The organism is Pseudoalteromonas sp. 10-33 (genome assembly GCF_001469195.1).
Taxonomy (GTDB): Bacteria; Pseudomonadota; Gammaproteobacteria; order Enterobacterales; family Alteromonadaceae; genus Pseudoalteromonas.
On record NZ_LOFI01000028.1, the window covers coordinates 86,651 to 144,321 of the forward strand.

The following is a 57,671-nucleotide window of genomic DNA, read 5'->3' on the forward strand; positions in this document are numbered from 1 at the left end:
GCTAAGTGTAGTTTAAATTCTGCATCCATTAATGCATCAACTAACCAATACCAATTAAATGTTGATTCAACAACAAGCCCTGTTAACTTGTCTTTATAAGGGGCTAAGAAAGATAAAATGACAGACATATCATTATTTAAACGCTTGCAGCTAAGCGTTTCACCGTGTTCATTAATGATAGCAATAACACTATTATTTGAATGCAAGTCAATTCCACCATATAGTTTCATACCAAGCTCCTCGGATTCAGTTTATGTTTTGGTCAACACAACTGTATCGAAAAACTCGAGGAGCTTTCTATATGATTATCAAATCTTGACTTCAGACATCAAGTCGCAGTTAGTTAGATGCACCTTTATTTAAGCCATTATATGGACTTCCCAAATTTCTCTATAAGCGAAGCGCCTCTAACTCTCTTTGTGAATTAATAGGCTCTAAGAAAATTAGTTTTTGTATCTTTAGCTTGAGAAGTTACTGCCAGATTTGAAATACAAAAGGGATGTGAGTGAAAAGTCACTTGCTTACTATTTATGCGGTTGTTTTAGAAGGCAACTGTAGTAGAGTGTTTGTAAATCAACCTAAATAAGGAACATTCATGGAATTAGTTAAAACCACAAGCTTGCAATTTGAAGTAACAGAAACAGGGCATCAAATTATACAAGCTGAAATAAACGGGCATAAAGTAAATTTAATTTTAGATACAGCCGCGGGGGCATCTGTTTTAGATAGGGCATGTATTAAAAAGCTTGGGGTAAAAGAGGAACTAAGCGAAGAAAATGCCGCAGGGTTAGGTACAGCTGATCACGAAATGGGCTTAATAGACGTTTTGAAATTTGAACTGGCTGGGCAGTTGTATGAAAGTACGCAGTTTGTATCACTCAACCTAGACCATGTTCAGGCCGCTGGTGGCGGCAATACAATACATGGGTTATTAGGTTCTCCATTTTTTAGAAAGTACCAAGCTATAGTAGATTTTGGTACTAATACACTTACAATTAGTGAGCCATTACCTGATTGTGAGTGATTAAAGCGGCTCTCTTAAGCCGCTAGTATCCTCTAAAAGCGAAGCACCTTTAACCCTATTTGTACATTAATTTGCTTTAAACAACATCAGCTTTGCCTCTTTGCCATCGGTTAATATTGCTACATTACCTTTAGCTGTAACAAACACATCTCTTAGCCTGCCTGTTGCTTCTGGAAATACATGCGACTGGGTATATTTACCATTCACTAAATTAACACTGTAGAGCTTTTTATCGACCAGTGTAGTGATAAGTACGTGACGTTGCAGTGAAGGGAAGGCTGCATGCTTAGAGCCATAATACGCCATGCCTGATGGGGCGATTGATGGCGTCCAATCTACGCTTGGTTTAGCCATTCCGGGGTAGTCTCTAAACGGGGAAATACGTGCTTGTGAGTAATCGTCACCGTTTGTAATTACCGGCCATCCATAATTAGTCCCAGGGGTTAAATAGTTCAGTTCGTCACCGCCTGCAGGACCGTGTTCATGACTAATAATTTGCTGTGTATCGTCATCGTACACTAAACCTTGTAGGTTCCGATGGCCGAGTGAATAAATGGCATGCGCGGTAGAGTTTTCATGTTTGATAAACGGATTATCGGTTGGAATAGTACCATTTAAATTAATTCGTAGCACTTTACCTAACTGGCTGGTTATAACTTGTGCTTGCTCACGGTAGTCAAAACCGTCGCCACTTGAAAAAAGTAAAATACTATCGGGGAGAACGAGGGCGCGGCCAGAGTAATGCTGCGGCGTACCCTTATCGGTGGCGACTTTATAAATAACTTTTGGTACTGAAAAGCGTGTACCATCAAACCTAGCTTTGGCAATAACGAGCCTGTTTGCTTCAAGATTGCCTTGGGCATACGTAAATATAAGCTCCTTGGATTCAGCAAAATTAGGCGTGAGTACTATGTCGAGTAAACCACCTTGGCCTGCAACATATAACCCTTCAAGAGGTAATTTTACTTTGCTTTGTTGGTTGTTTTTAATGATCACTACATGGCCATCACGCTCGGTTACTAACCACGTGCCATTTGGTAGTTGCACCATGCTCCACGGTGAGTTTAACTGTGTAGCTAATGTTTGCGTTTTATATTGTTTTTGAGGTAATTCATTGTTTGCATTAACGTTAAACGCAAAGAGCACGCATAGTATAAAAAGTGAGATAGATTGTTTACGGTGCAAGCCTTTGCTACTGTAAGAAAAATTATTTTGTTTAAGTTGAGATAACCATGTTGTTTTTAACACGTATACTCCCTTCATTTTTAGTTGCTTGGTTACTTACGTTTACGCTTGCTAGCTTGTTTCATAGCCAATACGTTGTCAATCAATTAGTTAATGTAGGTGTAGTGGTGGGGTTTGCCGATCGTGTTAATTTAACATTCGACGATTGGTTAGGTTTACTTCCTACGTACGGCGCTATTATTGCTGTTGCACTTATTATTGCTTTTTTTGTCACCTGGTTTATTAGTAAAAAATTAAAAGCTCATTATGCCGGGCTGTTTGTTATAGCGGGTATAGCTGCTTTTGCGACCGCGCTCATTGCTATTGAATCAATTATGAATATAACCATAATTGCTGGCGCGAGAGGTTGGGGATTTTACTTACAGTTGCTTGCTGGTGCGGTTGGGGGCTATACGTTTGCACAGCTGATAAAAGTAGCTAAAAATACTAAAAAAAATTAATTGTTTTGTTAATAAGCAACAGCCGCTATTTTTAGTAAACAGCGGCTTTTAAATATGATTTTTTAGCATTTAGTTAAAAATTAAACCGATGAGTTTGTAGCTACTTAAGCCAAAAATAAGTATTAAAACATGAAGAGTAATCAGATTTATAAAAATGGAGTTTGTAAATTGCCCCATCACTGATTTTTGATTCACCAACCACACTAAGTAAATAGTAATAACAGGCAGTAATAAACCGTTAGCTGCTTGCGCGAATATTATAACCGCGACAGGGTCTAGCCCAAGCGATGCTACGCCTGCGCCAAACAATAAAATAATAATCCCCACGCTTTTAAAGCGAGTACTGGCCATGTTGTTTGACCAACCTAACATACCACATACCGCATAAGCGCCAGCAAGGGGCGCTGTAATAGCGCTTGTTAACCCTGCTGCAAACAACCCTATAGCAAAAAAGTAATGGGCAGCATCACCTAACAGGGGCTCTAGTTGTACAGCCATGTTTGCTGCGCTGATTTGCCCTGCCTCTGTGCCATAAAAGGCGACCGATGCGGTAGACAAAATAGCTAATGTGATCACACCGCCTAAGGTAATTGATAATCCGGTATCAACATTGGTTTGCTTTATGACTTTTTGTAAATCGCTTTTACTATCGTGCTTGGCTGCTAAAACGCCAGAGTGTAAAAATAAGTTATAAGGTACTATGGTGGTGCCAACGAGTGCTAGTACCGTTGTTATTGAACCTTCGGGCAAGCTAGGCATAAAGCCTGACAATATATCAGCCAGTGATGGTGAAGCCATGATCAATGTAGAAATAAACACCAAGCTCATTAAAATCACTAATACTATAAGTGCGTTTTCTATTACTTTGTGTTTGCCGCTGTAAAGTAATACTGCACTAAAAAAAGCGATTAGCGGGGTCCATATTTGCGGGTTAACGTTTGGAAATATACCTACTAACCCCATACTCGCGCCGCTTAAATTGCCCGCTTCGTATGCTGCACTGCCAACTCCAATAGCGCTGATAACCAAAAATATAGCTAACAATTTAAATAACGGTGTTTGAATATTACCTCTCAGTGCCTGCGCTAAGTCTTGCCCTGTGGCAACACCCAGTCGTGCAGCCATAGATTGCAGTAATATAGTGGCAATAACTGAAAATAGTAATGTCCATATAAGGGCAAAACCAAAATTGGCGCCTGCCACACTGGCAGTGGTGATTGTGCCTGGCCCAATAAAGGCTGCAGTGACGAGTAATCCTGGGCCTAATCGCATAATTTACCTTAATCGTGGTTTGTGTATTTTATTCAATGTTGCACCTGATGCCACAGCCTACCTTAAAATATTTTTTAATCTTAAAAGTAGAATTTTATATTTATTTAAGCCGAACTCTGGTTAAGAGATTTATTATTCAAAGTTCAGGTTATTTAGTAGCAATGCAGATTAAACAACAACTGTAAGTTAAGAATGAAGCGTAGGATACCAATACATATATAAATTTAAAGAGGTTAACACATGCTTGAACATATATTGAGCTCGTGGATATGTAAAAGTTAGGTCTCCCTAGTGCACGTCGTGTTAAGTCATTAACGCCCTAATAGCCTCAAGGCCTTTTTTGAGCGTAGCTTCATCGGTAGCGTAATTAATACGCACACACTGATGTTTGTGCTCCCAGCTATCTTCAATACCTATAAAAAAGTTGTGGCCAGGAATTATATACACATCTTGTTTTTTTAGTTTTTGGTAAAGCTGTTCGCTGGTTATTTTTGACTCTTTAAACCATAGCCAGATAAAAAATGCGCCTTCTACCTTATGTAAATAAACCGGCAGGTCTGCAAATATTTTATCAAATAGGTTAATAGCTACCTGTGCTTTATTTTTATAAAAAGGCAAAATACTATTTTTACACAGGGGGAGTAATTCATCGTTGTTAATTAAGCGAGTTATTAAGCTTGGGCCAAAACTATTTGGTGCCAAAACCATGGCACCATTAACTCGGCCAATCGCTTTTATAACTGTGTTATTGGCAACTACAATACCGGTGCGAAGGCCCGGCAAGCCCAGTTTTGAAAGCGACATACATAATATAATGTTTGAGTTCCACGTTAGGTTTGCATCGGTGTAAATACAACCTGGGAATGGGTCGCCATAGGCGTTATCAATAATGAGTGGGATATTGTATTGCTCTGCAAGCAAATTAAGCTGATTAACTTCTTCGTCGGTAATTACATTACCTGTTGGGTTGGTAGGGCGAGATACACACAGTGCACTTATACTGCTGTCGGCGGTAAGTACTTTTTCAACCGCCTTAAAGTCAATTAGGTATTTAAATTGTTTAGAACCGTTGTCGGTATTTATGATTTCTATGTCGGGTTTAATAGCCACAAACATGTCGTTGGTTAAACCTTGGTCGGCATAGCCTACGTATTCTGGGGCAAGTGGAAACAGTATGCGCTTGGTACTGCCATCGTTCATTTTGCCCGCTAACATATTAAACAGAACAAAAAAGTTTGCTTGGCTACCATTCCCCAATGCTATATTTTGTTCAGTTACTCCCCATGCAAATTCTCTATTGAGTTGATTTGCAAGGGCTGTTCTAAATTCATCGTTACCCGTTGGACCATCGTAAAGGCCCATTATTTGCGTTATTTTATTATTTTTTACTAGGCAATTTAACTCGTTTATAAACACGGTGTTTACGTGTGGTACTGAAGCGGGGTTACCCCCACCTAGCATAACAATATCAGGATTATTACTGCTTTTGGCTTTACCTAAATCTTCCATAAGCTGTGTGATGCCATTGGGTTGAGTAAATTTACGACCAAAGTGTGAATAGTTCATAAAACCTAATACAGTTAATAAATTAGGCTGTGAGTATAACGTAAAAAAACGAAGTAAATTTATAGATGAGAATAATTCACGCCTTAGAAATACAGCCTTGCTGCGTTATAATAAATGCATTACTACATGTAGGTGTTTAGCTATCAAAAACCCAAATGAAAAAACCAACAACGTTGTTAATTTGCCCACAGAGCCCGTAATTAATAACTCCGAGCTGAAAATAGCCACCTTTAATTTATTTAATTACCTTGAGCCACCTAACGCCTATTATGAATTTGAACGCATATACACCGCTGAGCAATGGGTAAGAAAACAACGATGGATAACTGAATACATAAAGGAGCAGCAGCCCGATGTAATTGGTTTTCAGGAAATATTTAGCATTGAGTCGCTTAAAGAGTTAATGCTAAACCAAGGTTATGAGCACTTTGCTGTAGTTGATAAACCCCATGTTATAGATGATTTTATTTTTAAGCACCCAGTCGTCGGCATCGCCTCTAAATACCCGATTGTTGATGTTATAGCTGTAGAGCATGATAAAGAACTTGCATGCTCACTTGGTTTAACAGAGGCATTTTTATTTAGCCGAAAGGTACTAAGAGCCACAATTACTTTACCGCATTTAGGGAACACTGATTGTTATGTTGTGCACTTTAAATCGAAGCGAGGCTTGATTGAGACTGATGAACACACTAAAGCACTTACGCCCGAGCAAAACATTATCGAAATATTAAAAGCGAATGTAGCGGGCGGGTGGGGCTCTACTATACAGCGCGGCAGCGAAGCGACTTTACTTATGGTGCAAATGATAACCCGACGAGAAGCCACTCAATACCCCATGGTATTAATGGGGGATTTTAACAATGACCTAGCAGATGGTGTGCTTAGCCATTTACTGACAAATACACTCAGGTTTGCTCCCGCACTGGATGCAAAAGCATACCTTGCTAAATATTGTTTGTATGATTCGTGGGCATTATTTGAAAAATTAGCTATTACGGAAGATGATGCTGAACTAGCTCATACCAGTAGTGATAGTAACATTAACAAACTAGCGCCTTTAACGCGTAAGCCAACGCATTACTTTGGCACAAGCAGCTCAGTGCTCGATTATATTTTGCTGTCGTGCGAGTTTGATTCAAGTTACGACGATAGTTTTTTTGAGGTCAGCGAGCATACTACCTACGATAGGCATTTAATTAACCCAGAATACGAGCGAGATGACCTAACAACCGATCATGGTGTTGTGTGTATTACTTTAAGCCTAAGAACTTAAAAAGCGGTTGTAAAAAGGCACATAGTAATATGTATTTATTACAAAAGTGATTTTTAATTAATTACAAGATGCTGAATAAATTGAATTTATATTTGGTATTTATTTTGCAAAAGTAATGTAGCTTTAATTACTTAGTTTTAATAATAAAGGATTTAACAATGACGGAAGTTTCTTTATCTGCTTATTTAGGGTTTTATTTTTACTTAATTATGCTGGTGGTGCAGTGGGGAGTAGCAACATTTAGTAAAGCTAAAGAACCGGGTGCAGTACCGGGTAAAATTAGCGACGATTTATCGCACGATAGCTTTATTTTTAGAGCGCACCGTACGTTTCAAAATACATTAGAAAACAGCGCGTTATTTATTGGTACAGTGTTATTTGCATTTGTAATTAACTACCAAAGTGCTGCTTTTGCCCTATGTGTATGGGTGTATGTTGTTGCTCGTATAGTTCATATGGTGCTTTATTACGTTATAGCAACAGAAAAAAACCCAAGCCCACGTACTTATTTCTTTTTAATCAGTTTTATTGCCAACATTGTCATGTTGGTATTAATAGGTTTACGGTTAATTGCTTAATAAGTAAACCACGACGTTATAGCTAAAGTGCTATAACGTCGTGTTATATTTACAGCTACTCCACCCCAATAAACCCGCCGGTTTGATGTGCCCAAAGGCCTGCATATATTCCACCTTGAGCAATCAGTTCATCGTGCGAGCCTTGCTCAACTACGCCACCATTATCTAACACTATGAGTCTATCCATTTGAGCAATGGTAGACAGCCTGTGCGCAATAGCAATTACCGTTTTGCCTGTCATTAAATCATCGAGACTTGCTTGAATAGCGGCTTCAACTTCTGAATCAAGCGCACTGGTTGCCTCGTCTAAAATAAGAATAGGGGCATTTTTAAGTAACACGCGTGCAATGGCAATACGTTGGCGTTGACCACCCGATAGCGTGACACCACGTTCGCCAACCTGTGCATCAAACCCTTTATTACCTTTTGAGTCTTCTAAATCGCTAATAAAATCGAGCGCTTTAGCTTGCTTTGCTGCGTTTAACATTTCGGCTTCGGTGGCATCTGGGCGGCCGTATAAAATATTGTCTTTTACTGAGCGGTGCAGTAGTGAGGTGTCTTGGGTTACCATAGCAATGTAACGACGAAGGCTTTCTTGGCTTACGTCAGTAATATTTTGCCCATCAATTTTTATGCATCCAGAGTCGGTATCGTAAAAGCGGAGTAGTAGATTAACAAGCGTTGATTTACCCGCGCCAGAACGTCCAACTAACCCTATTTTTTCACCGGGTTTTATGTTGAGATTTAACCCATTCATTACCGGTCCGCGGTGGGTTTCGTTAGCGGCTTTCCCATAATTAAAGTGGATATTTTGAAACTCAATACTGCCTTGTGTTACTTCAAGGGTGTTTGCATTAGGTTTATCGTCTACTTTTATAGGGTTTGATAGCGTTTTCATCCCATCGGTGGCGGTACCAATGTTTTCAAATAGACTACTTATTTCCCACATGATCCACTGCGCCATGCCATTTAATCTAAGCGATAAACTCACTGCTACGGCTATGGCGCCAGGGCTAATTGCACTTAATGACCATAAATAAAGTGATAATGCGGCAACACTAAACACCAATAAGTAGTTTAGCGTATTAATTGCAAAGTTAAGGCTGGTTACTAAGCGCATTTGTTTGTACACGGGTTGTAAAAATACATCCATGCTTTGTTTAGCATATTGCTCTTCGCGTTGGGTGTACGAAAATAGTTTAATAGTTGAAATGTTTGTATAGCTATCAACAATACGGCCCGTCATTTCTGAGCGGGCGTCGGCTTGTGAACTGGCTATTTTTTTAAGTTTAGGAACAAAGTAAACCTGTATTGAAGCATACAACGCAAGCCATACAAGCAATGGGATCATTAAGCGCCAGTCAGCTTCAGCCACTAAAAACACCATTGCGCCAAAGTAAACCACTATGTACATAAGTACATCAAGCAACTTCATTACCGCTTCGCGAACAGCTAAAGACGTTTGCATGACTTTGGTGGCTATTCGTCCAGCAAATTCATTCTGGTAAAAACTCACACTTTGGCGAAGTAAATATCGATGCGCCGACCAACGAATTGACATAGGGTAATTGCCCAGTAAGGCCTGATGCAAGATGGCTGCATGAAAAAATACCACTATGGGCAAAACGACTAACAGCATAATAGCCATTTTGATAAGTTCAGACTTTTGTTCTACAAACAGGGTTTGAGGTGTATGCGTACTTAGCCAATCAACTAATTGGCCCATATAACTAAATAACGAAACTTCTAAAATAGCCAAGAGCGCCGCACTCATCGACATAAGTACTAACGACAGTTCCATGCCTTTGGTGTAATGGCGGCAAAACGCAAATAAAGTAGAAGGCGGCTGAGTCGGTTGTTCCTCAGGAAATGCGTTGGTCATTCTTTCAAATAATCGATACATTTTAAAAACTTAAATAGCAAATAATATGGGGTATCATACCATTTAAGTATTTTTAAATGCAGTTTTGTGTTCACTAACATGAGCTTTAGTTGAGAGATTCTATATCTAAAATTCAGGTTAGTTATTACTTATACAGGCTTTTTACCTAAAAGGGTTCGAAAGGTTTATGCCTCGGCTCATATATAAGTCATCGTATTTTAACCCACCGTTACCGTAAGGTTTTTTAGCCGGTCCGGTGTTTGCGTTTGCCAAAAAGTAAATAAGCGGTTGTTCGCGTTTCATTCTAAATTTTGCATTTTTATATACCAGTGTTTGAGTTGTAAACTCACCCCCTTGAACATACACATTGTATTGTTGGCCTTGCATTTTTGTAGGCGCGTTATTAACTACATACCAAATACTGTACCACTGATTTGTATTGAGTGGCTGTGCTGATTGAGCGGCTTTGTAGTTTTGTATATTGCTGTAGCCATTGTCTGTTTTAACCATTAACGTACCGTTGTTTTTAAACCCATTCGACTCGGCTTTATCTGTTACACGCAACGTGGGTTCAAACGCGTTGTAACCCTGCTTTTTTATTTCATTTGGTCGCAGATTACTTAATCCAAAAGCATGGTTATTAGGAAATGTTTCTACATTTATGCGTGTAAAAAACGTGTAAGTTTCACCAACTTCTACTACTTTTGGCAGTTTGGTAAAGCTGAGTGCTTTTCGATTACCAATAATGCCTTCGGCGGCTGGTTTTTTTAATAAGTAATAATTTGAGGATTCAGCCTCTCGTGAAATTTTTGTCACTTGTGGGTTGGCTATGTATGGATTGGTTTGATTGTCTGTATCAGCTTTTTGCCATGTTAGCGTTTGCGTTTCAAAATTATCGATTAACAGCCATTGATTTGTGGAAGGGTGTTGGTGATTTTGGCTGCATGCTACTAACGAGGTTAATCCCATTAGTAGAAGAACGTTTTTATAGCGCATTGTTTGCTCTTTATTTAATTGGTATTGACAGCATGAACAGAAGTAAATTTATATTGGTAATAAGATTTAGTTGAACAAGTTTATTTTATCATTACCGAATTTCAGCTTGTTTATAACCAATGTAAGGCATGTTGTAAACAAAATGATATAAGATCTGACGTTGCGCGCAGTAAATTACTGAAACTTATTCATATTAAATAACTTTATAGTTAACATGCGTATGTATTTATTTTTAAGAAATTAATAAGGAAATATTATGTATTCAGGCGCTTGTTTGTGTGGAAAAGTAAATGTAGAAATTACAGGCAATATTACCAGTATTATTCACTGCCACTGCTCTTTGTGCAGAAAAAACAGTGGGACGGCATTTGCTACAAATGGTTTTGTAAATGCAGATGAGTTTTTAATTACTCAAGGGCACGATTCATTAAGTGGTTATTCGTTTAAACCTGGTAGAACACGGTATTTTTGCACCTGCTGCGGTTCGCCTATTTATAGCGCAAACACCAGTGATATTAGCCGTATTCGTATTCGGTTAGGTTTACTGGATACAGATATTACAGAAAAACCGTTATCTCATAATTATGTCACTTCAAAAGCGAATTGGGAGCAGTTAGAAACCAGTTTGCCTTGTTATGAAAAGCATGAGCCTGGTCGCTAATTAGTGCGATTCAATGTGATAAATATGGTTAATATCTTTATATAAATTGGGTGCAATGTGCTTAAAAACTGCAGAATTTTGAATTTCGTCAACGCTAATGTGTTTTAACGAACTGGGGCTTAAAACAATAACTATATTTTTATACTCATTAAATTCAATAAGCGCGATTGCTTTAAAGTACTTTCTTAACATGGCCAGTAACAGGTGTAACTCTTGAGCTGTTTTAGGGTTTATGTTGAGTGTTATTTGACTATTTGAATGACAACAGCGCGTCATATTGTGCCAAAAAAGAGCATTATTTAAAAAGGGCTGGTGATGCTCTCCACTGAATATGTCGATGGTGATCACATCGTATTTAATTTCACATTGCTGAATAAATTGCTCAGCTGATTGTAAAAATACAGAGTGTGTTTTTGGCAATTTAAAATGTGTATGTGCAATTTCAACCACATCAGGGTTAATTTCAACTGTGTTAAAGGTGTGCAGAGTATTTAAAAATTTTGTTTTATTGAATAGATAATAGATAACTCGCTCTACGCCCGCGGTTCCCAGTCCTAAATTTAGCATTTTGAGATTGGTTACTGACTTTAATAAAAAAAGTAGCATGCTTTGATTAACAGGTACTAAGACGCGCTCTGGACTACTTTGGCTCATTACGCCCTGAATAACAGCATCTTGTTCACGTTTTTCGTCAAGTGTTAACCAACGGTATTGCGAGTTTTCATAAACATAGATTGGGCCTAGCGCCGTTTGCTTAAACTGCACAAGGTTACATTTTAGCGTTTCATTTTTTAACTGACGCATACTCTTACTATTTTAAATGATGACTAAATTGGAATTCTGATTAAGTGATTTACTAACTTATCAAATCATGATGATAATTAAATTTTCCAAGCCTAGGACTTTTAATAAAAACAAGGCGAATTTACGGGCAATAGTTGCTCGAAATTGATTTATTATCCAGCGTCTACGTTTATTAGTTTGGCACGAAAATAAAAAGTTTACTTAAGTTATTTGATTTTGAGTTTATTGATTTGCTTAACCGTGTAGTATTTTGGTTTAAATGAAATCATTTAATACATTCAAGGAAAGAAAAATGGGATTAATTTTAGGCCCTGTATTGGTAGTTTGGCTCGCTATTTTTATTTATTCAACTCGACTTGGTTATTTGCTTATTCACAAAAATATGGCTTTAGAAGTCACGGTCATTACTTTTACAGTGGCTTTAGTTGGTGCTATTGCCTTTGTATTTTATGGTTACAGACAATTTATAAATGAAACGTCATTATGGGCATTTGAGATACCTAGTTACTTTGTTTTCAACAAATTTGCAATATTCAGTGTTGTTTTGGCTTTATGTATAAAATTTTTTATTACTAGCTCACAAAATAACGTAGGGCTGGCCTGTGTTGTTTTTGTAATTTTGTTTGTGTTTTCAGCTTCGGTATTATTAAGTGTGGGTTTGCATGACCGTTTTATAAGTTATAACAATATCCAACTTACTCATTAATTTAGGATAGAAGATGAGATCGTTTATTTGCGCTGTACATTTTGTGTGTGCTCAGTGGCTGAAAAAAGTGGATCCAAAAAATACGCATACCGGTTACAAAGCGAGTGTGCTCATCGGTATGGTCTTATCTGTTTATATAGGGATATTTGCTCTTATTTTTTGTTTTGACTATGCAAAAATACTGACAAATTCATTAAGACATAATTTAATAGTATCTAGTGCACTTTATTTAGCGCTTATTACAGGGGGGATGAATTTAGTAATTGGTAACGCCTCTGATTATAAAATCAGAGTTCGCAAAAGGGTGAACAAAAAAGTTATTAAACATTATACGTTAGGGCTAAAGCTGTGGATATTTGGTTTGATCCCTTACTTTATAATCATGGCAACTATTTTTATATTGAACTCGAATTAGAACGCTTCTTTACTGCGCTTTAGCGTACTTATTTTCGTATTTACCTCAAATCAATTGCGATATACAAATACATAGGTAATTGTGAACCAATAACAATAAGGAGCGACATATATGCTTAAACCATCAATAAAATTATTAAAGGTAAGCGCGCTTGCGCTTGCTTGCTCTGTATCGAGCGGGGCTAGTGCGGCTGAGGTGCAATACAAAGACCAACAGAAATTACATGATATTGCCGCAAACGTATCAGCTGAGCGAATTGGTAGTGATATTCAAACGCTGGTGGACTTTGGTACACGTCATACACTTTCAGAAACTAAATCTGACACGCGAGGTATTGGCGCCGCACGACGTTGGATTAAAGCCGAGTTTGAAAAAATATCAGCGCAATGTGGTGGTTGCCTAGAAATTATAGAGGTATCGGACACTATATCTGGTGAAAAACGTATCCCTAACCCAGTTGAGGTAGTCAATATTGTTGCTATTCAACGAGGAAGCACTGAGCCAAATCGTATGGTGATGATGTCGGGTGATATAGATTCTCGTGTCAGTGATGTCATGGACTTTACTAGTGACTCACCAGGGGCAAATGATAATGCATCTGGGGTCGCTGGAGTTATTGAAGCAGCTCGGGTATTAAGTAAATATAAATTTAATGGCTCTGTAGTTTACGCCGCGTTATCGGGAGAAGAGCAGGGGTTATTTGGTGGTAAAATTTTAACAGCGTACGCTCAAAAGAATAACTGGCAAGTACATGGTGTTTTAAATAATGACATGATAGGCAATATTACGGGCATAAACGGTGTGACTGATAATACGACTGCACGTATTTTTTCAGAAGGTACACGTGTTGTTGAAACAAAAGCGCAAGCTCGTACTCGTCGGTTTACAGGTGGTGAGGTTGATTCTGCGAGTAGAAATCTAGCGCGTTATATTGATACCGTTGCTGATAGATATATACCCAACCTAGACACAATGCTTGTTTACAGATTAGACAGGTTTGCACGAGGCGGACACCATAGACCATTTAATGATGCCGGGTTTGCAGCGGTGCGTATAATGGAAACCAATGAGCATTATGATCGCCAACACCAAGACTTACGCACAGAAAATGGCATCACATATGGAGATACAATTGACGGTGTTGATTTTGATTATGCAGCAAAATTAACATCACTTAACGCAGTGACTATGGCATCTATGGCATGGGCTCCAGCCCCTCCAAAAGACGTTAAAATTACAGGCGCGGTTAAGGCCAGTACTTCCTTTTCGTGGCAAAAAAGTAACGATGACACAATTGTCGGTTACAAAATATACTGGCGTTACACCAGCGAGTCGCAATGGCAGTTTAGTAAATACGTTGGTAATGTTTCTGATTTCACACTTGAAAACGTTGTAATAGATAATTACTACTTTGGCGTATCATCAGTTAGTAACGATGGTTTTGAGTCGCCAGTTGTGTTTCCGGGGGATGTTGGTTCGTTTGACCATAATATAAAATAGCAATTTGTATAAAAACAAAGCAGTCAGAGTTTTTAAAGTGCAAGCAGCCTGTTTTATGCTTGCACCTTATTTACTAAGACCTTACAGTGTTTAAAAAGAAGTAATAAGGTCATTACAATGGAACAACAACAAAAACAATTAACACCTGAAGAGCAAGCTTTAGCCGAACAACAACGTGTAGCATGGCAACGTGGATGTTTTCAAACAGCACAAAAATATTTAGCAGAAAAAGGGATTATGCCTAAGTCGGTAGTTGAGCAAGACAGCCGTTTTTTAGCGCCTATTTGCGCTATGTGGAAATTTAAAGCGCAAAATGGAAAAACCTATTGGGTTGTTACAGGCCAATTACCAACAGATCATGCTGAAGTGGGGGCGGCGTCAGACGCACGTGATGCTATGCGTTATTTTTCGCTGCAATGGCAGTTAAAAGCAGACCAGATAATGAGTACGGGCGCACGTGATAAAACACAGGCAGATTTTGCTAACTTATTAGTGAAAAGAGCGCATGGTCTATACGAGTTATACGATAACGATAAGCTTTGGGCTCACGAACCAAAATAATCAAAAAAGGGTAATTGATTGTCGATTACCCTTACAATTTAATTAATGAACTAACGTAAAAGGTGTTGTATCTGCACACCTAACTGGGCATTTAAGCCTTTGCCTTGGTATACCCGCTTCCATAAAAACGTTGCCTTGCTTTATAAATCCATTACGTATAAAACGTTCAACTTCGTGTAATACACAATTAACGCTAATAGACTCAATGCCTTGCTCTGTAGCCAAATCAAAAATGTAATTGAGTAATGAGCAATATACCTTTCGGTTTCTGTGATCAGGCAGTACAGCTAAGCGTCCAATTAATCCATCATTACACAGACGGGCTGTTGCGACGGGACAAAAGCTGTCGTCTGTAACAAGTACATGCAGAGCTAATTTATCGTGGTTATCAAATTCAACGCGTTTAGGTATGTGCAGCTCATAAACAAAAACGCGCTCCCTTATTTGTTGTAACTGATCTTTTTGTCGATCCCATTCAACTTTAGTTACTCGATAACCCACAATGGCCTCCTACTTGTTACTCTTGGTTTGTGTTAAACCAAATACCTTCATTAACAAGTGTAGTAAACATTTGAACAAAAACTAGGCTGTTTTTTGTTTTAACTAATTCGTCAGTATTAAACTCAGTCTCGTCGGTCAGTAATTTTACTGTTTCTAAGTCTTCGAGAGGAAGTGTAAAATTTTCACCATTCACACTGACAAGAAGTTCATTATCACACAGCTGATAAATTGCACGTGTGCCACCTACACGTTCAAAAATAGTTTCTGGCTCTGCTAATTCATTTAATATTTGCTCTTGGGTAAAAGCAGGCTCTACTGGTGCTAAGTCCATTTCATGCTTTGGTTGGCTTAAGGTTTTGCCAAGCCACTGCTTAAATAAATCGTCATTTTCTAGCATTGACGCCATAAGGTGTTTAACTTTTTCTACTTCAGCGTTGTTAAGTTCACCTTTAGAGGCTCTGCTTACTAAATTATGATCGGTGTAGCGCGTTTGACCACTTTCAGTATCAATAATATGATCGGCAAAGCTTGAAAGTAAATCTTGCTGATTTGGGGCTCTAAATCCAACAGAGTAATTAAGTGCATTTTCAACTGCGTAGCCTTCATGCGGGCAGCCTGGCGGGATATACAAAATATCACCGGGCTCTAAAATACAGTCTATGACTGCTTCAAAGGCTTCAACTTGTAATAGTTTTTTATTTTGAGCAAATTGCTTAAGCGTTGGGTCGGGTAGGCCTACTCGCCAATGACGTTTTCCTGCACCTTGAATAATGAAAACATCGTATTGATCTAAATGCGGGCCAACACCTCCATTAGGGGTAGAAAAGCTGATCATTAAATCATCAATGCGCCAGTTAGGAATAAATCTAAAGGGCTCTAGCAGCAAAGCTGCCTCTGGGTGCCAGTGGTCGACTGCTTGTACTAATAACGTTGAATTTTGCTCTGTAAGGACTTCAAAGTCCTCGAAAGGTCCTTGATGAGTTTGCCAATCGTTGTTGTGATTAGTAACAATGCGCGACTCAATAGCGTCTTCCATGGCTAAGCCAGCAAGTTCGTTTGCATCAAGTGGATCTTCAAAGTGACTAAACCCTTGTTTGATCAAAAGCGGCTTTTTTTGCCAAAAATGGGTTAAAAATTCTTGTTCAGATAAATCGTTTATTTTTAATTGATACATGCGTTTGCCTGTTAGAAATTGCTTTGTTTTTTATACAAAAAAAGCGAAAGGATAAACCTTTCGCTTTTTAATAGTCGCGTTTAATTATTAAACTAAATCGTCAATAAATTCAACCGCGCGGCCAATGTAATTAGCCGGTGTTAGTTTTTTCATTTCTACTTTGGCATCTTCTGGCAGGTCTAAGCCATCGATGAAGTCAGCCATTATTTCTTGATTTACACGTTTACCACGGGTTAAATCTTTAAGTTTTTCGTATGGCTTTTCAATACCGTATTTGCGCATAACAGTTTGAATAGGCTCAGCAAGTAATTCCCAGTTTTGATCTAGCTCTTCAAGTAAACGTGGTTCGTTAACTTCAAGCTTGCTAACACCTTTAAGGGTTGATTGATATGCAATAAGCGCATAACCCATACCCACACCAAGGTTACGTAACACAGTTGAATCTGTAAGGTCACGCTGCCAGCGAGAAACCGGCAGTTTTTGTGCAAGGTGTGCAAAAATAGCATTTGCTAAACCCAAGTTACCTTCTGAGTTTTCAAAATCAATAGGGTTAACTTTATGCGGCATAGTTGATGAGCCAATTTCGCCTGCAATTGTTTTTTGCTTAAAGTGGTTAAGGGCAATGTAACCCCAAACGTCACGATCAAAATCAAGCAAAATAGTATTAAAACGTGCAATTGCATCAAATAATTCTGCAATGTAATCATGCGGTTCAATTTGTGTAGTAAATGGGTTTAATGTTAAACCTAAGCTTGATACAAACTTATCTGCATGTGTATGCCAGTCGTAATCTGGGTATGCACTTAGGTGAGCATTGTAGTTACCTACAGCACCATTTACTTTACCTAGCATTTCAACTTGCGCAATTTGGTCGCGTTGACGCTTTAAACGCATGTATACGTTTGCAAACTCTTTACCCATAGTTGATGGTGTAGCAGGTTGTCCGTGCGTACGAGTCATCATTGGCACTGATTTATACTCAATCGCTTTTTCTTTAATGGCGTTAAGTAATTGGTCACAATATGGTAGCAATACGTTGTCACGGGCTTCAGTTAACATTAAACCATGTGATAGGTTATTAATGTCTTCAGAGGTACATGCAAAGTGAATAAATTCGTTGATAGCATGAAGCTCTGCGTTATCAGCCACTTTTTCTTTTAGAAGGTATTCAACGGCTTTAACGTCGTGGTTCGTTGTACGTTCAATGTCTTTAACGCGCTGCGCGTCGGCTTCACTGAAGTTATCAACAATAGCGTTTAAAAGTGCATTTGCTTGTTCGCTAAATGCAGGTACTTCTTTAATGTCGCTTGCTGCAGCTAGCGCTTGCAACCAACGCACTTCAACAATTACGCGGTATTTAATTAAGCCAAATTCGCTGAAAATACTGCGTAGTTCAGTGGTTTTGCTGCCGTAGCGACCATCAACTGGCGAGATAGCCGTTAACGCTGAAAGCTCCATAATAACTCCTAAATATTTGTTTGAACGATAATTAAATTTTTGCTTTAGCAATGGCGATTATTTTTCTTTTTGCAAAGAAAAAGTGACGGCGTTTACCGCCCATTTGTCGCCACAATACTGCACTTCTGATCCCGGCAAGTAGTAATGCGCGGATTTTATTTTGAGTGAGTTGCTGTTTTAATAACTCGGGTTTACCATAAACCTGTATTCGGTGCCCAAGGGGGCTTAGCACCGACGAGTATATATCTGCCAAACCGGCAACAACGGTGTCATCGGTTATGGCAAAATGGTCTAAACGACGATGAATATCATCAATACGTTTACCTAATTCGTTTAAGCTTTTGTCGTTTGCGCTAAGTGCTCGCTCAAGCTGCATTAAGCCACCAACATATTTTACAATCTCAACATCTTTCTGAGCGCCCGCAGAGAGCTGTTCCATCAAGGTTTTGTAGCCATCTCGTAAATTATGAGTGCCTTGGTATACATCTTCTGGTGATGCTGGTGATGTTTGAACAATACTAGAAAGCAGTATGTCTAAATCGTGCTCATTATTACTGCCATATTGCGCGATTTTTTGTACTTGTTTAGCGGCTTGGCACATAGCGGCAAGCGCCATAACTTGGTGTTCATTCATTACTTGATCACCGAGTCAATAATACCGCCGCCTAAGCAAACTTCTTGCGCATAAAATACCGCAGACTGACCTGGTGTAACCGCTTTTTGAGGTTCATCAAATAACACACGGGCCATACCGTCATCCCCAACAAGCAAAGTACAGTTTATATCTTCTTGGCGGTAACGTGTTTTAACGGTGCAACGTGTCGTTCCTTTTGGACCTGTACGGTCTACCCAGTGGAGTTGGTTAGCATTTAAACCATTACTATATAGGCGAGGGTGGTCTTTACCCTGACCCACAATAAGTACGTTACGCTCAACATCTTTGTCTACAACGTACCAAGGCTCGCCAGAACCTTCTTTCATACCACCAATTAGCAAGCCCTTTCGTTGGCCAAGTGTATGGTACATTAAGCCTTCGTGCTCGCCCACGTTATTACCTTCTGTGTCTTCAATAACACCTGGCTGGGCAGGTAAAAACTTTTGTAAAAAGTCTTTAAACTTACGTTCACCAATAAAGCAAATACCAGTACTGTCTTTTTTGTCATGTGTGATTAAATCTTGCTCTTCAGCTATACGACGAACTTCTGGTTTGGCTATATCACCAACAGGGAATAGCGTTTGAGCAATGTGTTCATGGCTTAAGGTGTATAAAAAGTAGCTTTGATCTTTGTTGTTATCTAAACCACGGCACATTACATATTTGTCGTCCCGAAGCTCACGGCGTACATAATGGCCTGTCGCAATAAAGTCGGCTCCGAGTGCTTGTGCAGCAAATTCTAGAAAGGCTTTAAATTTGATTTCCTTGTTACACATAATATCGGGGTTAGGTGTGCGGCCTGCTTTATATTCTTCTAAAAAGTATTCAAATACGTTATCCCAATATTCAGCTGCAAAGTTAACAGTATGAAGTTCTATCCCTAACTTGTCACATACAGCTTGCGCATCTTTTAAGTCTTCTGCAGCGGCACAGTACTCGTCATTGTCGTCTTCTTCCCAGTTCTTCATAAACAGGCCTTCTACTTGATAGCCCTGTTGTTGTAACAAATATGCAGATACAGAAGAATCAACACCGCCGGACATACCAACGATGACTTTAATGTGACTATTTTCGCTCATGAATAATTTCGCTTATACAGATTACTGTTAACTTGGAAAGGTGGCGATTATAGCATGTATTTTGTTTCTGCTTAAAGAGACTAACAAGGCAAACCTAACAATTAGTGGGTATTTTATTAATATAATAAATAGCTAAGTTACCTAAGGCGCTAACACAATATTGTTTTGAGCAAATTTGATTCCAATTCAATGGTTAAAAAAAATAAAACATGAGTCTCTTATTAGAAATTTAATAATAAGTTCTTTTAAAGTGATTAGAGTATAGATACACTCATTAGTAATAAAGTTTGATGGGTTAGCCCATTTAACAAGCTGTAAAATATAATCAATGGAATGAGTATATGAATCACGCATACAAAATTAATAAAATTAGATCGTTCGTAGAACAAAACAAACATCAAGTAAATCTCATTTCTAATAAGCTTTTAATCATAAATTTGTTAGACTTAAAAAAGTCAGCTTTTCACCTTTTTTATGAATTAATACAACTTAAACACGCCCAATCCCATCATCAAATTAGTGATTTGTTTAATTTAATTAAGCACACTACAGAAGTGAATAGTCTGGAAATGCAGCTTTTGGATAAATTAGAACATTGGTGGCTAGAATGGGATTTTGCTATACAAATGCACGAACAATTAAGTGCTGAAAGCAAAGAAATGCCGATGAGCTTTTTATCCCGCAGTACCTTAAACCCAATGCGAAAGCATGAGATAAGTCATTATGCTAAGTTATTTTCAGTCCTCCCTATGCCGGTGTGTAATGTGTGTAGTAAAACTGGCGATATCCTCAGGGTAAACCAACGGTTTGTAGATGTGTTTGGTTATACTGTTGAGGATGTGCCTAACCTTCATGCATGGTGGAAAAAGGCCTACCCAGATCCTCAATATAGGTTACAAGCTCAAAATCTATGGTCTGAAGCTTTGAAAAAAGCGAAGAGTAATAATGACGATATACCAGCCAATAACTACACTGTTGCACGAAGTGATGGCACACAAGTGGTTATGGAGGTGTCGGGGATAAATATTGGCGAAGAATTTTTAGCCGTATTTAAAGATGCAACCGAACGAATAGAGGCTGAGGATATTTTAAGGGATATGGCATTTTTGGATTCATTAACCAAAATTGCTAATAGGCGTCGATTTGATGAAAAACTAGCCCATGAATTTGATAAAGCCAAGGAATGCGAAGGGGCAATATCCTTAATAATTATTGATGTTGATTTTTTTAAACAGTTTAACGACCGCTACGGTCATTTAGCAGGGGACGCTTGTTTATACGAAGTGGCTCAAACTATTGCATCGACTGTAAACCGTCCTGAGGACTTTGTTGCCAGATACGGTGGTGAAGAGTTTGTTGTGTTACTTCCTGATACGGATAGGGAAGGTGCACTATTTATTGCTGAGCAAATACAGAAGGCTGTTGAAAGCTTGGCAATTGTGCATGAAGATACATACAGCGGTTTATTGTCTGTCAGTATGGGTGTTAACTCAACAGCTAATTACGAAAACGATAAAGTATGCTTTGTTAAAGGAGCCGATAGCGCACTGTATTATGCAAAAGACCAAGGCAGAAACTGTATTGCACTATACTCTCAAAGTTAAATTAATTGTTTGTTCCCTACATGGGGTAGGTAAGGGCTTAGGTAGAACGCAGAAGTTTTGCTCTTTTTTTACTTATCCGTACATGGCCGCAACTCACAAAAATAACACAGGAGCAATTAGACCCCACGTCACTATGTAAGCTCTCTATACAGAGCAAACTTTAAAACACATCATCAACATGCCTTAATTTTTTATTAGTTATAAATAGTATCTAGGCTTAATGGCGGACGCGTTATCGCGTCATCAATGCATTTTTGAACGAGCGGGCTTCGTAGTGCTAGATACTTAATCTGTTCAAGGTTGAACCAGTGAGCACTTATAATATCTTTATCAATTGGATTGAGTTGTTGGCTGGTGCCAGTCGCATCAAATAAAAAACAAAACCTTAGGTAATGAACGCCGTTATCAGCGTATAAGTTATAAATGCCTAAAAATCCTGTAGGGGTGAGTGACAAACCTGTCTCTTCATATAATTCGCGGCTTGCTGCTTGGGCTAGTGTTTCATTCTTTTCTAAATGGCCTGCTGGTTGATTGTAGCAAAGGCGGCTAGTAAATTTATCGCGCTCTTTTACTAATAGGTATTCGTTATGTTTTTTTACGATGGCGGCTACTGTTACATTTGGCTTATGCATTAACGCTACCTTTAATGATTTTATATTCACCATTATTAATGTCGTCTAAAGTGTAATTACCTATGCTGTAACGGATGAGCCTAAGAGTTGGGTGGCCAATATGTGCTGTCATTCGACGAACTTGTCTATTTTTTCCTTCATTAATGGTAATACTGAGCCATGTGGTAGGAATAGACTTTCGTTCACGAACTGGCGGGGTACGTTGCCAAATATCAGGTTCATTAATTATTTTTACATTAGCAGGCAGTGTGAGCCCGTCTTTAAGTTCAACACCTTTACATAAAGCTTGTATTGATTGTGTAGAAGGTTCGCCTTCTACTTGGACCCAGTACGTTTTATTGGTTTTTTTATTAGGTGCTGTTAATGTATTTTGTAGTTTACCGCAGTTTGTTAGCAGTAATAGTCCTTCGCTATCGCGGTCTAATCTTCCTGCAGCGTATACATCTTTAATAGGAATAAATTCAGCTAGCGTTTTTCTGTCTGCATCGTCGGTAAACTGGCAAAGTACATCGAAAGGCTTGTTAAAAAGTACAATTTTTTTGTCTTTAGCGTCTATTTGAGGTTTTATTTCTCTTTTGTTTGTAGGCTTTTTAATTGCACTTCTAGAATAGGTACGACCCGTATTGCGCTTATTTGAGGAGGCGGGTGTTTGCTTGTTACTTGATTTACTTCTCATTAAATACACCTGGCTGGTTTTGGTAATCCAGCAATTTTTGTCGCTTGTTTAGCCGGGCCCTTTGGGAACAACTTATAAAGATAAATACTATTGCCTTTATCTTCTCCGAGTGCTTTAGCCATTGCCTTTACAAGCATGCGGATGGCTGGGCTTGTGTTGTATTCAATATAAAATTCGCGGACGAAGTTAATCACCTCCCAGTGTTGTTCGCTAAGCGATATATTTTCTTGCTCTGCAATAAGGGGGGCTAGTTGCTTAGACCATTGTGTATGGTCAAGTAAGTAACCTTGCTTATCGGTTTCGATTATTTGTTCGTTAAATTCAAGCATGGATTACCAAGTAATTAATTGCGTAGAGGTTAAAGTAAGCGCTACAAACTCGTCGTAGCTAATGGGAGTGTCGTTGTGTGATAACTTAATTGCGCGAACGTGTGCGTCCTCTTCAAGTACTAAAAGAGCGTCTGAAAACTGTTTAAATTGTTTACTAGCAAAGCACGCGTCACCTAAAAGTAATACCCGGTCATCAAGACTAATTAAGTTCTCTAATTGATTAGCTGAGTAATAATTTAAAGGTTTTGAAAAAATATGTAGCGTGCTCATAAGGTCACCACATGATGTTGTTTTTTAATAAGTGTTTGTTGTTCATTAAATGTCATTGTGTGTGCGTCTATGAGTAAATCAGTTTTGCTTAAACCATAATCAAGAAGCGACTTTTCGCATACATAGATGTTCTCTACGTCATAAATTTCAAGCGTTTTTATGTTTTTAAAAAAATCTTTTATACCTATTGTAGAAGGGGTTTGATGTTTTTTTAAAGCTAAAACGGCGGGGCCGCTAAACAACCAACTGATATTTTGATCGACAGCTGCAAAAATTAGCGTCATATCGAGCGCGTCTCGCAGGTTTAGATCATCAAAGGGACTGCTTTGACTCATTACTAATACATTAATCATTTAAATTGCACCCATTTATCAGCGTCGCTTGCAAGCATTGCAAACTCCGCTAAACCTGCCACAGAAAACACGCCTGTATTTGATGTATCTAGGCCTCTTTTTTCTGCAGCGGTTACACACAGCATAAGATTAATATTTTGACTTGATAGCTGCTGCCATAATGCGCCAATTTGAAGCTCATCAGAGGCTAAGTCAAAATGTGTTGATGCATGATAAACGCCTTGCTGGTACAAAAATATTGCGTCTATGGTGTGCCCTTGAGATAAACACGCATTAGCAAACTTAATTATACGTTGGCTGGTGTCGTGATCTGATGGTGGTGTGTGTAATGAAAGAACAAATCGTGCCAAAACAATTCCAATAAAAAAGCCCCAATAAAGGGGCTATTTTAACAGAACTATTTAATTAGTCATCACTTGCGCCAAGTAGGTGCAGTAATGAAGTAAATAGATTGTACACATTCAGGTATAAAGATACTGTAGCGCGAATGTAGTTAGTTTCTCCGCCGTTAATAATGCGGCTTGTATCAAATAAAATTAAGCCAGACATAATTAATACAACAGCAGCGTTAAGCACCATAAACATTAAAGAGCTGCCGATGAATATGTTAAGAATGCTTGCAACAATAACAACAATTAGGCCAACGGTTAAAAAGCCGCCCATAAAAGAGAAGTCTTTTTTGGTGTTAAGCGCATATGCAGATAGACCAAAGAAAATAAGTGCCGTTGAACCAAGTGCTTGCATAATCAGCATTGGGCCATTAGGCATGGCAGCGTAATGGTTTAACATTGGGCCTAAACCGGCTCCCATTAAACCAGTGAAAGCAAATACCCAAAATACACCAGATGCGGTGTCAGCTTTTTTGTTTACAACAAATAGTAAACCAAACGAAACCAGTGTGAACACAATTCCCATAAAGTAAGGTAATTGTAGTGCCATTGAGATACCAGCCGTTACTGCACTGAATGCCAGTGTCATCGCTAGTAAAAAGTAGGTATTTTTAAGTACCTTGTTTGTTTCAATGGTAGACATTACCGGTTTAGCGGTATTGTACGATTGATTAAACGCCATTGTAGAGCTCCTTTAAGTGAAACGTGTGTTTCGATAATTTAACTAAAATTAGATTACCAACTCTTATATGTTTGGGCAAACCTTTGTGGATCAATAGACATTAATTTTTTAATTAAAGTTCATTTAAGCACCAAGAAGAAAGTTTTTGTTTTATCTTTGAACAAATCAATTGTTTTTTAAGCACTTAAACAATTTTTTAAAAAAAAAGCTTCACAAAGCCAACGGGTTTCCCTATTATGCAGGCCGTGCGGAGAGATGGCAGAGTGGTCGAATGCACCGGTCTTGAAAACCGGCATAGGTTTGTAGCCTATCTAGGGTTCAAATCCCTATCTCTCCACCATTTATTACAATAATTATGAGTACACTCTTACTTGTAATTTATAGCACTTTTGGAGAGATGGCAGAGTGGTCGAATGCACCGGTCTTGAAAACCGGCATAGGTTTGTAGCCTATCTAGGGTTCAAATCCCTATCTCTCCACCATTATATTAAAGCCCGCTAAACAGCGGGCTTTTTTGTTTTTTTAGATTTAACTATTAATTGAAATCAGCATTCATGTTTAATTAATTTTAAAATTAAACATGAATGCTGATGACATCAAATAATTCTTCTGTTTAACATCTGCAGAATGAATCACCTGTCTTGTTATTTAAACGCAATAACTTTACCTTTATTAAAATTACTTCCCAAGAACGATAGGTCGTTCGTCGTTTAATGTGTTTTATTTTTGAGCGTAATTTACGACCATAGTCTCTGTTTCTAACTTTGGGTTCTTGGTGCATGCTTATTAGTAAAGTATATGTGTAATTAAGGACTATTAAATGAAACACCAATTAGCAAAAAGCGTTGCGCTTTCATTACTTTCTCCTGTTATTGTGGGTAGCTTACTAGGAGTCTACTATTCGGTAACCTTACAAGGTGAATTTGTCTCAATATTTTTCTCTTTATTAATGACGGCTATTTCTAACGCACATATTGTTGGGTTAACAATGGCTGCATTTGTTGTCCCTGGCTATTTATTAATGTTTAAATATTCAAAAGTAAACTACTCAGGTGTTTTAACGCTTGGTTTAGTTGGTGGGGCTATTTTTAGTTTTCTACTGAGTGCATCTACAGGCGAAATATTTTTGATTAATAGCGTTATGTCGGCAATAGCGGCAGGGCTGTTTTTATTTGGTCTTCGTAAAACTTCAAAATCATAATCGCGTCTTTATTAACCAAGGACGCTTTTAAACTACGGAAATTCCTTTTTTTTACCTGCAAAAGGTTCCAATTTTTCACCACAAAGAGTACCTTTAGCTACTGTATGTTTAATAAGAAGTAGTTTGGTATGCAAAAGCACGATTTTTACCAGTCATTAGTTAAACAAACTGAATCGCTGATTGCCGGTGAGTCGAATGTAATTGCTAATATGGCAAATATAAGCGCGCTGTTATTTACCTCTTTAGATGATGTAAATTGGGCGGGCTTTTACTTTATTGATTCGCCGTCAGAATTAGTGCTAGGCCCATTTCAGGGTAACCCAGCATGTATCCGTATTCCAGTTGGAAAGGGTGTATGTGGAACGGCTGCAGCTACGTTGCAAACACAACTAATTGAAGATGTTCATGCCTTCGATGGGCATATTGCCTGTGATGCAGCATCGAACTCTGAGATTGTTGTACCTATCATGAAACATGGTAAAATATTTGCAGTGCTAGATATTGATAGTCCTAGTATTTCTAGATTTGACACTGATGACAAAGCGGGATTAGAAGCATTGGTTAAATGCTTTGAGGCTAGCTTGTAATGAAAGATTTGCTAAATGTTCAAGACTACCTGTTTGCTTTACAAGATGTAGGCGACTGGGAAGGCGAAGAAGAACATGTAGCGGAAACGCTCAATGATTTGATTCACATTGCTTGGGACAAACTCCCAGATGATTTAGATTGTGAATCAATCGATGAAATAATAAATGGTATTTGGGAACACCTTCGAGGTGATATGGCTGTACTTGAAGCCGATTTCGAAGAACTGGTCGACTGGGTAATACACTATGTTGATTCGTCCCTTGATGAAAAGATGTGAAAAATAGGTTCTAAAATGGAAACCACAAACAAGCTAAAAGATATTAATGAAGTATTGGAATTCTTGTACCAAGAATTTCCACAATGTTTTAAACAAAAAGACGGTATCAAACCGCTTAAAGTCGGTATTTTTAAAGATATTGCTGAGCGTATTGAAGGGTCTGAAAAAGTAAGCAAGACTCAAGTTCGTCAAGCACTAAGAAAATACACGTCTAACTGGCGTTATTTAGAAGCTGTGACAAAGTCGGAGTTTCGTATTGACCTTGATGGTAATCAAGGTGAAAAAGTTGAGCAAGAGCATATTGACCATGCTCAAAAAGCATTAGAAGAAAGTCGTGCAAAAATGGCTAAGCGCAAAAAACAACAGCGTCCACGTCAAGACTCAGATTCTAAAAACTTTAAGAAAAAACCAGCACATGCAAGTAAAGGTGCAGATAAAAACGCGTCGGCTAACAAACCAGCTAAAGCTGCACCTGCTAAACGTTCAGGTAAAATTGAACCTTTACCAGCGACAGAGGTCAAGGTTAATAACAAGGTTAAGGTTAAACTAGGCCAAGCACTTGTAAATGCAGTAATCACTGAAGTAAACAAAGACGACGTTCATGTTGAATTAGTGACTGGTATGCAAGTTAAAACCAAAGCAGACAGCTTATACACTATATAAGCTGTACATAAATTAAGGAGTTTGTATGAGTAAAAAGTTTACGCTCATTCCGGTAGTTGCAGCCCTGTTCTCAGGTTCATTATTTGCTGCTGTAGAGCCTGTCACAATTGATGATTTACCTCTACTCAAGCAAGAAAGTCAACATGGTACTGCCAGTAAACGCGTGGCAAGCTTATTTACTCGTTCACACTATATCCCGGTTCGATTTAACGATGAGCTCTCTAGTAGAGTGTATGATCGTTACATCGAATCCCTTGATTTTAATAAAAGCGTTTTTTTAGCCAGTGATATTGCATCGTTTGAGCAATATCGCGATAGCTTTGACAACGCTTTAACAACCGGCAAACTAGGCTTTACGTTTGATATATTTAATTTAAGCCTAAAGCGCCGTTTTGAGCGTTACGAATATTCACTTTCTTTACTAGAAAATGAAATGACGTTTGAGAAACCAGATGAATACTTTTTTGATCGTGAAGATGCAGCCTGGCCAACATCGCAAGCTGAGCTAGATGAAATTTGGCGTGAACGCGTTAAGTACGATGCACTACGTTTAAAAATGACAGGTAAAGATTGGGAAGGTATTAAAGAGGTTCTCACTAAGCGATACAAAAACGCAGAAAAACGTTTAGTTCAATCAAACTCAGAAGATGCCTTTCAAATTGTTTTAAATTCTTTAGCTCGCTCAATTGAGGCGCATACGTCTTACCTATCACCAAGACGTGCTGAACAATTTAAAATGGATATGGACTTAGAGCTTGAAGGGATTGGCGCAGTGCTAACTCCTGACGAAGATTACACCGTTATTCGTAGTCTTGTTCCCGGCGGTCCAGCGGATAAAACAGAACAAATTAAAGCCGATGACCGAATTATTGGTGTAGCACAAGAGGGTGAAGATTTTACTGACGTTATTGGTTGGCGTTTAGACGATGTTGTAGATTTAATTAAAGGGCCAAAGGGCACTAAAGTACGTTTACAATATTTAAAAGGGGCAGATGCTCACGGCACACCTAAAGTTGTCGAAATTACTCGTGATAAAATCCGACTTGAAGACAGAGCTGCCAAGTCAGAAGTGTTCGAAGCTAAATATTCTGATTTAACAAGCAAAATTGGGGTTATTGAAATCCCAGGTTTTTACAATAACCTATCTAAAGACGTCAAAGTTGAGTTAGCTAAATTAAAAGAGGCTAAAGTAGACGGTATTATTATCGACTTACGCCAAAATGGGGGGGGCTCTTTATATGAGGCTACTCAGCTTTCTGGTTTGTTTTTTGACCAAGGGCCTGTTGTACAAATACATACATTGAACAACAGAATTGAAGAACAAAGGGATCGTGATGGCGTTACTTATTACGACGGCCCTTTAACGGTTTTAGTTGACCGTTACAGTGCTTCTGCTTCTGAGATTTTTGCCGCTGCAATGCAAGATTATGGTCGCGCTGTTATTATTGGCGAACAAACGTTTGGTAAAGGCACTGTGCAGCAACATAAAGGTCTTGCAAGAGCATATGATCTTTACGATAACCCACTAGGTAGCGTGCAATACACCATAGCGAAGTTTTACCGTATTAATGGCGGCAGTACTCAGCACAAAGGTGTTATTCCTGATATTTCTTTTCCATCAGCGATAGACCCTGCTGAGTGGGGTGAAAGTAAACAAGATAATGCATTACCATGGGATAGCATTGTAAAAGCAAAATATAACAAGTTAGGAAACTTAACACCTGTTATTCCGTATCTTGAAAAACAACATAAAGATCGGATTAAATCTGAGCCAGAATTTGGTTACGTGTTTGACGATATTGCGTTTTACAATGAAGAAAAAGATCGTAAAACAATTCCTTTAGTTGAAGCTTCTCGCATTAAAGAAAAAGAAGAGGGCGAAGCGCGTGCATTAGTACGTACAAATGAACGCTTGAAACGATTAGGTAAAGACCCTGTTGAAAACCTAGATGATGTACCCGAAATTATTGATGAGCTTGACCCTTTCCTTGAAGAGGCAGCCTTAATAACTCAAGATTATATAAATTTTGGGCGTATAGCCAAAAAGTAAAACTGGTTTTACCACTATAAAAAAGGCGCTTATGCGCCTTTTTTGCTACCTATCACTGCCTAAATTGTTATAATCTCTAACTATTAAAAATTGAGCCAGCTTAGTAATGCTCAGTTAATACGCACTAAGTGCTAAAAATAATAATTAAACACGCTGTATGTGTGTAGGAGTCTCAACCTTGAACCCATTGGATGATAAACCAGTCAAATCCGCCTCATTCCTTGATGCATTAATTCCCATTTCAGTTTTAATTTGTTTGTTAGGGGCCGCGGTTTATTTATTTGGCGACAATTCGTCATCTGGACCAAACCAAATTGCACTTTTATTTGCAACCTTTGCAGCTGCTCTCATTGGCCTAAAAAACGGCTACACTTGGAAAAAGCTTGAGCAAGCCATGATAGAAGGTATAACGCTGTCACTTGGCGCTATACTCATTTTATTAATGGTAGGCGCATTGATAGGTACTTGGTTGTTATCTGGCACAGTACCAACGTTAATTTATTATGGTTTGCAAGTAATTAACCCTAGTTGGTTTTATGCCGCAAGTTGTTTGATTTGTGGCATTGTAGCTATGAGTATTGGTAGTTCGTGGACCACTGCAGCTACAATTGGTGTTGCTTTGTTAGGTGTTGCCACAGGCCTTGGCTTAGAGCAGACGGTTACAGCTGGTGCTGTTATATCAGGTGCGTATTTTGGTGATAAACTAAGTCCACTCTCTGAAACAACTAACCTAGCACCCGCTGTGGTTGGGTCTGACTTATTTGAACATATTCAGCATATGCTATGGACAACAGTCCCTAGCTTTGTGATTGCACTCATTATATTTATATTTATGGGCTTTAATGCAACGGCTTCTAATGAGGCCGGGCGCTTAGACGAAATTACGTTAATTTTGGAGCAAAATTTCAACATTGGTTTTGAGATGCTTATTCCTTTAATTGTACTTTTAGTGTTAGCAATTAAAAAAATGCCTGCTTTTCCTGCTATTTCTATTGGTGCTGTGGTTGGTGCTGTTTGGGCAATGTTATTTCAATCTGACCTAATTGGTTCTCAAATAGATATTTCCCAGGGCCAAGTGGTTGGGTATTTTAAATTGGTATGGACGACATTTTTTGACGGCTTTAGTATTGATACCGGTGATGACAAAATGGATTCACTACTTAGCGGTGGCGGTATGGCGGGCATGTTGACAACTACCTGGTTAATTATGACTGCGTTAATGTTTGGCGCAATTATGGAAAAAACGGGCCTGTTGGATATTTTTGTAAAAAGTATTTTAAAAATAGCGAAAAGTACCGGCTCTTTAATTGCCTCTACAATTGCAACATGTATTGGCACCAACCTTATTGCAGCTGATCAGTATATCGCTATTGTGGTTCCTGGACGTATGTTTAAAGACGAATATAAAAAGCGTGGTTTAAAGCCAGTTAATTTATCTCGCACCTTAGAGGATGGCGGTACGATTACCAGCCCGCTTATTCCTTGGAATACCTGTGGTGCTTACATGCAAAGTGTACTTTTAATAAACCCTTTCGATTACGCGCTTTATGCTTTCTTCAACTTAATTAATCCCGTTTTAGCTGTTATATATGCTTACCTTGGTATTAAAATTTTACGTATTAAGCCGAAACAATCTGCCTAAATTTAGTAGCGCCTTTATTGATAAAGGCGCTACTTTGGAGTAAATATGACTAACTCAAAGACACCTCAAGCTCAATATCTCAAAGACTATAAAGCCCCTAATTTTTTAATTGACCATACAGACCTAACTTTTGATCTTCAGCCTACAGCTACAACGGTAATAAGCGTACTTACCTTAACACGTGTTAGTGGCGGTCAATCACCTCTAATACTTGATGGCATAGATTTACGGTTAATTTCCTTATCGATAGATGCGCTTGAGCTAACAGATTACAGTGTTGTTGACGAACAGCTAGTCATTAATAACCTACCAGAGCATTGTAAATTACGTATTGTGACTGAGATATCTCCTGAGACGAATACGTCTTTAGAAGGTCTCTATCTGTCTGGTGGAGCATATTGTACACAGTGTGAGGCACAGGGATTTAGAAAGATAACATACTACATGGATCGCCCTGATGTGTTGTCGACGTTTGATGTGACTATTGTTGCAGATTTAAAGTATACGCATTTGTTGTCTAATGGTAACCAAGTTGATACCGGTAAGACATCCGACGGCCGTCATTTTTCTAAATGGCAAGACCCATTTAAAAAACCTAGCTATTTGTTTGCATTAGTTGCCGGTGATTTTGATGTATCAAAGGATACGTATACAACAAAAAGTGGTCGAAAAATTGATTTAGCTTTATTTGTAGACAAGGGTAATTTGTCTAAAACACCTCATGCGATGCAATCACTTAAAAAGTCTATGCAATGGGATGAAGAGCGTTTTAATCTAGAATATGATCTTGATATATATATGATTGTAGCCGTAGATTTTTTTAATATGGGTGCGATGGAAAATAAAGGCCTAAACATATTCAATAGTAAATGTGTTTTGGCAAATCAAGAAACAGCAACAGATAAAGATTACCATACCATTGAGTCTATAGTGGGTCATGAATACTTTCATAACTGGACTGGTAATCGTGTTACCTGCAGAGATTGGTTTCAGTTATCACTTAAAGAGGGGCTAACTGTATTCAGAGATCAAGAATTTAGTAGTGACCTAGGTTCGCGCGCGCTCAACCGCATTGATGCTGTAAAGGTTATGCGAACTCACCAGTTTAGCGAAGACGCAGGACCTATGGCGCACCCTATACGGCCTGAAAAAGTTATTGAAATGAATAACTTTTATACCGTAACAGTTTACGACAAGGGGGCTGAAGTAATAAGAATGATGCATACCTTGCTTGGTGAGGATAACTTCCAAAAAGGTATGGCCCTTTACTTTAAACGCCATGATGGCCAAGCTGTTACATGTGATGACTTTGTCAGTGCTATGAGTGACGCATCGGGTGTTAATTTAGAGCAATTTAAGCGTTGGTATAGCCAGGCAGGCACGCCTCGTTTAAATGCTATAGAGCATTATGATAGTGCCTCTAATACATACACACTAACCATAGAACAAAATGCACCCGTTAATCAGCCCGATAACGCACCTTTGCACATCCCGTTTGCAATTGAGTTGTTAGACGAATCTGGTAATAGCATCGAACTACAGTACAAAGGCTTAAAAGTAAGTAATGTACTTAATGTTACCGATACAAAGCAGCGATATATTTTTGATAATGTAACTTGCAAACCCGTTGCCGTTTTATCAGAAGATTTTTCAGCACCGTGTATTTTGACTCAACAAACAACTGAGCTAGAGCTTTTGCATATCATGCGTTTTGCACGAAGTGATTTTTCACGTTGGGATGCACAACAGCAATTGTTCATAAAAGCAGTAAAAACAGCAATTAACTCTGATATACAATTTCAATTGAGTGACGAAATAATTGAAGCCTTGCGTGTGTTGATCGTATCAAAACAAGGCGATTTAGCGTTAATTGCTGAGCTATTAAAACTTCCTAGCTTTGACACATTAGCTGCTGAATTTGAAATTATTCCTGTTGATGAAATTATTCGCGTTGTAGCACAGTTCGAAGTGCAAATTGCCACAAGCCTTAATGATGAGCTGACAGCATGTTTTGGTTCATTACATGACGATGGTAGCATAAGTGCTGAAGCGGTTGCTGTGCGCTCACTGCAGCAAATATGCCTGCATTATCTTGCAAAGGTTCCAAGTAAACAAACAGATAAATTTATTAAACGTGCTGCTAGCTCATCAAATATGACCAATGTGTTGGGTTCGCTTAGCGCTGTGGTAAAAGCTTCTCATGAGCTTTGTGATGAATTACTGTCGCACTTTGATAGTCAGTGGCGACATGATGTACTTGTCATGGACAAATGGTTTGCGCTTCAAGCAATGCAAACTGGTGAAGACGCAATTATTAACATTAAGTCATTATACGAACACCCAAGTTTTGATTTTTTAAATCCTAATAGAGTGCGTGCTTTAGTCGGTAGCTTTAGTTATTTTAATACTCAGCAATTTCATCGAGCGGACGGGCAAGGGTATGAATTGCTAGGTGATTTACTTGTTAAGCTTAATGCAATAAATCCACAAAATGCGTCAAGAATGTTAACACCGTTTATGTCTTGGAGGCGTTATGATAAAACACGTTCAGCACTTATGAAAACGCAATTGGAACGTTTATCTAATTTAGATGGACTAAGTGACGACTTATTCGAGAAGGTTGAAAAAGCGCTTAATTAAATGCTTGAATATTATTTTAATTTAAGATTGAGCTATAACGACTGCATGGATTATTACCACGGTCGATATAGTTCTGTCCAAGTGGTTGAAGAGGGTGGGAAGTCAATTCGGTTTTCTGCCGATCATTTAAGACCATTTGTTACAAGCTTGGGTGTAAGAGGGCGTTTTAGAATGTTACTCACCCCTGAAAATAAATTTATTCGTATTGAACGAGTGGCTTAGAGCGCTATTTTTATGTTATAAAATCATAGAAATATTGTCTTTTTGTTAATTTCAATTTGTTCTATTGTTAAATAACGTGTATAAATTATCTGGTATGACGTCTTACCAATACGTAAACGTCAGCTGACACACTATATTTATGACAGATTGAATGCGACTATTTGTAATTAATACAATTCGCTTCTATCGTTACGATTACACTAAAAACAATAACTTGATCACACAATATGACCCGCGACAGGGGGGAACCACAATGATAAGAAGATCGCTTTTTGTTAAAAACAAAATCGCTATAGGTTTAGCAGCCGCTAGTTTAGCTTTAACTACAGCAAGCTCACAGGCTGTAACATTTGACGCCGGAGGCTTTGACATAACCTTCGATTCTACATTTTCGTACGGCCAGAGTATTCGTGTAGAAGACCGAGACTTTGGTTTAATAGGTAAAAGCAACAACCCCGCATTTAATTGGACAGGATACAATCCTGCTGTAAATACTATTTATTCTTCGCAAGATGTTTGGGCTCAGCCTGGCTCTTACTCTAATAATGGTGATGCTGGTGACCTTAATTTTGACAGCGGTGATTCGTTTTCAAAATTATTGAAAGGTACACATGATCTTTCAATAAACAAAGACAACTACGGTCTATTCACTCGCTTTATGTATTTTTATGATTTTGCCCTGATGGATGGTGACTTTGCCTACGCAAATCCTACATCAGCTCAAAGCGTAGATCCTTGTGATGATGAAGATACAAAAGAACAAAGCTGTGCAGATATTCGCTTATTAGACGCGTTTGTTTGGGCTGACTTTGATTTAAACGAAGGCAAAAACCCATTATCAGTCCGACTTGGCCAACAAGTAGTTAACTGGGGTGAAAGTACACTTATATCTCATGGTATAAATGTGAACCCTGTAGATATCGATAGATTGAAAGCGCCAGGCGCAGAGCTTAAAGAAGCATTTATTCCTGTTGGTATGCTTTGGGCATCATTGGGCATTACAGATAACATCACCCTAGAAGGTTTTTATCAGTACCAATGGCATGAGACTCGCTTGCCAGCTGCAGGAACTTATTTTTCTACCAATGACTTTGCAGCAGAAAATGGTTACCAACAAAACGTTCAGCTAGGCTTTACGTCTAACCCTGATATAGATGTTGCATTTTTAACTGAAAGTTTAAATAACTTAACTGCAACCTATGCTCAAGTAGCTGCGGCTCAGGGTATTGATCCTACAAGTGCAGAAGGCCAAGCTCTACTAGCTAATATGTACCTAGCGCACCCAACCAAGGTTGCACTTAAAGGTAAAGGTAGTAACGGTAAAACTGAACCAGATGATGGTGGTCAATATGGTTTACGATTAGGCATATTTTTACCCGAGTGGAATGACACTGAAATTGCGCTTTACCACGTAAATTACCACAGCCGTCGTCCTCTTATTTCAGGGCGTGTATCTAATTTTTCTCAAGCTGCCATTGCACAAGATTTAGCAATGATTTCTACAACAGAAATCACTGATGATAATGTTGCTGACTTAGTTGCATTTTCTAAAGCTGAGAATGAATACCCTGAAGATATAAAACTTTATGGTGTGAGCTTTAATACGACTATTGGCGAGACTGCGTTTGCAGGTGAATTTGCTTTTAGACAAGACGAGCCTCTGCAAATTGATGATGTAGAATTACTTTACACAGCAATGCCTGAACAGCTAGCCGTTGCTGGTATTCGTCCTGATTTTGCCGGTATTTCGCAAATGAGTATTGGTGATGCAATCAGTTCTGTAGGTCCAGGTGAAGTTGCAAAAGGTTATATTGAACGTGATACCTCACAAATTCAGTTTACTGCAACGCATTTATTTGGCCCGTCATTAGGAGCTGACAGTTGGGCTGTGGTAGGTGAAGTGGGCGCCGTTAAAATTCACGATATGCCAGATTACGATGAAATGCGTTTAAATGTGTCAGGTACTGGTCGAAGTGGTGTTATCACTGGCCCAGGTACAACAGATTACTCAACGTTGCATTTAGGTCTTTCAAATGGTCCTGAAGAAAAGTCGTTTGCAACGGGTTCATCGTGGGGTTACCGACTAATTGCTAAGGGTGACTATTTTAACCTTTACAACGGTATCAACTTTTCACCTCGCTTTGTATTTTCACATGACGTAAATGGTAACACACCTGATCCTATGTTCTTGTTCATTGAAGATCGGAAGTCACTAGGTGCTACTATGAACTTTAACTACCAAAATGCGTGGTCACTTGATGTGAGCTACAACTCATTTTGGGGCGGTGGTGGTGTAAATACCTTCTCAGACCGCGATTACGTTTCTTTTAACTTAAAATATTCTATTTAGGGGTAACATTATTATGCTTAAAAAACCTACCCTCATTGCAGCAGCTTTTGCTAGCTTGTTTGCAAGTAATGCTGCTTTAGCAAAACTATCAGCTGAAGAAGTTGCACGTTTAGGTCAAGACCTAACTCCTATGGGCGCCGAGAAAGCGGGTAACGCTGACGGCTCTATTCCTGCGTGGAATAACGGCATTACTGCTGCTCCAGCAGGTTACGAAGCAGGTATGCATCACCTTGACCCTTTTTCAAGTGACAAAGTACTTTTTACAATTGACAAAACAAACATCGATAAATACAAGGCAAACTTGAGCCCGGGTCAGATTGCTTTATTTGAGGCTTACCCAGACACGTTTAAAATGCCAGTGTATGAAACACGCCGATCAGCGTCTTACCCTCAATTTGTTTATGATGCAACTAAAGAGTTTGCACCTACTGCTGAATTAATTGAAGGCGGTAATGGGATTAAGAACACAGCTATTGGCATTCCATTTCCAATTCCTAAAACAGGTTTAGAAGCAATTTGGAACCATTTACTTCGCTTTAGAGGTGAGTCAATTGAGCGTTTTGGTGGTCAAGCAGCACCTACAGCATCAGGTTCTTACAACTATGTTGGTTTTGATGAACAACTACTTGTTAAATACTCTGATCCAAGTGCTACACCTGCTGAGCTTCAAGACTCAAACATTTTGTTTAAATTTAAACAAAGCGTTACTCAGCCAGCTCGCCTTGCAGGTACAGCCTTATTGGTACATGAAACAATGGACCAAATATTAACGCCTCGCCAAGCATGGACATATAACTCTGGCCAACGCCGTGTTCGTCGTGCACCAAATGTCGCCTATGATGCACCGGGTACAGCAGCAGATAGCTTACGTACTACTGATGACTTTGACATGTTTAATGGCTCGCCAAATCGCTATAATTGGACACTTAAAGGTAAGCAAGAACTTTATGTTCCATATAATAGCTACAAACTTCACAGTGACAAGCTTGAGTACGATGATATTTTAAAACCAGGTCATATAAATCCTGAGCACACACGTTATGAAAAACACCGTGTTTGGGTAGTAGAGGCTAACCTTAAAGATGATACTCGTCACATTTATAAAAAACGTGTGTTTTATATAGATGAAGATAGCTGGCAGGTAACGGTGACTGATATTTATGATAACCGTGACCAACTTTACCGTGTAGCAATGGCCTATGGTCTTAACTACTATGAAGTACCTACTCAGTGGAGTACTTTAGAGGTTTATCATGATTTGAATTCACGTCGTTACTTAGCTATTGGTTTAGATAACCAAGAAAAAATGTACGATTTCTCAAAATCATTTAATGATAACGAGTTTACATCTAGCGCATTACGCCGCGCAGGTAGATAAGTTAAAAGTAGGCACCTAGTCGCAAGCTAGGTGCCTTTTTCCTTTCTCATCGCGTTTGTCTTTCAACGCAAAAACTTTCCTCGTTTACAAAGACAAACACTCCTTTCAGTTCAAGGCGATTAAAATTTATGAAGTATTTGGTATGTGCCAGCCTGATTATAAGCAGTGCGAGTTTTGCTCAAGATACACCAAAAAACGCAATTAGTGCGCCTAATGCACAAAAAACACTATTAACAGATATTATCAATACAGGTAATGAATTAGTTGCTGTAGGTAAGCATGGCACAGTAATAAAAAGTGTAAATGGCGAAACTTGGCAACAAGCAGAATTAGTACCTACGCAAGTATTGTTGACCGCTGTCGATTTTAGTGATGAAAACAACGGTTGGGCATGTGGGCATGATGCCACAATTATTAATACCGTTGATGGGGGGAATAATTGGCAATTACAACAGGCTAAGCCTTCTTTAGATAAACCATGTTTAGACATTTTATTTAAAGATCAATTAGAAGGTTTTGCAGTGGGTGCGTATGGCATGTTTTATCATACGAAAGATGGTGGAAAACAATGGGAAAAGCGATTTTTAGATTCTTTGTTGTTCAGTGAAGACAGAGAGTACTTAAATGACTTAAAAGAAAATGATCCCGAGGGTTACGAAGCAGAAACAGCATCAATTTTGCCACATTTTAATCGAATTGAACAAACCGAAGATGGCTTAATGCTTGTTGGTGAAATGGGTTTATTAGCTCGAAGCACGGATAACGGTAACACGTGGCAGCGTCTTGAAGAAATATACCCAGGCTCTTTCTTCGCATTTAATTCAGATAATAACCAAGAGGTGGTTGCTGGGCTTAGAGGTAATGTATACAGCAAGCAGCGCGATGAGCAAGAATGGCTTCACCTTGAAAGCACTAAAGCCGCTACTATAAATAGCATTATTAATTACAATGACGAGCAGTGGTTAATGTTAGCAAACAGTGGGGTGATTTTTCACTTACAAGATGGGTTATTAACTCATGAGCAACTTGCCGACGGTAAAGCGATACTTGATGGTGTAATTAAAAATAATAAATTGGTTATGGCTACTGAAGATGGCATTAAAGTGAAGGAGTTGACCCCTTAATGCATACTATTTTAGATTTTATAGAAAAAGCGATATTCAGACATCGCTTGGTTGTGCTTATAAGTTTTGCAATTATTACTTGTTTACTTATTTTTAAAGCTACGCATATTCAACTTGATGCTTCATTTAATAAAAATATTCCCCTAAATCACGAATACATGAAAGTGTATACCAAGCACGAGAAGCAGTTTGGTGGTGCGAATAGCATTTTGATTTCTGTGTGTGATGACAGTGGTAATATATTCAATCCAGAATTTTTTACTCAATTAAAAGCAGTTCATGATCAGCTCTACTTTATACCGGGTGTTAACAGGCCACTTGTAAACTCTATATTTGCTCCTAGTGCCCGTTTTGTAGAAGTAGTTGAAGACGGTTTTGCAGGTGGTCCAATTATTCCTGCAAACTTTAAAGCAAACGAACGTGGTTTAGCCGTTGTAAAAGAAAATATAGAAAAAGCAAAAGTTGTTGGCCGTATGATTGCCAGCGACTATTCGTGTGCAATGGTAACAGCTCAGTTATTAGAAACTGATCCACAAACACAAGAAAAACTTGATACCTTAGCCTTTGCAGAAAAGCTCGAAACAGAGTTAAGAGAGCCTTTGAGCACTGATAAGGTGAGTATTCATATTATTGGCTTTGCAAAAATGGCCGGTGATATTGCAGAAGGGGCTAAAGGTGTTGTGTTATTTTTTGCAATTGCCATTGCCTTTACTTTTATTATGGTTTGGTTGTTTTGCGGTAGTTTAAAGCTCACAATTTTACCTATCGCATGCTCGATTATTGCAGTTGCATGGCAGTTGGGCTTACTTTCAAGCCTTGGCTTTGGTCTTGATCCAATGTCGATATTAGTCCCATTTTTAGTATTTGCTATTGGTGTAAGCCATGGTGTGCAAATGATTAATGCCATTGGTAAAAAAGTAAGCGAGGGAAAAAGTACTCGTATTTGTTGCCAATCGAGTTTTAGGGCGCTTTTGATTCCCGGTGGTATTGCGCTTCTATCAGACACCGTTGGTTTTTTAACTCTGTTGACGATTGATATAGGTATCATCCGAGAGCTTGCAATTACTGCTAGCTTAGGTGTTGCAGTAATTATTTTTACAAATCTAATTTTGTTGCCTGTTTGGGCATCATACATGCAGTTTGAAAATAGCATTCATATTCAATCAGGTGATGCTAACAAACCAAATATGCTTGATAAAATTAGGGATTTATTGGTAAGAGCAACCGATCCTAAAGTAGCTAAACTCATTATTGGCTTTACGCTTGTTTTATTTGCTTTAGGTTACTGGCAAGCGGATAAAATGCGAATTGGTGATTTACATGCAGGTGCGCCGTCACTTCATCAAGATGCACGTTATAACCAGGACACTTTTTTAATATCGGACAAATATACAATTTCATCAGATATTTTAAAGGTAATAGTTGAAGCTTACCCAGCAGCATGTACAGAGCATGATGTAATGGAACGTATTAGCCGTTTTCAATATAAAGTTGAAAATGTTGACGGTGTTCAATCTGCAGTTAGTTTAAGCTCGGTTGCTCAGTCTGTTAATGCGGGTTACAACGAAGGTAATTTAAAATGGCAGAGTTTGCCTCGTAATTCAGCTACATTAGTTCAATCTACTTCTCGGGTGGAAACGAGTACCGGTTTACTAAACGGTGATTGCTCTGTTATGCCTGTCATTATCTTTTTAGATGATCATAAAGCGCAAACTATTGATCGTGTTATTGCTAGCGTAAAACAGTTCGCAAATGAGGAAGGGACAGATAAACTTGCATTTAAATTAGCATCTGGCCCAGTTGGTGTTATGGCCGCTACGAATGAATCTGTTTCAGAAGCTCAAATACCGATGATGCTTTATGTATACGGTGCTGTAATTGCACTGTGTCTATTAAGTTTTAGAAGTGTCAAAGCGACCATTGCTGTTGTGCTACCGCTTTATATTGTATCAACACTTGCACAAGCGTTAATGGTGCAGCTAGAAATTGGCTTAACAGTTTCAACACTACCTGTTATCGCTTTGGGTGTGGGTATTGGTGTGGATTACGGTATTTATATATTATCGTCAATGATGGGGCAACTTAAACAAAATGTGCCGTTGTCGATTGCCTATCGCAATGCACTTATTGAACGTGGCAGTGCAGTACTATTTACCGGTATCACGCTCGCCATTGGGGTAAGTACATGGATTTTTTCAGATTTGAAATTCCAAGTTGATATGGGAATACTCCTTACCTTCATGTTTTTAGTAAATATGTTAGGCGCAGTCTTGTTATTACCTGCAATTGGTAGTCTTCTGTGGACCGACCAGAAAAAATAATGTGAATAATATTGCTCCTAAATGGCCACTATTGGCCATTTATATCTATAATTTGTGAATAGATGACCAAATAGCTGAAAAGCTTGAAATGTTTTCATCGAAAAAGCTGTTTATTAGCTGTAAAAGGGTTAGAATTTATCTGACTCCACACTAATAAATGGCTGTACAAATTCCTGCTCTTGAGCAGTAATAGATTAAGGAACATACAATGACACGAAATGAAGGCCAAGCCTCGGTTATCCTAGATAATGTCTGTAAGCTTATCCAGAAAAAAGTTCACGCTGATAATGTGTTACTCGTTGAAAAATTCGCCAAAGCCTTGTACAGCAATATGTCTAAAGAGGATTTGGCAAATCGAAACGATAGTGACTTATACGGCGCTGCACTCAGCCTTTGGAATTCGCTAGAAAAAAACACTACCGACGACGCCGTTATTCGCGTTTTCAATCCTGAAGTGGCAAAGGATGGCTGGCAGTCATCACATACTATCGTAGAAATTATTGCTAAAGACATGCCGTTTTTGGTTGATTCTGTTCGGATGGCCATGACGCGCGAAAATATCGCCTCTCACTTACTACTACATAGCCCTCTTAAAATTCAACGCGACGAGAGCTCGAAGATTTCTGGTTTATCTAACTTAAAAGCAGAGCAAGAATCTACATCAACAAAAACAGTTTTTTTTATAGAAATTGACCGTCAAACAGATTCATCTGCTATTGAGTCTTTTAAACAAGAACTCGAGTCTGTACTGGTTGATGTATCAGTTGCTGTAGAAGATTGGCAACCGATTCGCAAAAAGTTAATTGAGGTTAGTAAAGAACTACCAAAACGCCGCCACGGTAAAAACAAGAGCGAAGTAGCAGAAACTGTTGAGTTTTTAGATTGGCTAGTTAGCGACAATTTTACCCTTATGGGTTACCGACAATACGAGTTAAGTCCAGTACAAGGTGACTACCAGCTAAAAGGTAAAATGGATACAAGTCTGGGCTTGTTAAAAAATTCAACAGAAGAGCACACTCGATTATTGTCTGAGCTGCCAGAAGTAGCACGACAAGAAGCCCGCAGTAGTAATCTACTCATATTGACTAAAACAAATTCTCAGTCTCGCGTACATCGTCCAGCTTATATTGATTACGTGGGAATTAAACGTTTTGATGATGAAGGGAATGTAATTGGCGAAGATCGCTTTATAGGCCTGTTTTCATCTAATTTTTATAATAATAGCGCAGCCGACGTCCCTGTTTTAAAAAGTAAAATTACTCGCATAATGGACATGTGTGATTTTGCTAAAGGGACGCATGCCTATAAAGCTGTATTGAATATTCTCGAAACGTACCCTCGTGATGAATTAGTTCAAGCACGTGAGAATGAGTTACTTGAAGTTGCAACGGGTGTATTACAAGTACAAGAGCGAGATATGTGTCGCTTATTTGTGCGTAAAGATGCCTATGGCCGATTCTTTTCTTGCATGGTTTATGTTCCGCGTGAGCGATATAACACAGCTCTGCGCCGCGAAACTCAAGATATACTAGGCAATGCATTTAATTCCGACGAAAAAGTCGAATTTACAACTTATTTCTCTGAGTCAACACTAGCACGTACTCATTACACTGTTCGTGTGACCGACAACAATATCGAATATAATGTGAAAGACATCGAAAACAATTTAATTGAAGCAGCCCGTACTTGGGAAGACAAACTACAATCAGCGCTTCTAGAGTCTGCAGGCGAAGCGCGTGGTAATGACTTAAATCGCAAATACTGTAGTGCATTTGCGCGTTCTTACAAAGATGAAGTGTTACCGAGCGCGGCAGTAGTCGATATTGAAAAGCTAGAGCTATTGAGTGAAGAAAATAAACTTGAGATGCTTTTTTATCGCCCTCAAGAAGAGGCGAATACCAATATTGTGCGCTTGAGCTTATTCCATAAAGACGAGCCAATTCATTTGTCAGATGTAATGCCAATGTTAGAAAACTTTGGTTTACGTGTTATTGGTGAAACACCGTATTCAGTTAAAACAAGTGATGGCCGAATTAATTGGATCATGGATTTCTCTATGCTGATTGATAGCAAAGGAATGGATGATTTTGATAAGGTGTCTGCACGTTTTCGCGCAGCTTTAACTAATGTATGGAATAACCGTTTAGAAAATGACGGTTTTAACCGTTTAGTACTAATGGGCGGATTAACGGGTCGTGAAGCATCTATATTGCGTGCTTACGCTAAATATATGCGCCAAATTGGCGTAACTTTCTCTCAAACATATATTGAAAGTACGTTTGCAAACTACCCTCATATTGCGTCGCAAATTGTTAACTTATTTGCGAAACGATTTTCTGTTAAAAACCCTGCAAGTGCTAAAACGCTGGACAAGTTAATAGCGCAAATCTATCTTGAGCTAGAAAATGTAGCTAACCTTGATGATGACCGTATCATACGTTTATACGTTGATATGATTGTGGCTACGCTTCGTACTAATTACTATCAAAAAGACGCTCAAAACCAGTTTAAATCTTATGTGTCATTTAAAATTCAGCCACGTTTAATACCTGACGTACCGTTACCGTTACCTGCTTTTGAAATATTTGTATATTCGCCTCGTGTTGAAGGTGTTCACTTACGCTTTGGTAAGGTTGCTCGTGGTGGCTTACGTTGGTCAGATCGTCGTGAAGACTTCCGAACTGAAGTATTAGGCTTAGTTAAAGCACAACAAGTTAAAAATACCGTAATTGTACCTGTTGGCTCCAAAGGCGGGTTTGTTTGTAAACAGCTTCCATCAGAGCGTGATGCTTTTATTAAAGAAGGCCAAGAGTGTTATAAAATCTTTATCAGAGGTTTATTAGACATCACTGATAATATTGCTCGTGGTGAAGTAGTCCCTGCAACCGACGTTGTTCGTCATGATGAAGATGATGCTTACTTGGTAGTTGCAGCCGATAAAGGTACGGCAACGTTTTCTGACATTGCGAACGGTATTGCGAATGAATACAACTTTTGGCTTGGTGATGCCTTTGCATCAGGTGGGTCAGTAGGTTACGACCATAAAAAAATGGGTATAACAGCAAAAGGTGCGTGGGAGTCTGTTAAACGTCATTTCCGTGAGATGGACATTGATTGTCAAACAACTGATTTTACAGTGGTTGCTATTGGCGATATGGCTGGAGATGTATTTGGTAATGGTATGTTGCTGTCTGAGCACATCCGCTTACAAGTTGCATTTAACCATATGCATATATTTGTTGATCCTAATCCAGACGCCGCTAAGTCGTATGTAGAGCGTGAACGCTTATTTAATATGCCTCGCTCTTCGTGGGAAGACTACAATAAAGATCTTATTTCTGCTGGCGGTGGTATTTTCTCTCGTGCAGCGAAATCGATTAACCTTAGCCCAGAAATGAAAAAAATGTTGGGTACTAAAAAATCAAGCATGACGCCTAACGAGTTAATGAAAGCATCATTAATGATGGAGTTTGATTTACTCTGGAATGGCGGTATTGGTACATATATCAAGCACACAAAAGAGACAGATGCTGACGTAGGCGACCGTGCTAACGACGCGCTGCGTATAAACGGTAAAGAACTGGGTGCTAAAGTTCTTGGTGAGGGTGGTAACTTAGGTGCTACTCAACTTGGACGCATAGAATTTGCTGAACAAGGTGGACGCGTTAATACTGACTTTATTGATAACGTTGGTGGTGTTGCTTGTTCAGATAATGAAGTAAATATTAAAATTCTTTTAAATGGTTTAGTTGCTGAAGGTGATTTAACACTTAAGCAGCGTGATGAGCTTTTATACTCTATGACTGATGAAGTATCAGAATTGGTATTAAAAGACTGCTATCGTCAAACGCACACGCTTTCGATTACTCAATCTCGTGGTACATCGACGCTTAAAGAGAAAATCCGCTTTATTCATGCCCTTGAGAAAGATGGCAAATTAGACCGTGCTATAGAGTTTATTCCAAGCGATGAAGAACTAGCAGAGCGAGCTGCATCAGGTAAAGACCTAACGCGCCCTGAGCTTTCAGTGTTAGTTTCTTACGCTAAAATGGTGTTAAAAGATTCGCTTGTTACAGATGATATTACTGAGAATCCATATTATCGTCAGTTACTGGTTAAATCATTCCCACGTCCATTACGTGAGAAATTTAATGATGCAATGAACAATCACCCACTTCGTAAAGAAATTATAGCAACCAAGCTTGCTAATAATATTGTTAACGACATGGGCTTAAATTTCATGGTTCGTATGCATGAAGAAACAGGTGCAAGCGAAGCAGAAATTGCAATGTGTTACTCAATTGCCAGTGAAATTTTTGAAATGCGTGATACTTGGTCATCAATTAGCGCATTAGATAATAAAATACCTGCGGCAGTACAAACCGAAATGCTTTACCAACTCCGTAGAACTGTTCGCAGAGCAACACGCTGGTTCTTGCGTCATCGCAATAAATCGCAAACAATTGAGCAAGGGATTGAGTACTTCTCACCAACATTTAGTGATTTGAGTGATAACTTGACCACATACATTGTTGAAAAGGAAAGTGCTCGCATAGATCAAGCTGCAGCTAAGTTAACTGACAGTGGCGTACCAGTAGATATTGCTAAGCGAATAGTATCGTTATCTAGCTTGTTCTCGGTGATGGACTTAGCAGAAATTGCTAATAATTCACGTAGAGGCATTGCTATGGTGTCGAATACTTACTTCAAGCTTGGTGCAAGAATGGGCTTACATTGGTTCTTAGATCAAATAACCAACCAACCAGTAGCAAACCATTGGCAGGCGTTGGCACGTTCATCTTATCGAGAAGAGCTCGATTGGCAACAACGTACACTCGCACAGGTTGTATTAAACAGCTTTGAAGCAGATGAGAAAGACGTTGATTATCAAATTGATGAGTGGATGGATAAGCAAGAGTTACTACTTACTCGTTGGAAGCAAATGCTGGCTGAATTTAAAACATCACAAAGCCATGACTTTGCTAAGTTTTCTGTGGCATTGCGTGAATTAATGTTATTAAGTCACAATTGCGATACACCAGCCAAATAAAGTAGTAAGTTAACTTATTATTTATTAACTAAGTAATAAGTTAATTATTAAAAATGTTATATAATACCTCAGCCTTGTCTGAGGTATTTTTTTGTCTGTTATTTAAAGAGGAATATATTCATGTTTTACGATTTAGCTCGCCGTTTTATGTTTACCCGTGATGCGGAGTGGGCACATGAATTTGCTCTTAACAACCTAAGTCGTTTCGCTAACACACCATTGAGCGCTGCATGGTCGCAATCTGTAGCAGACAAGCCGGTTAACTTTTTAGGTCTTGAATTCAAGAATCCGGTTGGATTAGCTGCAGGATTAGATAAAAACGCAGACTGTATAGATGCATTTAGCCAAATGGGTTTTGGTTTTATTGAAGTGGGCACTGTTACACCTCGTCCGCAAGCAGGTAACGACAAGCCTCGTATATTTCGATTACCAGAATCAAACGCTATTATTAATCGTATGGGCTTTAATAATAAAGGCGTTGACAACCTTGTTGCTAACGTAAAAGCAGCAAAATACAACGGTATTTTAGGTATTAATATTGGTAAAAATAAAGATACGCCTAATGAGCAAGGTAAAGACGATTATATACACTGTATGAGAAAAGTTTTTGAGCATGCTTCTTATATTACCGTAAATATTTCTTCACCAAATACACCGGGCCTAAGAGATTTACAATACGGTGCAGCACTGGATGATTTATTGCAAAGCCTGAAAAATGAGCAACTAGATTTAATTTCAAAACATAATAAGCAGGTTCCAATGCTTGTTAAAATTGCGCCAGATCTTGATCCTATTCAAATAGAGCAGGTGAGTGAATCACTACTAAATAATAAAATAGACGGGGTAATTGCAACTAATACAACACTGGAACGGGGTGATGTTATTGGCCAACAGTATGCAGACGAGGCCGGTGGTTTATCTGGACACCCAGTAAGAATGCGTTCTACAGAAGTAGTGAGTGAATTAAAGCGATTAACAAAAGGCGAATTACCTATCATTGGCGTAGGGGGAATTGACGATGCTAAATCAGCTAAAGAGAAACTCAACGCGGGCGCTAGTTTAGTTCAGGTTTATACCGGTTTTATTTATAAAGGCCCTGAATTGGTAAAATCGATCGTTAATGGCTTATAAGGATCAGTTATCTAAGCTTTTGATCGTTAGATAAATGTTCTAAGCAATTATATATAAAATGGTCAAAAGCGGTTATACTTTGAACTGATACTATTTCTAATAAAGCCCGCAAGGAGGAGCATATGTTACAAGCGTCAAAGCAATGGCAGTGGATTGCTTGTCCTAATAAAAATCGTTTATTACTTGATTTGAACGACGAAATGCAACTTTGCACACCTTACAAAATAAGACAGTTAACAGATTTAGTAATCAAAAACCCAAATTTTAGTTTAGAAGATGCCGCTTTTTACGAACAAGTTTATAATTACTTAGATGGGTTTGAAATTTGGTCTAGTGCGCAAGTTTGTCAGATAGCGCTCAATGCCACCGCTGTAAAATTTCATTTAAAACCAGTGTTAGCTAAAAGCTGGTTTTTTAATGAATATACTGGTACCCAACCAAGTGTTGAAGCTGTCGTTAAATTAGTTTCTAAGGTGCAATCTGGGGACTTTCTAATCGTCGATCATTGCAGTGATGCGTCAGTTTGCTTAAACTTAAGCGAGAACTTTCAGCTAGACGAAAATTTATCTCTTGCTCAGTTTGAAGTTATAAAAATTTTAAACAACCGCGTTCATCCCATCTTAACCCAGCAGTTTAAATTTAAAACCGCCTAATCAAATTTACGTTATTAAGCATGTGTTATGGCGTGTTTGTCCCTCAACCTATGGTATAATCCTGCGCAATTAGCTATTAAGGGTTACTACTTTGCAATTTATCGCACTTACTTCTATCGGAATCGAAAATTTATTGGTTGATGAGTTAACAGAACTTGGCGCTGCTGTGTCTAAGCAAACTGTTGGTTCTGTTCGTTTTGAGGCTGACTCATTACTGGCGCAAAAGGTTTGTTTATCAAGCCGTTTTGCTACTCGTGTGCTTATGCTTATCGAAGAAAAAGAAGGCGTTGATGACAAAGATAGCTTGTATAAATTTGCTCGTTTTCAACCTTGGCAAGAATGGTTTGGCCCAACCCAAACATTCGCTGTAGATTTTAACGGTACTAATGACTCGTTAAAAAATACACAGTTTTCTGGTTTAGTCATTAAAGACGCAATTGTTGACTATTTTAATGACTTGTACGAGCAGCGTCCTAATGTTGATAAACAGGATGCAAATGTTCGTGTTGTTGCGCGTTTAAATCGACACGGTGTTTCTCTTTACATTGACTATTCAGGACCAAGACTATCTGAACGTGGGTATCGTCAAGGACAAGGTAAAGCGCCAATAAAAGAACATTTAGCGGCGGCAATTATTAAGCGCAGTGGATGGCTTGATAATGTAAAGCAACCTTTGTTTGACCCATGTTGTGGTGCGGGTACTATTTTAATAGAAGCTGCTGGTATGGCGCGTAATGAGGCGCCAGGGCTATTTCGTGAAGGGTTTGCTTTTGAGCGTTTACCTAGTTTTAGAGTGGCAAAATTTAACGCGTTAAAAGAAGAGTTGTTCGAAAATATTACAGATCCAAAATTATGGTTAATAGGCCACGATTACGATGCTCAGGTACTAGGTAAAGCCATTGATAACGCAAAACGCGCAGAGCTTGATGACATAATTAAATTTAAACAAAGCGATGCGACAAAGTTAACCGCAGTGGCTAAATTACCTGGTGTAGTTATTTCAAATTTACCCTATGGCGAACGTATTGGCTCTATGGCTGAGTTAGTTAATTTACACCGCAACTTAGGTGTTGGCTTTAAAAAGCATTTTAATCATTGGAAACTGGCGTTATTGGGCATGGATGAAAGTTTATTTAAACTTTTAAAGCTGGTTAAATTAAAACGTTATAAATTTAAAAATGGTCCTTTAGATGTAGAGCTAAATTTATATCAACTAGATGATAAGCAAGTCAGTTTGACTACGGATGATAAAAAAGCTCTTAATTATGAAGGTTCAATGTCATTTGCTAATCGTCTGAAAAAAAATAAACAAGGCCTCAAAAATTGGTTAAAGCAAAATAAAGTAGATGCTTATCGTGTTTATGATGCTGATATTCCGGAATATAATGTAGCAGTTGACGTTTACAACGACAGTGCTGTAATTTTTGAGTATGCTGCACCGAAAGAAATAGATGAAAAAGTATCCGATAAACGCCTTCAAGACGTAATTAGCTTAACAGCTCAACAATTAAATATTGCACCTGAAAACATAGCTGTAAAAGTCCGTAAAAAGCAAAAAGGTGAAGAACAGTACACACCTATGGCTAAGCAAAATAGAACCATGGTTGTTGAAGAGTTTGGTGCAAAGTTTAAAGTTAATTTATTTGACTACTTAGATACCGGGTTGTTTTTAGATCATCGTTTAGTGCGCCGTTACATCCAAGAAAATGCTAAAGACAAACGTTTTTTAAATTTATTTGCCTACACGGGTAGTGCATCAGTCCATGCCGCCCTTGGTGGTGCAAAGGCTATTACCACAGTCGACTTATCCAAAACCTATTTAAAATGGGGGCAAGATAACTTTGATTTAAATAATATCAGCAATACGCGTTACCGTTTTGAACAAGCAGACTGTCTTAAGTGGTTAGAACATGCGACTGCGCAATATGATTTAATCTTCCTTGATCCGCCTACATTCTCAAACTCAAAGCGAATGAAAGATGCGTTTGATGTGCAAAGCGATCACATCAAATTACTCACTTGGGTTAAAAAAATTCTTAGCCCGTCTGGCACATTGATTTTTTCTAACAATAAACGTGGTTTTATTATGGATGAAGTTGGCTTGATTGGTTTAGGTTTAAAAGCCGTTAATATTTCTGACAAAACACTGTCACCAGACTTTAAGCGTAATAAAAAAATTCATAACAGCTGGTTAATTACCCATGGCTAAATGGACGTTGTACCATACGGAAGGTTGTCATTTATGTGAACAAGCTCATTCGTTAATAACACCGTTATTAACGAGTGAAGAAAGTTTACTTTTAACAGACATAATGACTGACAAACAACTTATTGCGAAGTACCAGGTAAGTATTCCTGTTTTAGAAAATGAACATGGCCAACAACTTTTTTGGCCTTTTACTGCAGAACAAGTGCAAATCTTTTTAGCACTGGCAGATTAAGAGCATAGTAGAATCATGGATTTAATAAGAATTTCAAAAGCCCAACTCGCCTTTGGTACTCATGCGTTACTCAATAACGCAGAGGCTGTTATTGAAAGTGGCGAGCGAGTATGTATTGTTGGCCGAAACGGCGCAGGTAAGTCGACACTGTTAAAAGTGTTAGACGGCCAAGTAATTTTAGATGATGGCGAAATAAACCAGTTAGGTGGTTTAAAAATATCTCGTCTTGAACAAGACCCGCCAAAAGGGGCCAGCGGTACTGTATTTGATTACGTTGCTCAAGGTATGCCAGATATAGCTAATTTACTTATTGATTATCATCATGTTAGTAATGAGCTTCAAACTGAATGTACTGATCAATTATTAAATAAGCTTGAACGTTTATCGAATAAATTAGAAGCTGCGGATGGCTGGCGCTTTGATAGCCGCATTCAACTCGTTTTAACAAAGCTTGAGCTCACACCCGATGCAAAACTTGAATCGTTGTCAGGTGGGTGGTTACGTAAAGTTGCTTTAGCGCGTGCACTTGTTAGTGAGCCCGATTTACTTTTATTAGACGAACCTACAAACCATTTAGATATGACAAGTGTGATGTGGTTAGAACAGTTTTTAAAAGACTTTAAAGGCGGGATTGTATTTATATCTCATGACCGTGCATTTATTCGAGCAATTGCTACGCGTATTTTAGATTTAGATCGCGGTAAACTTATTTCATATCCGGGTGATTACGCTACTTATCTAGAACAAAAAGCGCATGATTTAAAGGTAGAGGAAAGCCAAAACGCATTATTTGATAAACGCTTAGCAGAAGAAGAAGCATGGATACGTCAAGGTGTAAAAGCGCGAAGAACTCGCAATGAAGGTCGTGTTCGTGAATTAAAACAATTACGTAATGAGCGCAAGCAACGGGTTGATCAAGTTGGTAAAACAGATTTTAATATTGAAACTGCAGACCGCTCAGGAAAGTTAGTTTTTGAAGCGAAACATTTATCTCATGCTTTTAAAGACAAAACGATTGTAAGTGATTTTTCTACCTTAGTAATGCGTGGCGATCGTATTGGATTAGTTGGACCTAATGGTGTAGGTAAAACGACACTATTAAAACTGATGTTTGGTGATTTAGCACCTGACAGCGGGGAAACTAAGCAGGGTGTTAACTTAGAGTTTGCTTACTTTGACCAATACCGTGAAAAATTAGACGAAGAAGCAACGGTTCAAGACAATGTTGCCGAAGGAAAACAAGAAGTTATGATGGGCGGCCGCTCTCGTCATGTATTAGGTTATTTACAAGACTTTTTGTTTCCACCTGCACGAGCGAGAACACCAGTTAAAGCTTTATCGGGCGGCGAGAAAAATCGATTATTACTTGCTAAGCTTTTTTTAAAACCATCGAATATTCTGGTGTTGGATGAGCCAACAAATGATTTAGACATTGAAACACTTGAGCTGTTAGAAGACATTATCAATCAATATCAAGGCACCGTAATTATTGTAAGCCATGACCGTGAATTTATTGATAATACGTGTTCTAGTGTGTGGGCGTTTGAAGGAAACGGCAAAGTAACAGATATAGTCGGTGGTTATAGTGACTATGAAGCCTATGTAAGTTATTTAGCAGAACAAGAAAAACAAACGGTTAAACCAAGTGTAAAAAAAGTAGAAAAGCAACCGACCCCAGTTGTAAAGCCAGCCGCTAAAACGAATAAACTATCTTACAAATTAAAACTTGAATTAGAACAGTTGCCGAATAAAATGGAGCAACTTGAAGCTGACGTAGAAGCTCAGCAAAACGTGGTAGGCGATCCTGACTTTTTTAAACAAGACAGTGACATAACAACCAAAGCATTGAACCATTTAGCACAACTTGAGTCTGACCTTGAAGCCGCTTTTGAGCGCTGGGAAGAACTTGAAGAATTACAGAATCAGTAGTAAGGACTAAAATGAAATATAAATTACTCGCTGCCAGTATCTTAGCAACATTGAGTACATCAGCTATTAGTGCAACATACCAATTAAGTGAATTAGGGACTCCTGATAATGCGAAGTTTTCTTATGTTACTGATGCAAGTGAGAGTGGACACATAATTGGTTTAACAAATGGATTATATAATTTACCAATTGATATTAGCTATATAGATTTCACTGATAACCTTATAGAAAATGCATATGATAATGAAGTTTCAATTTTTGAACTGAGTGATAAGGTAATAACTTTTACACTTGATGATATTGAAAATAATAATGCAGCTTCCACTAATCCTGATGCACACAATTTTATGGTTAGGTTTTTGTCTGGTTTATCGACTAATTTTGAATATCAAAAACTAAATTCGTTTACCGGTATTAGATTTAGTGAAAATGGAGTAGTTGAACAGCCTCTTTTTGATATTGCCTCAGTAGACTATGATGCTTTAACACGCTCTACTTTTAATGCTTACAATGCAGTCAGTGAAGACGGTGTTTCAGTCGGATGGGGTAGTGCGCCTTATGATAAAGTATCTTTTACGCCCGATGGTGAAGACGATGCTGAAACTTGGTTTACCCATGACTTTATAGAACGAGGCATTGTTATAGGTGCTAATGGTACAGAAGTGCCTCTTGTACCTGAGTTCAATGAATACGGCGGTACAAGCCGAGCCAACGATATTGTCAAAACTAATAATGGGTATATTGTTGTAGGTAATATATCAACGGATATTAATTTCGATAGATTAGAAGATATTGATGAGAACTGCGATGGCGAAGATGAACCTGTTTCTTCTTGCATTAACCTATTAAATAGTAATTTCCTTGGTGGGATTTTTAACAAGCGAGCAGTCAAATGGCAGTTGGACGACTCCCTTAATATTACTTCTGTAGAAGAACTTGGTTTAGCTTTAACTCCTGATGAAGATGAAATAGAAGAGGACACATTTACCAGTACGGCTTTTGCAGTAAATGCGAATGGTACTGCAGTAGGCTCTTCACATACACGTTATAAAAATAATGATAATATATTCGTTACAATGCCTGTGTACTTCAAAGATGGAGAGGTTGTTACCTTTATTGAGCAAGAAAATGACTCTAGTCAAACTGGAATTTCTTCAGCAATAAATGATGATAATATCATTGCTGGTTATGCAACTCGAATAGTTGAAAACACTCGGATAAGAAAATTCTTTTATCATGATATCGCCACAGGCAACACGGTTTACCCTACAAACTTCTTTTTAGCTGCAAACTCGACTGCGAACGATATAAATAATCAAGGCTACATTGTGGGTGAGAGCGAGTTAGGTGGATCGGACAGTTCACGCGACAAAGCTGCATTTATTTATAAAATTGGTGAAGACAAAATAACCAATTTAAATGATCTTTTACCTTGTTATGAAACAGACGGTGAGACTGATTATCCATATACGGTCGTAGAAGCGAATGTTATTAATGAGAATAACGAAGTGTTTGGTGTTGCAACCAAAACCGTAGAAAAGCGTGATACGCTCGGCGGAATAGTTACCGATGTAAATGGCAATATAGAATTTGAAAGTGTAGCTGTTGCAGTTAAATTGACACCACTTGAGAATGGTTCAATTGAAAATTGTGCACCGCCAGAAGCTGAAGTTTATGAAAGAAGTTCAGCGAGTATGTCTTGGTTAGCGTTCTTGTTATTGCCACTTATTGGCTTAAGACGCGTATTTCGTTTTTAAGTAAATTTTTAACAAAAAACCCAGCTAGTCAGCTGGGTTTTTTTTCGTCTATAATAAGGTCAATACTAATTTTTTTTACGAGCTGCTCTTGCATGAACAATAGAGCGACGCCATAAAATATCAATTCCAAAATAACCGATAATTGATGCTATAGAAGCGCAAACAAGCGAGCCTACAAGGAATGCAGGGCCAATAGTTTCGATACTTTGCTCGAACCAAGCCCAGTTAAGCTCAAAGGCAAAGTGTTGCTCTGGCTGATTTAAAACTAGCGTACCTACAAGATAAGAGCCATAAAAAATAGGTGGCATAGTAAGCGGATTAGTGAGCCAAACAAGTGTTGCTGAGATAGGTAAGTTGACTCTAAACAAAATAGCGGTTGCTGCGGCTAAAACCATTTGAAAAGGAACAGGGATGAACGCAAAAAATAAACCAACTGCAAAGGCCCCGCGTGCAGAGCGCCGGTTTAAGTGCCAAAGGTTTGCGTCTTGCAAAAGTTTACCAAAAATTTTTAACGATTTGTGATGTCTAATTTTATTCGGATCGGGTAAAAATCTTTGGATAGTTTTCTTAGCCATTTAAAGCAACCATTTACATCAGTGTGGATCAGTCTTGGTTTGGTAATTGGCTGTATTTCAACCGTGTTTTATTACGAAACGCTCGAGTTTTCTATTATTACAATTTCTATTGTAATAATAGGTGCTTATTTTAAGCCGTTTTTGTCCGTATTGTTAGGCTTTATTTTAGGTATTTGCCTAGTTGTGGTTCATTATTTTATGTTTTATGACTTTAACCACATAATAAAACATGATAAGTACGCGTATCCAGTCGAAGTTGTCATTCAAGAAGTAGTTTCAAGCAAGGCTCCACAATACATCAAAGCGAAATTAGTTAAAATTAATGGCCAATACTACTCTGATTTCACCGCACCAAGCGCGATGCTAAGTGTTAATGTAGAACAACCACTGCGTACCAATGATAAGTTTGAAGCGAGTGTTAATCTAAAAAAATTTAGGAGTACGAAAAACTTTAATGTATTTGATAATGAACTGTACGCATTCACGCAGCGAGTATTTTTTAAAGGTAAAGTCCTTAATAAAGAGTTAAAAATTAAAAGTACTTTAGTGCAAAGCACCGTTGAAAACTATAGAAGCTTTATTAAAGTTACATATGAAAATACAACACTAAAATGGCTTTATTATGCCTTATTAACAGGAGATAAGTCGTTGATGACGCCGAGTGATAAGCAGCTTATGCAATCACTTGGTTTAAGCCATTTACTTGCCATTTCCGGTTTACATATTGGGTTGATATTTGGTTTTGGTTTTTTTATTACAAAGTTTGTATTCATACAAGTTAAATTGTTAAACAATCAAACGCTTAATTTCTCAATTGTATATAGCGCGGTAGGTTTTGTACTAGCGTTTGTTTATGTGTATTTAAGCAATTTTTTGGTTTCTGCAACAAGAGCCCTAATTATGCTTGGCTGTTATTTGCTATTGTACTATTTGCAAAGACAGCCGATGAGGTGGCGCAGTCTTTTATTCGCGCTTGTTATTGTACTTGTAGTTAATCCGTTTAATTTTTTGAATCCTGGATTATATTTTTCATTTTTCGCAGTTGCGGTTATATTTCTAGTTATAAAAAAAATACCTACCTTTAACAATGTATTTTTAAAAATGGTTTTTGCTCTAATTGCTATTCAGGCCACACTATTCATTAGTTTACTGCCTTTGTCTTTATACTTCTTTAATGGGGTTAGCATTGCTGGTTTAGTCATAAATTTAGTCGCTATTCCATTTCTTTCATTTATTTTAATGCCCTGTTTAATATTATTAACGGCTATCAGTGCTGTGTTTGATATTAGTATTGCTATTATTTTTATCGATAGTGGCTTAGCGTTTATTTTCGCCTGTTTAAATAAACTACCGCCAGGTTTTGGTTGGCTAAACCTCGGCTTTATGGGGGGAGGTGTCATTATTTATGTTTATCTTACTCTTGCACTATTTTATTTTGCACCATACAAGCGGCTCATTTTTTTACCCTTAACTATACTTTATATCGACTCTTTACTGACTGATAAGCCTAAATGGAAATTACATGTGTTTGATGTAGGTCATGGCCTTATGGTGCTTATTGAAAAAGATAAAAAGGGGTTTATTTATGATTTTGGGCCAAGTTACTTTAATCGTTTTAGTCGGGCTAAGAGTATTTTGTTGCCTTTTATTGAAGCAAACAACATAACAATTATTCATTCGGTCGTTAGTCATCTTGATAACGACCATTCAGGCGGTGTGATGCATTTTATAGATGCTGGGTTAAAGTTTTCATTTAATGAATTTCACCCTGATGGACCTAAAAAGAGCTGCATACAAAATGAGTTAAACATGGTGGGGCTTAAAATTAAAAGCTTTCCAACAGAGCATTTTGGTAATGAAAATGATGAATCTTGCGTGATTAAAGTTTCAGATGAGGAGCATAGCGTTCTACTAACGGGCGATATTTCAAAAAATAGAGAGTCTCAGCTGGTAAACCTCAGTGATGATTTAAAGAGCACCGTTTTACTGAGTCCACATCATGGAAGTAATACGTCATCAAGTAATGAATTTATTAATGCAGTTATGCCACAGGTCGTTATTCACTCTAGTGCTTATAAAGGACAGTGGCAATTTCCCAAAGCTGAAGTTGTTGAACGTTATAATAAAATTGATGCCTTGCAATATAGCACCGGTGTTCAAGGGCAAATCACGATAGAGTTATATAAAGGTGATACGTCTGTTATTTCAGCAAGAACTCAGCAAAGCTACTGGTTTATAAAAGATTGACGTTTTGTTTTAGTTCAAGCAAGGATACAATAGGGGCTGTAATTGTAAAAAGAGAGTGTTATGGATCAAAGTACTACACAAATTTACAAGCGTTTAATTTCCTACGTTGGAGCCTTTAAAAGTGTAGCCGTTGTTGCCGTTGTCGGCATGATTGGATATTCAGGTATGGATGCACTATTTATTCAATTAATGAAACCATTTATCGATGAAGGTTTAAATCAACGTAATACCGATGTATTAAAGTATGCCCCTTTTGTGGTTATTGCTTTGGTTATTGGTCGTGGTATTTTCAATTTTATGTCGTCTTATTGCCTCAGTTACGTTGGCTCGCAAGTTGTTCGTTCTTTACGCCAGGAATTATTCGACCATATTTTACACCTCCCCGTATCTTTTCATGATAAAAACTCAACGGGTGATTTAATCTCTAAAATCACGTTTGATACAGAGCAAGTCCAACAAGCGATTACTAAAGCATTATTAATAGTAGTGCGTGAGGGGGCGTTTGTTATATTTTTACTTGCACTGATGTTTTATACCAGTTGGCAGCTATCACTTATATTTTTAGTTATTATTCCTTTAGTTGCCTTAATTGTTGCCATTGTATCTAAGCGATTTCGTCATATTTCTAAAAACATTCAATCTGCTATGGGTCAAGTTACAAGAAGCTCAGAGCAAATGTTAAGCGGCCACAAAGTGATTCATGG

50 protein-coding genes, 2 tRNA genes and 1 pseudogene (1 of these 53 cut by a window edge) are annotated in these 57,671 nt (G+C 38.3%); 33 read left to right on the forward strand and 20 right to left on the reverse strand.

Annotation, left to right across the window (positions count from 1 at the left end):
• Window positions 1-230, reverse strand: a pseudogene (locus ATS76_RS17770) (IS110 family transposase); the annotation flags it as partial.
• 365 nt (window positions 231-595) lie between these two features.
• Here ATS76_RS17770 and ATS76_RS17775 point away from each other — a divergent pair.
• Complete coding sequence (locus ATS76_RS17775; RefSeq protein ID WP_058405509.1) at window positions 596-1,024, forward strand: retropepsin-like aspartic protease; 429 nt, start codon at window positions 596-598, stop codon at window positions 1,022-1,024.
• Window positions 1,025-1,090: 66 nt separating this feature from the next.
• Here the strand turns inward: ATS76_RS17775 and ATS76_RS17780 are convergent, their stop codons facing one another.
• Entirely contained in the window at window positions 1,091-2,272 is a 1,182-nt protein-coding gene (locus ATS76_RS17780) for a PQQ-dependent sugar dehydrogenase (protein WP_082664375.1), read from the reverse strand.
• Here ATS76_RS17780 and ATS76_RS17785 point away from each other — a divergent pair.
• Window positions 2,257-2,709 (forward strand): hypothetical protein, encoded by a 453-nt coding sequence (locus tag ATS76_RS17785; protein ID WP_058553153.1) that lies wholly within the window; start codon window positions 2,257-2,259, stop codon window positions 2,707-2,709. The genes ATS76_RS17780 and ATS76_RS17785 overlap by 16 nt on opposite strands.
• Window positions 2,710-2,778: 69 nt before the next feature.
• On the opposite strand, the gene ATS76_RS17790 is transcribed toward ATS76_RS17785, so the two are convergent.
• Both ATS76_RS17790 and ATS76_RS17795 read right to left on the reverse strand, forming a co-directional pair.
• Entirely contained in the window at window positions 2,779-3,981 is a 1,203-nt protein-coding gene (locus tag ATS76_RS17790) for an Nramp family divalent metal transporter (RefSeq protein ID WP_058553154.1), read from the reverse strand.
• A 303-nt stretch (window positions 3,982-4,284) separates the two neighbouring features.
• Window positions 4,285-5,547: a valine--pyruvate transaminase gene (locus ATS76_RS17795; protein ID WP_058553155.1), complete on the reverse strand. Its 1,263-nt coding sequence runs from the start codon at window positions 5,545-5,547 to the stop codon at window positions 4,285-4,287.
• 181 nt (window positions 5,548-5,728) lie between these two features.
• Here ATS76_RS17795 and ATS76_RS17800 point away from each other — a divergent pair, with 181 nt between their 5' ends.
• Window positions 5,729-6,823, forward strand: a complete 1,095-nt coding sequence (locus ATS76_RS17800; RefSeq protein ID WP_235590951.1) for an endonuclease/exonuclease/phosphatase family protein — start codon at window positions 5,729-5,731, stop codon at window positions 6,821-6,823.
• Window positions 6,824-6,981: 158 nt separating this feature from the next.
• Window positions 6,982-7,401, forward strand: coding sequence for an MAPEG family protein (locus ATS76_RS17805; RefSeq protein ID WP_058553156.1), 420 nt, complete (start codon window positions 6,982-6,984; stop codon window positions 7,399-7,401).
• Window positions 7,402-7,456: 55 nt separating this feature from the next.
• Here ATS76_RS17805 and ATS76_RS17810 read toward each other — a convergent pair whose 3' ends face one another.
• Together ATS76_RS17810 and ATS76_RS17815 are read right to left on the reverse strand one after the other, a co-directional pair.
• On the reverse strand, window positions 7,457-9,304 hold the full coding sequence (locus ATS76_RS17810) for an ABC transporter ATP-binding protein (protein ID WP_058553157.1): 1,848 nt from the start codon (window positions 9,302-9,304) through the stop codon (window positions 7,457-7,459).
• A 141-nt stretch (window positions 9,305-9,445) separates the two neighbouring features.
• On the reverse strand, window positions 9,446-10,279 hold the full coding sequence (locus ATS76_RS17815) for a hypothetical protein (RefSeq protein ID WP_058553158.1): 834 nt from the start codon (window positions 10,277-10,279) through the stop codon (window positions 9,446-9,448).
• Between the two features lie 256 nt (window positions 10,280-10,535).
• Between ATS76_RS17815 and ATS76_RS17820 the strand changes: the two genes are divergently transcribed.
• On the forward strand, window positions 10,536-10,940 hold the full coding sequence (locus ATS76_RS17820) for a GFA family protein (protein ID WP_058553159.1): 405 nt from the start codon (window positions 10,536-10,538) through the stop codon (window positions 10,938-10,940).
• On the opposite strand, the gene ATS76_RS17825 is transcribed toward ATS76_RS17820, so the two are convergent.
• A complete protein-coding gene (locus tag ATS76_RS17825) occupies window positions 10,941-11,744 on the reverse strand; it encodes a hypothetical protein (RefSeq protein WP_058553160.1) in 804 nt (267 codons plus the stop codon). It lies immediately after the preceding gene.
• Between the two features lie 259 nt (window positions 11,745-12,003).
• Here ATS76_RS17825 and ATS76_RS17830 point away from each other — a divergent pair, with 259 nt between their 5' ends.
• The 4 genes from ATS76_RS17830 (at window position 12,004) to ATS76_RS17845 (ending at window position 14,926) form a co-directional block, all read left to right on the forward strand.
• A complete protein-coding gene (locus ATS76_RS17830) occupies window positions 12,004-12,450 on the forward strand; it encodes a hypothetical protein (protein WP_235590952.1) in 447 nt (148 codons plus the stop codon).
• A 13-nt stretch (window positions 12,451-12,463) separates the two neighbouring features.
• Window positions 12,464-12,865: a hypothetical protein gene (locus tag ATS76_RS17835; RefSeq protein ID WP_058553162.1), complete on the forward strand. Its 402-nt coding sequence runs from the start codon at window positions 12,464-12,466 to the stop codon at window positions 12,863-12,865.
• A 111-nt stretch (window positions 12,866-12,976) separates the two neighbouring features.
• Window positions 12,977-14,365 carry a M28 family metallopeptidase gene (locus tag ATS76_RS17840; protein ID WP_058553163.1) on the forward strand — a complete coding sequence of 463 codons (1,389 nt, stop codon included), beginning with the start codon at window positions 12,977-12,979 and terminating at the stop codon, window positions 14,363-14,365.
• Between the two features lie 117 nt (window positions 14,366-14,482).
• Window positions 14,483-14,926, forward strand: coding sequence for a DUF4826 family protein (locus ATS76_RS17845; protein ID WP_058405525.1), 444 nt, complete (start codon window positions 14,483-14,485; stop codon window positions 14,924-14,926).
• A 42-nt stretch (window positions 14,927-14,968) separates the two neighbouring features.
• Here ATS76_RS17845 and ATS76_RS17850 read toward each other — a convergent pair whose 3' ends face one another.
• From ATS76_RS17850 to mnmA, 5 genes are all read right to left on the reverse strand, one after another.
• The gene (locus ATS76_RS17850) at window positions 14,969-15,427 is read right to left on the reverse strand and encodes a GNAT family N-acetyltransferase (protein ID WP_058553164.1); all 459 of its coding nucleotides are present in this window, start codon (window positions 15,425-15,427) and stop codon (window positions 14,969-14,971) included.
• Between the two features lie 16 nt (window positions 15,428-15,443).
• Entirely contained in the window at window positions 15,444-16,601 is a 1,158-nt protein-coding gene (locus ATS76_RS17855; protein WP_058553165.1) for a cupin domain-containing protein, read from the reverse strand.
• A gap of 87 nt (window positions 16,602-16,688) precedes the next feature.
• Window positions 16,689-18,059 carry an adenylosuccinate lyase gene (gene purB, locus ATS76_RS17860; RefSeq protein WP_058553166.1) on the reverse strand — a complete coding sequence of 457 codons (1,371 nt, stop codon included), beginning with the start codon at window positions 18,057-18,059 and terminating at the stop codon, window positions 16,689-16,691.
• A 31-nt stretch (window positions 18,060-18,090) separates the two neighbouring features.
• Entirely contained in the window at window positions 18,091-18,693 is a 603-nt protein-coding gene (hflD, locus tag ATS76_RS17865; RefSeq protein WP_006792838.1) for a high frequency lysogenization protein HflD, read from the reverse strand.
• Window positions 18,693-19,793: a tRNA 2-thiouridine(34) synthase MnmA gene (gene mnmA, locus ATS76_RS17870; protein WP_058405529.1), complete on the reverse strand. Its 1,101-nt coding sequence runs from the start codon at window positions 19,791-19,793 to the stop codon at window positions 18,693-18,695. The genes hflD and mnmA overlap by 1 nt, the downstream gene beginning before the upstream one ends.
• Window positions 19,794-20,134: 341 nt before the next feature.
• On the opposite strand from mnmA, the gene ATS76_RS17875 reads away from it, so the two are divergent.
• Window positions 20,135-21,397: a GGDEF domain-containing protein gene (locus tag ATS76_RS17875; protein ID WP_058553167.1), complete on the forward strand. Its 1,263-nt coding sequence runs from the start codon at window positions 20,135-20,137 to the stop codon at window positions 21,395-21,397.
• A gap of 194 nt (window positions 21,398-21,591) precedes the next feature.
• On the opposite strand, the gene ATS76_RS17880 is transcribed toward ATS76_RS17875, so the two are convergent.
• From ATS76_RS17880 to ATS76_RS17910, 7 genes are read right to left on the reverse strand one after another with little or no spacing between them, the layout of a single operon-like run.
• Window positions 21,592-22,029, reverse strand: coding sequence for an NUDIX domain-containing protein (locus ATS76_RS17880; RefSeq protein ID WP_058553168.1), 438 nt, complete (start codon window positions 22,027-22,029; stop codon window positions 21,592-21,594).
• A complete protein-coding gene (locus ATS76_RS17885) occupies window positions 22,022-22,705 on the reverse strand; it encodes a pseudouridine synthase (protein ID WP_058553169.1) in 684 nt (227 codons plus the stop codon). The genes ATS76_RS17880 and ATS76_RS17885 overlap by 8 nt, the downstream gene beginning before the upstream one ends.
• A complete protein-coding gene (locus ATS76_RS17890) occupies window positions 22,705-23,034 on the reverse strand; it encodes a TusE/DsrC/DsvC family sulfur relay protein (RefSeq protein WP_058553170.1) in 330 nt (109 codons plus the stop codon). The genes ATS76_RS17885 and ATS76_RS17890 overlap by 1 nt, the downstream gene beginning before the upstream one ends.
• Window positions 23,035-23,037: 3 nt before the next feature.
• Window positions 23,038-23,304, reverse strand: a complete 267-nt coding sequence (locus tag ATS76_RS17895) for a DsrH/TusB family sulfur metabolism protein (RefSeq protein ID WP_058553171.1) — start codon at window positions 23,302-23,304, stop codon at window positions 23,038-23,040.
• On the reverse strand, window positions 23,301-23,657 hold the full coding sequence (gene tusC, locus ATS76_RS17900; RefSeq protein ID WP_058553172.1) for a sulfurtransferase complex subunit TusC: 357 nt from the start codon (window positions 23,655-23,657) through the stop codon (window positions 23,301-23,303). Before tusC ends, ATS76_RS17895 begins: the two co-directional genes overlap by 4 nt.
• Window positions 23,654-24,007: a sulfurtransferase complex subunit TusD gene (gene tusD, locus ATS76_RS17905; protein ID WP_058553173.1), complete on the reverse strand. Its 354-nt coding sequence runs from the start codon at window positions 24,005-24,007 to the stop codon at window positions 23,654-23,656. Before tusD ends, tusC begins: the two co-directional genes overlap by 4 nt.
• A gap of 55 nt (window positions 24,008-24,062) precedes the next feature.
• Window positions 24,063-24,728 (reverse strand): Bax inhibitor-1/YccA family protein, encoded by a 666-nt coding sequence (locus tag ATS76_RS17910; protein WP_058553174.1) that lies wholly within the window; start codon window positions 24,726-24,728, stop codon window positions 24,063-24,065.
• A 249-nt stretch (window positions 24,729-24,977) separates the two neighbouring features.
• Between ATS76_RS17910 and ATS76_RS17915 the strand changes: the two genes are divergently transcribed.
• From ATS76_RS17915 to ATS76_RS18010, 21 genes are all read left to right on the forward strand, one after another.
• Window positions 24,978-25,068: transfer RNA gene (locus ATS76_RS17915), tRNA-Ser, on the forward strand.
• A 51-nt stretch (window positions 25,069-25,119) separates the two neighbouring features.
• Window positions 25,120-25,210, forward strand: a tRNA-Ser gene (locus tag ATS76_RS17920).
• Window positions 25,211-25,548: 338 nt separating this feature from the next.
• Complete coding sequence (locus tag ATS76_RS17925) at window positions 25,549-25,929, forward strand: hypothetical protein (RefSeq protein ID WP_058405537.1); 381 nt, start codon at window positions 25,549-25,551, stop codon at window positions 25,927-25,929.
• A 128-nt stretch (window positions 25,930-26,057) separates the two neighbouring features.
• Window positions 26,058-26,516: a GAF domain-containing protein gene (locus ATS76_RS17930; RefSeq protein ID WP_010556413.1), complete on the forward strand. Its 459-nt coding sequence runs from the start codon at window positions 26,058-26,060 to the stop codon at window positions 26,514-26,516.
• Window positions 26,516-26,794 (forward strand): hypothetical protein, encoded by a 279-nt coding sequence (locus ATS76_RS17935; protein ID WP_058405538.1) that lies wholly within the window; start codon window positions 26,516-26,518, stop codon window positions 26,792-26,794. Before ATS76_RS17930 ends, ATS76_RS17935 begins: the two co-directional genes overlap by 1 nt.
• 15 nt (window positions 26,795-26,809) lie before the next feature.
• Window positions 26,810-27,457, forward strand: a complete 648-nt coding sequence (proQ, locus tag ATS76_RS17940; RefSeq protein ID WP_058553175.1) for an RNA chaperone ProQ — start codon at window positions 26,810-26,812, stop codon at window positions 27,455-27,457.
• A gap of 25 nt (window positions 27,458-27,482) precedes the next feature.
• Complete coding sequence (gene prc, locus ATS76_RS17945) at window positions 27,483-29,507, forward strand: carboxy terminal-processing peptidase (protein WP_058553176.1); 2,025 nt, start codon at window positions 27,483-27,485, stop codon at window positions 29,505-29,507.
• Between the two features lie 178 nt (window positions 29,508-29,685).
• A complete protein-coding gene (gene nhaC / locus ATS76_RS17950; RefSeq protein WP_201023518.1) occupies window positions 29,686-31,149 on the forward strand; it encodes a Na+/H+ antiporter NhaC in 1,464 nt (487 codons plus the stop codon).
• A 45-nt stretch (window positions 31,150-31,194) separates the two neighbouring features.
• Window positions 31,195-33,789 carry an aminopeptidase N gene (gene pepN / locus ATS76_RS17955; protein WP_058553178.1) on the forward strand — a complete coding sequence of 865 codons (2,595 nt, stop codon included), beginning with the start codon at window positions 31,195-31,197 and terminating at the stop codon, window positions 33,787-33,789.
• The gene (locus ATS76_RS19160) at window positions 33,790-34,011 is read left to right on the forward strand and encodes a DUF2835 domain-containing protein (protein ID WP_008127316.1); all 222 of its coding nucleotides are present in this window, start codon (window positions 33,790-33,792) and stop codon (window positions 34,009-34,011) included.
• A gap of 253 nt (window positions 34,012-34,264) precedes the next feature.
• Window positions 34,265-36,361: a DUF1302 domain-containing protein gene (locus ATS76_RS17960; protein ID WP_058553179.1), complete on the forward strand. Its 2,097-nt coding sequence runs from the start codon at window positions 34,265-34,267 to the stop codon at window positions 36,359-36,361.
• 13 nt (window positions 36,362-36,374) lie between these two features.
• Window positions 36,375-37,739: a DUF1329 domain-containing protein gene (locus ATS76_RS17965; protein ID WP_058405545.1), complete on the forward strand. Its 1,365-nt coding sequence runs from the start codon at window positions 36,375-36,377 to the stop codon at window positions 37,737-37,739.
• Between the two features lie 128 nt (window positions 37,740-37,867).
• A complete protein-coding gene (locus tag ATS76_RS17970) occupies window positions 37,868-38,863 on the forward strand; it encodes a WD40/YVTN/BNR-like repeat-containing protein (RefSeq protein WP_058553180.1) in 996 nt (331 codons plus the stop codon).
• Complete coding sequence (locus tag ATS76_RS17975) at window positions 38,863-41,184, forward strand: efflux RND transporter permease subunit (RefSeq protein ID WP_058553181.1); 2,322 nt, start codon at window positions 38,863-38,865, stop codon at window positions 41,182-41,184. Before ATS76_RS17970 ends, ATS76_RS17975 begins: the two co-directional genes overlap by 1 nt.
• A gap of 208 nt (window positions 41,185-41,392) precedes the next feature.
• Complete coding sequence (locus ATS76_RS17980) at window positions 41,393-46,234, forward strand: NAD-glutamate dehydrogenase (protein ID WP_058553182.1); 4,842 nt, start codon at window positions 41,393-41,395, stop codon at window positions 46,232-46,234.
• Between the two features lie 120 nt (window positions 46,235-46,354).
• On the forward strand, window positions 46,355-47,365 hold the full coding sequence (gene pyrD / locus ATS76_RS17985; RefSeq protein WP_058405549.1) for a quinone-dependent dihydroorotate dehydrogenase: 1,011 nt from the start codon (window positions 46,355-46,357) through the stop codon (window positions 47,363-47,365).
• 122 nt (window positions 47,366-47,487) lie between these two features.
• Window positions 47,488-48,018 (forward strand): cell division protein ZapC, encoded by a 531-nt coding sequence (locus ATS76_RS17990; RefSeq protein WP_058553183.1) that lies wholly within the window; start codon window positions 47,488-47,490, stop codon window positions 48,016-48,018.
• 91 nt (window positions 48,019-48,109) lie between these two features.
• Window positions 48,110-50,227 carry a bifunctional 23S rRNA (guanine(2069)-N(7))-methyltransferase RlmK/23S rRNA (guanine(2445)-N(2))-methyltransferase RlmL gene (rlmKL, locus tag ATS76_RS17995; RefSeq protein ID WP_058553184.1) on the forward strand — a complete coding sequence of 706 codons (2,118 nt, stop codon included), beginning with the start codon at window positions 48,110-48,112 and terminating at the stop codon, window positions 50,225-50,227.
• On the forward strand, window positions 50,220-50,459 hold the full coding sequence (locus ATS76_RS18000) for a glutaredoxin family protein (RefSeq protein ID WP_058553185.1): 240 nt from the start codon (window positions 50,220-50,222) through the stop codon (window positions 50,457-50,459). The genes rlmKL and ATS76_RS18000 overlap by 8 nt, the downstream gene beginning before the upstream one ends.
• 15 nt (window positions 50,460-50,474) lie before the next feature.
• Window positions 50,475-52,388 carry an ATP-binding cassette ATPase Uup gene (uup, locus tag ATS76_RS18005; RefSeq protein WP_058553186.1) on the forward strand — a complete coding sequence of 638 codons (1,914 nt, stop codon included), beginning with the start codon at window positions 50,475-50,477 and terminating at the stop codon, window positions 52,386-52,388.
• Window positions 52,389-52,399: 11 nt separating this feature from the next.
• A complete protein-coding gene (locus tag ATS76_RS18010) occupies window positions 52,400-54,145 on the forward strand; it encodes a DUF3466 family protein (protein ID WP_058553187.1) in 1,746 nt (581 codons plus the stop codon).
• 65 nt (window positions 54,146-54,210) lie between these two features.
• On the opposite strand, the gene ATS76_RS18015 is transcribed toward ATS76_RS18010, so the two are convergent.
• The gene (locus ATS76_RS18015) at window positions 54,211-54,720 is read right to left on the reverse strand and encodes a DUF2062 domain-containing protein (RefSeq protein WP_058553188.1); all 510 of its coding nucleotides are present in this window, start codon (window positions 54,718-54,720) and stop codon (window positions 54,211-54,213) included.
• On the opposite strand from ATS76_RS18015, the gene ATS76_RS18020 reads away from it, so the two are divergent.
• Window positions 54,700-56,967 (forward strand): DNA internalization-related competence protein ComEC/Rec2, encoded by a 2,268-nt coding sequence (locus ATS76_RS18020; RefSeq protein ID WP_058553189.1) that lies wholly within the window; start codon window positions 54,700-54,702, stop codon window positions 56,965-56,967. The genes ATS76_RS18015 and ATS76_RS18020 overlap by 21 nt on opposite strands.
• Before the next feature lie 60 nt (window positions 56,968-57,027).
• Window positions 57,028-57,671: the start of a lipid A export permease/ATP-binding protein MsbA gene (gene msbA, locus ATS76_RS18025; protein WP_058553190.1), read on the forward strand. The gene runs 1,102 nt beyond the window's last position; only the first 644 of its 1,746 coding nucleotides appear in the window; its start codon is at window positions 57,028-57,030; its stop codon lies off the right edge, out of view.

Bases quoted from the DNA above. Each gene is read 5' to 3' on its own strand.
- ATS76_RS17925 (WP_058405537.1), top strand. From the start codon at position 25,549: ATGAAACACCAATTAGCAAAAAGCGTTGCGCTTTCATTACTTTCTCCT.
- pepN (WP_058553178.1), top strand. From the start codon at position 31,195: ATGACTAACTCAAAGACACCTCAAGCTCAATATCTCAAAGACTATAAA.
- ATS76_RS17935 (WP_058405538.1), top strand. From the start codon at position 26,516: ATGAAAGATTTGCTAAATGTTCAAGACTACCTGTTTGCTTTACAAGAT.
- ATS76_RS17790 (WP_058553154.1), bottom strand. From the start codon at position 3,981: ATGCGATTAGGCCCAGGATTACTCGTCACTGCAGCCTTTATTGGGCCA.
- pyrD (WP_058405549.1), top strand. From the start codon at position 46,355: ATGTTTTACGATTTAGCTCGCCGTTTTATGTTTACCCGTGATGCGGAG.
- ATS76_RS17840 (WP_058553163.1), top strand. From the start codon at position 12,977: ATGCTTAAACCATCAATAAAATTATTAAAGGTAAGCGCGCTTGCGCTT.
- ATS76_RS17885 (WP_058553169.1), bottom strand. From the start codon at position 22,705: ATGAGAAGTAAATCAAGTAACAAGCAAACACCCGCCTCCTCAAATAAG.
- ATS76_RS17820 (WP_058553159.1), top strand. From the start codon at position 10,536: ATGTATTCAGGCGCTTGTTTGTGTGGAAAAGTAAATGTAGAAATTACA.
- ATS76_RS17795 (WP_058553155.1), bottom strand. From the start codon at position 5,547: ATGAACTATTCACACTTTGGTCGTAAATTTACTCAACCCAATGGCATC.
- ATS76_RS17830 (WP_235590952.1), top strand. From the start codon at position 12,004: ATGAAATCATTTAATACATTCAAGGAAAGAAAAATGGGATTAATTTTA.
- ATS76_RS17960 (WP_058553179.1), top strand. From the start codon at position 34,265: ATGATAAGAAGATCGCTTTTTGTTAAAAACAAAATCGCTATAGGTTTA.
- ATS76_RS17980 (WP_058553182.1), top strand. From the start codon at position 41,393: ATGACACGAAATGAAGGCCAAGCCTCGGTTATCCTAGATAATGTCTGT.
- ATS76_RS17970 (WP_058553180.1), top strand. From the start codon at position 37,868: ATGAAGTATTTGGTATGTGCCAGCCTGATTATAAGCAGTGCGAGTTTT.
- prc (WP_058553176.1), top strand. From the start codon at position 27,483: ATGAGTAAAAAGTTTACGCTCATTCCGGTAGTTGCAGCCCTGTTCTCA.
- ATS76_RS17825 (WP_058553160.1), bottom strand. From the start codon at position 11,744: ATGCGTCAGTTAAAAAATGAAACGCTAAAATGTAACCTTGTGCAGTTT.
- hflD (WP_006792838.1), bottom strand. From the start codon at position 18,693: ATGAATGAACACCAAGTTATGGCGCTTGCCGCTATGTGCCAAGCCGCT.
- uup (WP_058553186.1), top strand. From the start codon at position 50,475: ATGGATTTAATAAGAATTTCAAAAGCCCAACTCGCCTTTGGTACTCAT.
- ATS76_RS17845 (WP_058405525.1), top strand. From the start codon at position 14,483: ATGGAACAACAACAAAAACAATTAACACCTGAAGAGCAAGCTTTAGCC.
- ATS76_RS17875 (WP_058553167.1), top strand. From the start codon at position 20,135: ATGAATCACGCATACAAAATTAATAAAATTAGATCGTTCGTAGAACAA.
- ATS76_RS17975 (WP_058553181.1), top strand. From the start codon at position 38,863: ATGCATACTATTTTAGATTTTATAGAAAAAGCGATATTCAGACATCGC.
- ATS76_RS17815 (WP_058553158.1), bottom strand. From the start codon at position 10,279: ATGCGCTATAAAAACGTTCTTCTACTAATGGGATTAACCTCGTTAGTA.
- ATS76_RS17785 (WP_058553153.1), top strand. From the start codon at position 2,257: ATGTTGTTTTTAACACGTATACTCCCTTCATTTTTAGTTGCTTGGTTA.
- ATS76_RS17835 (WP_058553162.1), top strand. From the start codon at position 12,464: ATGAGATCGTTTATTTGCGCTGTACATTTTGTGTGTGCTCAGTGGCTG.
- ATS76_RS17880 (WP_058553168.1), bottom strand. From the start codon at position 22,029: ATGCATAAGCCAAATGTAACAGTAGCCGCCATCGTAAAAAAACATAAC.
- ATS76_RS17965 (WP_058405545.1), top strand. From the start codon at position 36,375: ATGCTTAAAAAACCTACCCTCATTGCAGCAGCTTTTGCTAGCTTGTTT.
- ATS76_RS17775 (WP_058405509.1), top strand. From the start codon at position 596: ATGGAATTAGTTAAAACCACAAGCTTGCAATTTGAAGTAACAGAAACA.
- ATS76_RS19160 (WP_008127316.1), top strand. From the start codon at position 33,790: ATGCTTGAATATTATTTTAATTTAAGATTGAGCTATAACGACTGCATG.
- ATS76_RS17895 (WP_058553171.1), bottom strand. From the start codon at position 23,304: ATGAGCACGCTACATATTTTTTCAAAACCTTTAAATTATTACTCAGCT.
- ATS76_RS17805 (WP_058553156.1), top strand. From the start codon at position 6,982: ATGACGGAAGTTTCTTTATCTGCTTATTTAGGGTTTTATTTTTACTTA.
- purB (WP_058553166.1), bottom strand. From the start codon at position 18,059: ATGGAGCTTTCAGCGTTAACGGCTATCTCGCCAGTTGATGGTCGCTAC.
- ATS76_RS17990 (WP_058553183.1), top strand. From the start codon at position 47,488: ATGTTACAAGCGTCAAAGCAATGGCAGTGGATTGCTTGTCCTAATAAA.
- ATS76_RS17930 (WP_010556413.1), top strand. From the start codon at position 26,058: ATGCAAAAGCACGATTTTTACCAGTCATTAGTTAAACAAACTGAATCG.
- ATS76_RS17810 (WP_058553157.1), bottom strand. From the start codon at position 9,304: ATGTATCGATTATTTGAAAGAATGACCAACGCATTTCCTGAGGAACAA.
- ATS76_RS18000 (WP_058553185.1), top strand. From the start codon at position 50,220: ATGGCTAAATGGACGTTGTACCATACGGAAGGTTGTCATTTATGTGAA.
- ATS76_RS17890 (WP_058553170.1), bottom strand. From the start codon at position 23,034: ATGCTTGAATTTAACGAACAAATAATCGAAACCGATAAGCAAGGTTAC.
- tusC (WP_058553172.1), bottom strand. From the start codon at position 23,657: ATGATTAATGTATTAGTAATGAGTCAAAGCAGTCCCTTTGATGATCTA.
- ATS76_RS17910 (WP_058553174.1), bottom strand. From the start codon at position 24,728: ATGGCGTTTAATCAATCGTACAATACCGCTAAACCGGTAATGTCTACC.
- mnmA (WP_058405529.1), bottom strand. From the start codon at position 19,793: ATGAGCGAAAATAGTCACATTAAAGTCATCGTTGGTATGTCCGGCGGT.
- ATS76_RS17855 (WP_058553165.1), bottom strand. From the start codon at position 16,601: ATGTATCAATTAAAAATAAACGATTTATCTGAACAAGAATTTTTAACC.
- ATS76_RS18010 (WP_058553187.1), top strand. From the start codon at position 52,400: ATGAAATATAAATTACTCGCTGCCAGTATCTTAGCAACATTGAGTACA.
- proQ (WP_058553175.1), top strand. From the start codon at position 26,810: ATGGAAACCACAAACAAGCTAAAAGATATTAATGAAGTATTGGAATTC.
- ATS76_RS18015 (WP_058553188.1), bottom strand. From the start codon at position 54,720: ATGGCTAAGAAAACTATCCAAAGATTTTTACCCGATCCGAATAAAATT.